Here is a 56,704-nt window from a genome sequence, read left to right on the forward strand (position 1 = left end):
TGATGTAGCCCTTGTCATTCAACTGCCGGTCTATCGAGGCGGTGAAGATCGGCACGTCCGGATGCGCCTTGGTGAAGCGCTCGATGCCTTCGGGGGCGGCAAGCAGGCAGAGGAAGCGGATGTTGGTGGCGCCGCGGCCCTTGAGCTTGTCGATCGCGGCGATCGCGGAATTGGCGGTCGCCAGCATCGGATCGACGACGATCACCAGGCGGTCGGCGAGATCGCTCGGCGCCTTGAAGAAATACTCGACCGCTTCCAGCGTCTCATGGTCGCGGTAGAGGCCGATATGGGCGACGCGTGCCGCCGGCACCAGGTCGAGCAGGCCTTCGAGCAGGCCGTTGCCGGCGCGCAGCACCGAGGCGAAGACCAGCTTCTTGCCTTCCAGCGTCGGCGCCTCCATCTCCTCGATTGGCGTCTCGATCATGGTCGTGGTCAGTTCGAGATTGCGGGTCACCTCATAGCCGAGCAGAAGTGAAATCTCGCGCAGCAGCCGCCGGAAACCTGCCGTGGAGGTCTCCTTCTTGCGCATGATGGTCAGCTTGTGCTGGACGAGGGGGTGGTCGACGACGGTGACGCCCTGCATGATGTGCTCCGACTGGTTCGGGTAGTAGTCAGTAGTGAGTAGTGAATAGTGAGCCGATTTGCGAGTCCTCGCCTCGGGGAAAGCTCTGGCCTTCAACCGATCTATGCGCGCTCGGCCAAATCCATAACTACTGACTACCGACTACTCCCTACTCACTCACCGCACCTTCACGTCCAACCGGCCTAACAGCATCACCTTGGTCTTCTTGTCCACGAAGGCCGCCTCGATGGCCGTCCTGGTGATCTCTGCGAGCGCCTTGTCGTTCATGGCGAAATGCTCGGCCGCGATATCGTATTCGCGCTTCAGCGAGGTCCAGAAATAGGGCGGGTCGTCGGAGTTGAGCGTCACCTTGCAGCCGGCGGCGCGCAGCGCCGGAAAGGGATGGTCGGCGAAGCTGCCGAACACCTTCAGCGCGATGTTGGAGCCCGGGCAGCATTCCAGCACCACGCCCTCGGCGGCGATGCGGCGGACGAGATCCGGGTTTTCGATGGCGCGAACGCCATGGCCGATGCGTGACGGGCGGATGTGGTCGAGGGCCGCCTTGACACTTTCCCAGCCCATCAGCTCGCCGGCATGGATGGTGATGCCGAGGCCCGCCTCGCGCGCGATCTCGAAGGCGCGCACATAGTCCTCGACATCGCCGATGCGCTCGTCGCCGGCGACGCCGAAGCCGGTCACCAGCGGATGGCCGCAGCGCGCCGCGAAGCGCGCCGCCTGCTCGATCGCCTCGACCCCGACATGGCGCACGCCGGTGACGATCATGCGGCCCTCGATGCCGGTCTTGGCCTTGGCGCGCGTCATGCCTTCGCCCAGCGCGTCCGTATAGGCTTTCGGCGACAGCCCGGCCTTTTTGGCATGGTCCGGCGAGGTGAAAACCTCGGAATAGATGGCGCCGTCGCGGGCAAGGCTGGTCAGGTAATAGTCGGCGAGGCGCGCATAGTCCTCTTCGGTGCGAAACAGGTCGGAAGCGAAATCGTAGGCGGCCAGAAACGAGGTGAAATCGTGCCAGACGAAGGAGCCTTCCTGGATATAGGGGGAAGGGTCCTTGCCATATTTGCGGGCCTGGCTGACGACGAGCTCGGGCGCCGCCGCCCCTTCGATGTGGCAATGCAGTTCGGCCTTCAAAATCATGCGGTCATCTCGTCCGATATGCTGCTCTCGCGCAGATTCTGGCTGGAAAATCATGCGTGACCTTTCCCTGCCGGGTTTTGAAGGCGCGGCCGAAAACCGCGCCTTGGACAATAGCGTCGGCACCATCGATCGGCTATGGTCCCGCCGGTTTTATGACGGATCAAAATAATGTCAGTTGAGAGAACCACGGCCGCGGGCGGCATGGAAACCTCCTATGGTTTCAGGAGGGTCGGCGAAGGCGAGAAGCAGCCCCTCGTCAACGACGTCTTCCACAAGGTGGCCAATCGATACGATCTGATGAACGATCTGATGTCGGCTGGGTTGCACCGGTTGTGGAAGGACGCGATGGTCGCCTGGCTGAACCCTCCCAAAAAGGTGGGTTGGAGGGTGCTCGACGTTGCCGGGGGCACCGGCGATATCGCCTTCCGCATCGTCGAGGCCAGTCAGCGACAGGCCCATGCCACGGTGCTCGACATCAATGGCTCGATGCTGGCCGTCGGCCGCGACCGCGCCGAGAAGCAGGGCCTTGCGGCAAACACCGACTTTGTCGAGGCCAATGCCGAGGAATTGCCTTTCAATGATGAGTCCTTCGACGCCTATACGATCGCGTTCGGCATTCGCAACGTGCCGCGCATCGAAGTCGCCCTTGGTGAAGCCTATCGCGTGCTGAAGCGGGGTGGGCGATTGCTGTGCCTCGAATTCTCCGAGGTCGACATGCCGCTGCTCGACAAGGCCTATGAGGCCTGGTCGTTCAATGCGATCCCCAGGATCGGCAAGGCGGTCACCGGCGATGGCGAGCCCTATTCCTACCTTGTCGAATCCATCCGCAAATTCCCCAACCAGCAGAATTTCGCGTCGATGATTAGCCGCGCCGGCTTCGACCGCGTCACGTTCCGCAACTATTCGGGCGGCATCGCCGCCCTTCATTCCGGCTGGAAGCTTTGAGGCGCGGCCCCTTGCAGCAGGCCCCTTTGACACAGGCAGGGCTATGAGCAGCGTCGCCGCCGCCTTTCGGCTCGCCAGGGCCGGCTGGGTGCTGGTCCGCGAGGGCGTCGTCGCGGCGTTGCCTGGCGAAGAACTGTCCGGCATGCCGAAATTCGGCTGGCGCGTGGCGCGGCTTTTTACCCGCCGCCGGGCGCTGAGCTATCAGCGCGGCGACCGGCTGGCGCGGGCGGTGGTGCGGCTTGGACCTTCCTACGTCAAGCTCGGCCAGTTCCTGGCGACGCGGCCCGATGTCGTCGGCAACGACATGGCGCTCGACCTCGCGCTGTTGCAGGACAAGATGCACACCTTCCCGAAAGCGGAAGCGGTCCATGCGATCGAAGCCTCGCTCGGGCGCAGAATAGACGATCTCTACTCGAGCTTCGGGGATCCCGTTGCCGCCGCCTCGATCGCGCAGGTGCATGGCGCCGACGTGGCTCGTGACGGAGCGACGTCGCGCGTCGCCGTGAAAGTCATCCGCCCCGGGGTGCGGCGCCGCTTCTTCCAGGATCTCGAAAGCTATTTCCTCGCGGCCCACCTGCAGGAGAGATACATCCCCTCCTCGCGCCGGCTGCGTCCGGTCGAGGTGACCCAGACGCTGGCGCAGACCACCAAGGTCGAGATGGACTTGAGGCTCGAGGCGGCCGCGCTTTCGGAACTCGGCGAGAACACCAAGGACGATCCGGGCTTTCGCGTGCCCGCGGTTGACTGGGAGCGCACCGGCCGCGACGTGCTCACCATGGAGTGGATCGACGGCACCAAGATGAACGACATCGCCGGCCTTGCCAATGCCGGTCATAACCTCAAGGCGATCGCCGCCAATCTGGTCCAGTCGTTCCTCAGGCACACGCTGCGCGACGGCTTCTTCCATGCCGACATGCATCCGGGCAACCTGTTCGTCGAAGCCAACGGCACCATCGTCGCCGTCGATCTCGGCATTGCAGGCCGGCTCGGCAAGAAGGAGCGGCGCTTCCTCGCCGAAATCCTCTACGGCTTCATCGTGCGCGACTATCAGCGCGTCGCCGAGGTGCATTTCGAGGCGGGCTACGTGCCGCGTCAGCACAATGTCTCGGCCTTCGCGCAGGCGATCCGCGCCATCGGTGAGCCGATCCACGGCCAGTCGGCCGAGACCATTTCGATGGCGAAGTTGCTGACGCTGCTGTTCGAAGTCACCGAGTTGTTCGATATGGCGACGCGGACCGAGTTGGTGCTTTTGCAAAAGACCATGGTGGTGGTCGAAGGCGTCGCCCGCACGCTCGATCCGGCCTTCAACATGTGGAAGACTTCCGAGCCTGTGGTCAGCGACTGGATCGCGGGCAATCTCGGCCCGCGCGGCATGCTCACCGACGCGCGCGACGGCGCCAAGGCGCTATTGACGCTGGCACGGCAGGCGCCGGACCTTGCCGCCCGTACCGACCGGCTGTCGCGCGAGATCGACCTGATGGCCGAGAACGGCCTGCGCTTCGACGAAGCGACGGCCCGCGCCATCGGCAAGGCCGAAGCGCGCCACACCCGCTCCGGCCGCGTGGCGCTATGGGTGATCGCGCTGACGCTGATCTACATCGCCTGGAAATTGCTGTGATCGTATCAAATGACAGCAATGCAAGCATTGCTGTCATTGAAAGCAGCTCTTTTATGTTCTACCTTGCAGGGTAAGGAGCAGAGATATGGGCACACTTACGATCCGCAATCTCGATGACAGCGTGAAGCAAAAACTTCGTGAGCGAGCTGCAGTAAGAGGAGTCTCGATGGAGGAGGAAGCGCGTAGTGTTCTTGCCAAGAGCGTTTTGTCGGACGGGTCGGGTTATGTGCACGGCGAGTCACTTTACGCAGCGATTCGTCGGCTAGTTGAGCCTCATGGCGGCTTCGATATTGAGCTGCCGGAGCGTGGCCCCGCGCGCGAGCCGCCAAAATTCGATTGACCATGTTCGTGCTGGATACGAACGTTATTTCGGAAGCTTTCAAGCCGCAGCCAGACGCGGGAGTAGCCGCTTGGATGGAAAGTTCGTTTGGGAAGCGCTCTTACGTCACGGCGATGACCAAAGCGGAACTGCTCGTAGGCCTGGCAAATATGCCGGATGGGAAGCGTAAGGCTGCTCTGGGTAGCGTGATCGGGGCGTTTTTCACGATGAAGCTCAAGACCCCTGTGCTTGCGTTCGGAGATCGTGAGGCTGAGGCGTACGCAGAGATTGTTTCGAAGAGACGGGTTCTGGGGCATCCTATTCGTGAATTTGACGCGCAGATCGCCTCGGTTGCTCTCTGCCGGAGTTTTGCTGTGGCGACAAGGAATGTGGCCGACTTTGTTGATTGTGGCATTAACATAGTCAATCCGTGGGAGGGAGCATGACTCTTTCCGGCAAGCGCATCCTGCTCATCATCGGCGGCGGCATCGCCGCCTACAAGGCGCTCGACCTCATCCGGCGGCTGCGCGAGCGTGGCGCGTCGGTGCGGGTGGTGATGACGTCGGCCGCGCAGGAATTCGTCACCACGCTTTCGGTCGGCGCGCTTTCGGCCGATCATGTCTTCACCGAGCTGTTCGACCGCAAGGACGAGCACGATGTCGGCCATATAAGGCTGTCGCGCGAAGCCGATTTGCTGGTGGTGGCGCCGGCCACCGCCGATTTGATGGCGAAGCTCGCCAATGGCCATGCCAACGACCTTGCCTCGACGGTGCTTCTTGCCACCGACAAGAAGGTGCTTATGGCGCCGGCGATGAACCCGAAAATGTGGGCGCATGCTGCCACGCGCCGCAACCGGGCGACCTTGCTGAAGGACGGCATCGCCTTTGTCGGTCCCGCCAAGGGCGAGATGGCGGAAAGCAACGAAGCGGGTGAGGGCCGCATGGCCGAACCGCAGGAGATCGTCGCCGCGATCGAAGCCATGCTCGACGAGAAGCCGAAGCCGCTTGCCGGCCGCAGGATCATCGTCACCTCCGGGCCGACGCATGAGCCGATCGACCCGGTGCGCTATATCGCCAACCGCTCCTCGGGCAAGCAGGGCCATGCGATAGCGGCCGCGCTGGCGAAGCTCGGCGCCGATGTGCGGCTGGTTTCCGGTCCGGTCACCATCGCCGATCCGGCCGGCGTCGCGACCACCCATGTCGAAACAGCTGCCCAGATGAAGGACGCGGTCGAGCGCCTGCTGCCGGCGGATGCCGCCGTGTTCGTCGCGGCGGTCGCCGACTGGCGCACCGCCAACGCCGCCGGCGAGAAGATCAAGAAGGTGGCTGGCGAGGGGCCGCCTTCGCTGCAGATGGTCGAGAACCCCGACATCCTGGCCGGCATCGGCCATCACGCGCAGCGGCCGGGCCTCGTCGTCGGCTTCGCCGCCGAGACGCAGGATCTGATCGCCAATGCCGAGGCCAAGCTCAAGAAAAAGGGCGCGGACTTCATCGTCGCCAACGACGTTTCGCATGAAAGCGGCATCGGGCCGACCGGCGTGATGGGCGGCGACCGCAACAAGGTGCGCATCGTCTCCAGGACCGGTGTCGAGGAATGGCCGGAAATGGGCAAGGACGAGGTGGCGGCGCGGCTCGCCGCGCTGATTGTCGAACGGCTGCAGCAAACTGTCGTGGTCTGAGCGGCAAGCCCGCGTTTCGGTCGTTGCCGTCGCCCAGTCAACCCGCCGCAAGTCGCGGCCGGTTCGCTGTGGAGAAGATCCTCAGCGCCGCCAGGCACCCGAACACGCCGAGCGGCACGAAGGCCAGGTACAGCCAACCGGCGACGGAAGCGGCCGCTTCCCGGTTCAGCCCTTCGGAGAAGCCGCTGGCATTGGCGATGATGCCGGCAAGCGCGGCGCCGACGGCATAGCCGATGCGCTGCATGGTCGGCACCGCGGCCGAGGCGATGGTTTGCTCGTCCGGCGCCGCCGACGCCACGATGATGCGGGTCAGGAACGGCCACGCGATACCGAAGCCGCCGCCCTGCAAAAGGGCGCAGAGCAGGATCAGCGGGATCGAGCCGGCAGGGATCGTATAGGCGAAGCCGGCAATTCCGCATGCAATCATCAGCGCGCCGACGAGGATGATCGAGCGTTCGCGTTCCCGCGGGGCATTGGCGACGAGGATCGACAGGATCGACCATGAGATCGACTCGGCGGCGATGATGTAGCCGCTGGTGAGCAGAGGTATGTCGTGCAGCGTGGTCAGAAGCAGCGGCCCGTATATGCCGAAGGAACAGGTCGCCACCGAAAAGGCGGCGACCATGGTCATGCCGGTGCCGAGCGGCGCGCGCCATGAAAACAGATCTGACGGGAACAGGCGCGACCGAGGTCTCAGCCCATCGACCCGGACGAACAGCGCCAGGCCGATCAGGCCAAGGCAAAGCAGCAGTGACGAGCGCAGCAGGGCTATGTCGACGCCGGCGGTCGCGATCAGCACCACGCTGACGGCAAGGCAGGCGAGCGCGCCATAGGGGAAGGGCGACGCGGCATCGGCCGAAACCTGTGGACGCGACGCGCCGGCGGTGTTGAGAACGGTGAGACTGGCAAGCGCAACCGCGATGCCGCCCAGCGTGAAGATGCCGACCGCCCAGCGCCAGGACAGAAGCTCGACCATGATCGCCCCGATCATCGGGCCGCTGAAGGCGGCGATGCCCCAGATCGCCGACATCACGCCGAAAAGCTGGGGCCAGATGCTGCGCGGAAAGAGCCGCTCGACGGAGACGAAGGCAAGCGACACCAGCGCGCCGCCGCCGAAGCCTTCGATCAGCCGCCCGGCGAGGAACTGGGTCATCGAGGGCGCGACGGCGCTCACCAGCGCGCCGGCCGCGAAGAGCGTGGCGGCGACCGCCATGTTGCTGCGCAGGCTGACATAGCTGACGAGCCGTCCGGCCGCGGCGCCGGCGGTGATGGCGCCAAGCTCGTAGATCGCCAGCGACCAGCCGACGAGCTGCACGCCGTCGAGTTCGCCGACCATCGCCGGCATCACCGTCGCCACCATCGTCTCGTTGGTGGCGTAAAGCAGGATGCCGAGATTGATGAAGCAGAACCGCGCCAGATCGCCGCTCGCCCACAGCGCCCGCCAATCCACCCTCTTGCTGGCCACCCTCTTGCTGGCCACCTTGTTGCCGCTCGCTGCCGTCACGCCGATCTCCTGCTTGTTTTGCGCACCTCATCCGCGTTGCGAACGAGGGGCAAGATCCAGTTCGGCAGGGCTTGTAGAACCTCAAGCGCAGTTGAGCTCAAGAGGCTTTTTCGCGGATTTCGAGGCAAGCCACCATTTGCGCCGAAGGGATCCGGCTTTCCAAAGCACTCGGCCGGAACAGATGTTCCGGGCCGAGTGCGGCGCAATGAATTTGAAAAGCCGAGGGCTCACTTGTAGGAGTGGACGAGATCCAGCGAGGCCACCGCGACGGCCAGGTTGAGGCCGGTCTGTGCCTGGACGCTGAGCGGCTCCAGCATGAAGGCGCCGTCAAGGCCGCCGACCAGGAGGTTGGCGCCGCCGCCGGTCACGACGCTCGCCTCGGCGTTGACGCCGTAATAGCTGCCGGCGAGGTCGCCCGCGTCGTGATGACGCGTGGCGGCAAGCACCGCCCAGACGAGCTGGCCCTGATGCGTCTTGCCGACGTCGACGCCGAGTTTGGAGATCATCCCGGTATAAATCTCGGCCGGGCCATGATGGGAGGGGCGGAAGGTGCAGGAGACGCCCTTGTTCGACGTGATGACGTAGCCGACGCCGCCGTCGATCGTGCAATCGAGCGTACCGAGCCGGAGCGTGCCGGCGCTGACCGGAGAAGCGAGGACCGTGGCGGCAAGCGCGGCAGCGGCACAGGCAAGTGTTTTGATCATTGGAAAGGTCCTTTCGCGAAAATCTTGGCCCCGGCTTAAACGATCGAGGTGCACGGAGCGTTCCGCCGAAAACTTGGCGCGAACATGGCAAAGATTAACGCGTTGGACTGGGCGGTTAACGGATCGCTATCGGCGTCTCCGCGGCGCAACACTGCGCTCGCAGGCGGACCCGTAAGTCGTGCAAGACACCTTATTTTCGGCGCCAGCTTCCGATCAGCTGGCGTTGCCACCGGTGCGCGACAGGCCGTCCTTGGCCGGCTGATAGTTCGGGTCGAGGTGGATGGCCTCGCGGTAGGACTTGGCTGCCCTTCCCTTGTCGCCGCGCTTTTCGTAGATCAGCGCCTGGTTGGCCCAGGCCTCGGCGTTCTTGCCGTCGAGCTTGATGGCCATGTTGAAGTCGGAGAAGGCGTTGTCCTCGTCGCCTGTCGCCAGATAGGAGAGGCCGCGGCCGTTGTACGGCTCGGCGGCGTCGGGCGCCAGCGAGATGGCGGTCGAGAAATCCTCGATGGCGAATTTGTGCTGGCCCTGGCTCTGATAGATCAGGCCGCGATTGTGGTAGGCGCGGGCATCGGTGGTGTCGAGCTGGATCGCCTTCTGGAAGTCGTTGAAGGCATCCTGGGTGCGGCCTGCCTTGCGGTAGAGATTGCCGCGGCCGATATAGGCGGCGTCGTAGTTGGCGTTGATCTGGATCGAGCGGTTGTAGTCGGCTAAAGCGGCTTCCTGATTGCCGAGGAAGCGCTGGATCAGCGCGCGGTTCGAATAGGCCTGGTAGAAGTTCGGGTTGAGCTGGATCGCCTGGTTGAAGTCCTTGAGCGCAGCCTGGTACTGGCCGCCGCGGCCATAGGCCGAGCCACGCACGTTATAGCCCTCGGGATCCTGCGGATTGCGCTGGATGACCGCCGAAAGCGAGGAGATGTTCTCGCTCGACCCTTGCGCCTTGTCGATCGAGTTGAACTCACCCGTCGGGGTCGTCTGGCATGCCGCAAGCGTCAGACCCGAAAGCAGGGCCGCCGTCAGGGCGAAGCCGCGAAAAGCGGTTTTGCGCTCCACGGAAATTGCGTTCATCTTTGTCCTCACTGCCGCAGCGCCGTCAGTCCGTTCCCTCTCCGAACCGGCTCCTATGCATAAACAAAAAGGTGGCGGCGATTCCGCATCGCGCCACCCTCGGTATCCTTCGAAAAGGACGAAAAATAGGCGTTATGAGCGCGGCGAGCGCGATGCGCCGGCAGCACCAGCCGGAGCCGGGCGCGGGGTCATCGGCAGCAGGCCTTCGCGCTGGGCGCGCTTGCGGGCCAGCTTGCGGGCGCGGCGCACGGCCTCGGCCTTCTCGCGGGCACGCTTCTCGGACGGCTTCTCGTAGTGACCGCGCATCTTCATTTCGCGGAAAATACCTTCGCGCTGCATTTTCTTCTTCAGCGCGCGAAGCGCCTGATCAACGTTGTTGTCGCGGACGAGTACCTGCACGGGCAATCCTGTCTTCGGGTTTGATATCGATAGGCATACAGCCATAGCCGCCATGCCTCCGCGGCGGGTTGCACCGCGAATTGTGGGCGGCTGATAGCAGAATCATGCCGCACTGTCCACCGCTGATTGCAGGAAACCGCGATCAAAATCCCGCGTGTCCCGGCGTGACGGCCGGAGCACTATGCGGTCGCCAGATGCAGGCGGGCGAAATCCTCGAAAAACTCGCCGTAATCGCAGGTGATTTCCTCGCCGGCGGCAATGTCGCGAATGGCGGTGGCGCCGCCATATTGCGAGAAATCCGTGTTCGGCCGCTCGGAATGGTTCATGAAGCGGCCATTGTCGACCTCGTAGACCATGAAGCCCGGCTTGTCCGGGCTCGGATAGGCGTAACGGTCGAGCAGTTCCTTGAGATGCGCGGGAGCGGTCTCGTATTTCTCCATCGGGACCAGCCGGTCGAAATCGGGATCGAGCCGCCAGATCGAGGCGCCTCTCCTGATCGGCTCGGCGGCGAAAACGCCGACGCCTTCGATGGCGCTCTGGGCGACATAGGTTCTGATCAGCAGCATCGTTCCGGTCCGTTTTTCGACGGGAACGAAAATCGCCAAAACAGACCGGAATGCAAGGGTGCAGTCGCAAGATTTTAGCGGATGAGGATGTCTGCCGTCCGCCAAACGGATCACGTCCGGTTGATTGACACGCCGCCATCGGCAAACAGCGCGGTTCCGGTGGTGAAACTCGAAGCATCCGAGGCGAGATAAAGCGCCGAGCGGGCAATCTCTTCTGGTTGCGCCATGCGCTTGAGCGCGTGAATGCCTTCGACGAAAGCACGCGCCTCGGGCGTGGTCGTGGTTGCACCGGGCGTGTCGGTGCCGCCGGGCAGCAGCGCGTTGACGCGCAGACCCCTCGGACCGTATTCGGCGGCCAGCACCTGCGTCAGGCCGATCAGTCCGGCCTTGGCGGCGGCGTAGGCCGCCATGCCTGGCATGCCGGCGGTGTAGCCGACGAAGCTCGAGGTGAAGATCAGCGAACCGCCGCCGCGCTCCAGCATAGCCGGAATCTGATGCTTCGCGGCGAGGTAGGCGCTGGTCAGGTTGGTGTCGATCGTCTCCTGCCAGATCGCCGGCGCCATGTCGGTCACCGGTCCCATCACGCCGACGGCGCCGGCATTGTTGAAGGCGATGTCGAGGCCGCCGAACCTTTCGACCGCGAGTTCGACGAGCGCCTTCGCGTAGGCCTCGTCCCTTACATCGCCGGCAAGCTTAACCGCTGTGCCGCCGGCATCCTCGATCTCGCCGACGAGCGCGTCGAGTTCGGCCTGGCGGCGCGCCGCGACGACGAGGCTCGCGCCCTGGTCGGCGAACAGTCTGGCTGTGGCGCGGCCGATACCGGAGCTGGCGCCCGTCACGATGGCGACCTTGTTTGTCAGGGTGAACATGTCCTTGCATCCTTCCTTTGTGCCTGGCTTGCCGGCGGTTGGATGCTTGGTCGCAAATCGGTATGAATGCAGCCACCCGAAAGCTGCCTTGCCATCGGCGCGCGGGCATTACGCGGCACGGGCGCAAAACGGCAAGTGCCGTCGCAAACAGCGCAAGGATGACAGCGCGGTTTCGCTAGTGATACACCTCGCGCGCCGAGGCGGGGATGCCCGGCCGCAAATCCGCGAAAGCTACTGGCGCGAGGCCTGAAACGTGAAGAAATACTCGGTATTCGCCATTGCCCGCGAGGCCATGCGCGGCCACAAGGGCTGGGAAGAGCAGTGGACGTCGCCCGAGCCGAAGAAGGAATACGACGTCATCATCGTCGGCGCCGGCGGGCATGGCCTGGCGACGGCCTATTATCTGGCGAGCCAGCACGGCATCACCAACGTCGCGGTGCTGGAAAAGGGCTGGCTCGGCGGCGGCAACACCGGCCGCAACACCACCATCATCCGCTCCAACTACCTCTATGACGAAAGCGCCGGCATCTACGACCATGCGCTGAAGTTGTGGGATGGGCTGAGCCAGGAGCTCAACTACAACGTGATGTATTCGGCGCGTGGCGTGATGATGCTGGCGCACAACGTCCACGACGTGCAGGTCTTCAAGCGCCACATCCATGCCAACCGGCTCAACGGCATCGACAATGAATGGCTGACGCCGGAGCAGGCGAAGGAATTCTGTCCGCCGCTCAACATCTCCAAGGACGCGCGCTATCCGGTGATGGGTGCCGCGCTGCAGCGGCGCGGCGGCACGGCGCGCCACGACGCGGTCGCCTGGGGCTATGCGCGCGGCGCCTCGGCGCGCGGCGTGCACATCATCCAGAACTGCGAGGTCACCGGCATCAAGCGCGCGGCCAATGGCGCGGTCAGCGGCGTGGAGACGACGCGCGGCTTCATCGGCGCCAAGAAGGTCGGCGTGGTCGCGGCCGGCCATTCCTCCGTTATCATGAACATGGCCGGCGTGCGCATGCCGCTCGAAAGCTATCCGCTGCAGGCGCTGGTGTCGGAGCCGATCAAGCCGGTCGTGCCCTGCGTGGTGATGTCGAACACCGTGCACGCCTATATCTCGCAGTCGGACAAGGGCGAGCTGGTGATCGGCGCCGGCACCGACCAGTATGTCTCCTATTCGCAGACTGGCGGCCTGCACATATTGCAGCATACGCTCGACGCCATCTGCGAGATGTTCCCGATCTTCACCCGCATGAAGATGCTGCGCTCCTGGGGCGGCATCGTCGACGTGACGCCCGACCGCTCGCCGATCCTGGCCAAGACGCCGGTCCAGGGCCTCTACGTCAACTGCGGCTGGGGCACCGGCGGCTTCAAGGCGACGCCCGGCTCGGGCAACGTGTTCGCGCATACGATCGCCAAGGACGAGCCGCACCCGATCAACGCGCCGTTCACGCTCGAGCGCTTCCGCACGGGACGCCTCATAGACGAGGCCGCCGCGGCCGCGGTGGCGCACTGATGATGGCTCAGCCGCTTTGCTTTCACTCGGCCGGTGCGCGCGCCGGTCACGGCAAGTTTTAGGATCACCCAGATGCTTCTCATCCGCTGCCCCTATTGCGAGGAAGAGCGCCCGGAACTCGAGTTCCGCAATGCCGGCGAGGCGCATGTCGTGCGCTCAGCCAACATTGCCGGCGAGAGCGACGACGATTTCGAGAAATTCTTCTTCATCCGCGCCAATCCGAAGGGCGTCATCTATGAGCGCTGGCGGCACATCCATGGCTGCGCGCGCTTCTTCAACGCCGTCCGCGACACCGTCACCGACAAGTTCGTCATGACCTACAAGGCCGGCGAACCGAAGCCGGCGAAACTGCCTGGAGCCGCGAAATGAGCGCTGCATTCCGTATCTCCGGCGCCGGTCGCCTCAGCCAGGCGAAGACCGCATCGTTCAGCTTCGACGGCCAGGCCTATTCCGGCATCGAGGGCGATACGCTGGCCTCGGCGCTGCTCGCCAACGGCGTGCATCTGGTCGGCCGCTCGTTCAAGTACCACAGGCCGCGCGGCTTCCTGTCGGCCGGCGCGGAAGAGCCCAACGCGCTGGTGCAGATCGTGCGCGACGATGCGCGCAAGACGCCCAATGTGCGCGCCACCGTGCAGGAGCTCTATGACGGGCTGACGGCCAATTCGCAGAACCGCTGGCCGTCGCTTGCCTTCGACGTCGGCGCCGTCAACGACATCGCCTCGCCGATGTTCTCGGCCGGTTTCTACTACAAGACCTTCATGTGGCCGAAGTGGGCGTGGAAGGATCTCTACGAGCCGAAGATCCGCGCTGCGGCGGGCCTCGGCGTTTCGCCGGAGAAGCCGGATCCGGACCATTATGCCGCCCGCTACGCGCATTGCGAGGTGCTGGTGCTGGGAGGCGGCGCCGCCGGCATTGCAGCTGCCCTTGCCGCCGCCGAAACGGGCGTGCGGGTGATCCTCGCCGACGAGCAGGCCGAATTCGGCGGCAGCCTGCGCTTCGAGAGCGGCGCCAGGATCGACGGCCAGAACGGCTTTGCCTGGGCTCAAGGCGCGATCGCGAAGCTCAAGGCGATGGACAATGTGCGCGTGCTGTCGCGCACGACTGCTTTTGGGTACTACGCGCAGAACTTCGTCGGCCTGGTCGAGCGGGTCAGCGACCATCTCAAGAGCCCGGGCCGCGAGCTGGCGCGCGAGCGCCTGTGGCAGGTCCGCGCCAAGCGCGTCGTCATCGCCACCGGCGCCATCGAGCGCCACATGGTGTTCGCCAACAACGACCGTCCGGGCGTCATGCTGGCGGCGGCCGCGCGCACCTACCTCAACCACTATGGCGTCGCGGTCGGCAGGAATGTCGGCGTCTATACGGCCAACGATTCCGCCTATGCCGCCGCGATCGATCTCAAGAAGGCGGGCGTCAATGTCGCTGCCATCGTCGACCTGCGCGACAATCCCGCCGGCGCGGTGATCGACGAGGCGAGGGCGCTCGGCATCGAGATCAATTTCGGCCGCGCCGTTGTCAGCGCCGGCGGCAAGCTGCGCGTGTCGTCGATGACGGTGCAGCCGAAGAATGGCGGCGGCGAGCGGACCATCCCGGTCGACGCGATCCTGATGTCGGCCGGCTGGACGCCGTCGGTGCATCTGTTCTCGCAGTCGCGCGGCAAGGTCGCCTTCAACGACGAGACCAAGCGCTTCGTGCCCGGCACCTATGCGCAGGACTGCGTCTCGGTCGGTGCCTGCAACGGCACGGATGGGCTGGACGCGACGGTCGACGAGGCCTATGCGGCCGGCGCCAAGGCGGCAAAGGAAGCCGGCGGCAGCGCCAGGAAGAGCGCCAAGCCGAAGGTCGATGCCGGCGAGAGCTGGTCGCGCGGCATGCTGGGCGCCGGGCCCGGCGCCGGATCGGGCACAACGGTCAAGGCCTTCGTCGATTTCCAGAACGACGTAACCGCCAAGGACATCCGCCAGGCGGTGCATGAAGGCATGCACTCGATCGAGCACGTCAAGCGCTTCACCACCAACGGCATGGCGACCGACCAGGGCAAGACGTCGAACATGCATGGCCTGGCGATCGCCGCCGAGGAACTCGGCAAGCCGATCCCGCAGGTCGGCCTCACCACCTTCCGCGCGCCCTATACGCCGGTGACGTTCGGCTCGATCGTCGGCCACGCGCGCGGCGCGCTGTTCGACCCGACCCGCCGCACGGCAACGCATGGCTGGGCCGCGTCGCAAGGTGCTGTGTTCGAGGATGTCGGCCACTGGAAGCGCGCCTGGTATTTCCCCAAGGCCGGCGAGGACATGCACGCCGCCGTCGACCGCGAATGCGTGACGGTGCGAAAAGTGGGCGGCCTGTTCGACGCCTCGACGCTCGGCAAGATCGAGGTGGTCGGGCCGGATGCGGCGAAGTTCATGGAACTGCTCTACACCAACCCGTGGGAGAAGCTGGAAACCGGCCGCTGCCGCTACGGCATCATGCTGCGCGAGGACGGCTTCATCTATGATGACGGCGTCGTCGGCAGGCTGGCGCCCGACCGCTTTCATGTGACGACGACGACCGGCGGCGCGCCGCGCGTGATGAACCACATGGAGGATTACCTCCAGACTGAGTTCCCGCATCTCAATGTCTGGCTGACCTCGATCACCGAACAGTGGGCGGTCATAGCCGTCCAAGGGCCGAAGTCGCGTGACATCATCGCGCCGCTGGTTGAAGGCATCGACATGTCGGACGAGGCGATGCCGCATATGTCGGTGCGCGAGGGCAAGATCTGCGGCGTGCCCACGAGGCTGTTCCGCATGTCCTTCACCGGCGAGCGCGGTTTTGAAGTGAACGTGCCTGCCGATTACGGCGAGGCGGTCTGGGAAGCGCTGTGGGCTGAAGGCCAGAAGCATGGCGCGACTGCTTACGGCACGGAAGCGATGCACGTGCTGCGCGCCGAGAAGGGCTATATCATCGTCGGCCAGGACACGGACGGCACGGTGACGCCGAACGATGCCGGGCTCGACTGGGCGGTCGGCAAGAAGAAGACCGATTTCGTCGGCATTCGCGGCCTGACCCGGCCGGACCTTGTAGCCAAGCGCCGCAAGCAACTCGTGGGCCTGAAGACCAAAGACCCGAAGGTGGTTCTGGAAGAGGGCGCGCAGATCGTCGCCGACCCGAAGCAGCCGATCCCGATGAAGATGATCGGCCACGTCACCTCCAGCTATTGGTCGGAGAATTGCGGCCGCTCGATCGCCCTGGCGCTGGTCGCCGGCGGTCGCGACCGCATGGGGCAGACGCTCTACGTGCCGATGCCGAACGGCACGATCGAGGTGGAAGTCACCGGCATGGTGTTCGTCGACGAGAAGGGAGAACGCCTCAATGGCTAAGGCCGCCGCCAAGACAAAAGCCGCTGCTGCCGCGCCTTCCGTCGAGCGCCGGCCGGCACTCGCCGGCCGCACGGTCTTGGCGCCGGGCGTAAAAGTGGAGATGCTGCCGCCGGCCGAACGCATCTCGCTGCGCGCGCCGCAGGCTTCGGTCGCAGCACTTTCCAAGGCGCTCGGCGTGACGCTGCCGGTCAAGCCGAAGACCTCGGCGACCAAGGACGGACGCATGGCGCTGTGGCTCGGGCCGGACGAATGGCTGATTGTCGACGAGGCGGGCAACGATCCGCTCGCCGACTGCGCCAAGGTGACGGCGCTGCATTCGGCGGTCGGCATCTCGCACCGCAATGTCGCAATCTCGGTCACCGGGCCAGCGGCCTCGATGACGGTCAATTCGGGCTGTCCGCAGGACCTGTCGCTCGAGGCTTTCCCGGTGGGTGCTGCCTCGCGCACCATTCTCGGCAAATCCGAGATCGTGCTGTTGCGCACCGCGGCCGACGCGTTCCGTGTGGAGTGCTGGCGTTCCTTCGCGGACTATGTCTTTACTCTGCTGTCGGAAGCGGCGAGCGACGCGGCGAACTGATCTTTGCGCCACGCTATCCGAAGGGATGCGGCGTGGCAGGAACCATCGCCGATCCAGTCCGTTCTTGCGGCAAGAGCGGCTGGGTGTTTTATGACGCCCACCGCTCTAAATGTTTGCTCTGCCGCAGTTCCGGACGGAAAACCGCTGCGCACTTTTCCTGGAACTGCTTAGCGAGGGAGAAGCCGATGCCATCCAAACCCGCGCCGAAAACGCCCAAGAAGACTTCGGCCGTCCGCTCGCTCGAGCGTGAGAAGCATCGCCAGGTCGAGGACGAGGAACTCGAGGAAGGCCTCGAGGACACATTCCCAGCCAGCGATCCGGTGTCGATCACCAGCACCACCATTCCCGGCGCTCCCGCCAAAACCGGCAAGGCCAAGACGGTACCCGGGAGCAAGCCGCGCAAGAAATAGGTGCTGTCGCCGACCGTTTCAGTTGGCGCCATACAGGTGGATACGAAACGGGCGGCCGGATGCCGCCCGTTTAGATGTTGAGATGTTAAAAGCCGGCCGGCACTTAGAGGCCGGGCACGAACCACGGGCTGACATCGATGCCGAGCCGCGGGCTCTTCGTCGTCTTGTTGGCGTCCGCCTTTTCGACCGAACCGGTCGACGTGCAGTCGAGTTTCACGCTGGCGTTGGTCTGAGCGCAAGCCGCGGGGGCATGCTTGGCCGGCTGGCTCGCGCCAGCGAAAGCAGCACCCGAGAAAGCCAGCACGGTAGCGAGCGCAAGGAGGGTCTTCTTCATTTTCCGTCTCCAGTCAATCTCTTCGTACACGTACGATACGGCGTACAAATACGGTTAATAGAGTCGGAATTCAAGGAGGAATCTGTACGTGTACGACAAATTTTTTTGAACACAGGAATTCGCCGCCGCAAATCAGGCGAAGCGATGCGAGCGACGATCAAAGAGATCAGCAGTTGACGGGCGTTGTGGTCAGCGGCGGAATATCCTGCGCCTGCAACCCCACAAGCGTGAAATCGCACATGCGCTTCACATAGGCCTGGGCGTCGCCGAATGGATAAAAGGGAAAGGTGATCAAGAGCGAAATCGTGCCGTGGCCCACGGTCCACAGCATGGTCGCGATGGCGCGCGGGTCGCCCTTGAGCCTGCCGGCGGCAACGCAGGCCTCGACGCGTTTGATGAGCACCTTCATGGCCGGATTGCCCTCTTCCATGTCCTCGTAGCTGCGTCCTTCGGGCAGCTTGGTCTTCTCGGTCATGAAGACGGTGCGGTATTCGTTGGGATTGCCGAGCCCGAAAGCCGCGTACTCGGTCATCACCGCCTTGAGCGCCTCGATCGGGTCGTCGGCGGGGTGCTCCTCGATGCGACGAGCGAGCGTCTCGAAGGCGTCTTCGGCCAGCGCGAACAGGATGTCCTGCTTGTCGGCGAAATAGGAATAGACCGACATCGGCGCGTAGCCGACCCGCTTGGCGAGCTTGCGGATGGTGAGGCCCTCGTAGCCCTCTTCCTGCACCAGCTTATGAGCCGCCGCGACCAGTTCGGAGCGAAGCTCCGCCTTCTGTTTTTCGCGGCGTTTCTGAACGCTCAGCGTCAATGCCCGCTGCCTTTGTGATTGGTTGCCTGACGAAATTATATACGCTGTACGGAAACGGACAAGAGAGCGTTCCGGTTCCGCAACGTCCGCTCAAACTCTTCGGTTAACGCGATTGCGGATGCAAGCCGTTCCCAGCATGCTCAAATGGCGCCAATGCCGCCGTCGAGCGCCAGCGCGTGACCGGTCATGAAGGAGTTGGCAGGGTCGGCAAGGAACAGGACGCCGGTGGTGATCTCGTCGATCTCGCCGACACGCTTCATCGGCACGCCGCGCGTGAGTTCGGCAAGCGCTTCGGCTTCGGGCGCTCCGCTGAAACGCACGAAGCCGTCGACCATCGCCGTGCGGGTGTGGGCCGGGCAGACGGCGTTGATGCGTATCCCTTTGCTGGCATATTCCACGGCGGCAGAGCGCGTCAGCCCGACGACGCCATGCTTGGCGGCGGCATAGACCGAAAGTTTCGGCGCGCCCGATAGACCGGCGACCGAGGCGATGTTGACGATGACGCCGCCCTTGCCGCTTTCCCTGAACTGCCGTTCCAACTGAGGAATCTGGTGCTTCATGGCATAGAAGACGCCGAGCAGGTCGACCTCGACCACGCGGCGCGCTTCCTCCGAGGTGACCTGCGGCAGGCGCACGAAGTTGTGTACGATGCCGGCATTGTTGACGGCGATGTCGAGCCGGCCGAATTTCTCGACGGCCAGTTGCACCAGATACTCCGAAAGCTTTTCATCGGCGATGTTGCCGGCAAGGTGAGTGGTCTCGGCGTCGAGCGTTGCCGCAAAATCGCCGAGCGCCGCCTCGTCGAGATCAGAGAGCACGAGCCGCGCGCCTTCCGCCGCGAAGGCCTTTGCCGCGCCGCTGCCGAGGCCGCCCGTCGCGCCGGTGACCAGCACCGTCATCCCATCGAAACGGCCCATCGCTCAGCTTTCCTTTCTTCAGTTCTTCCCGCCGCTCAGCTCCGCCGCGAGTATCGCGATCAGCTTAACCGCTTGCCCATAGGTCTTTGCCTTTTCCGGATTGGAGGCATTGCCATCCAGCGAGCGGCGATAGACGCCCTGGCAGATCGCCGCCAGCCGGAAGAAGGAGAAGGCGAGGAAGAAGGTCCAGTTGTCGATCTTCCCGATGCCGCGCCGTTTGCAATAGGCTGCGACATAGTCCTCCTCGGACGGCAGGCCGGCAGCGGCGCGGTCGACGCCGCCAAGGCCGCGAAAGCCGGAGGCATGCGGCAGGCGCCATTGCATGCATTGATAGGCGAGGTCGGCGAAGGGGTGGCCGAGCGTCGACAGCTCCCAGTCGAGCAGCGCGATGACTTTCGGCGCATCGAGCGCGAACATCATGTTGTCCAGCCGGTAGTCGCCATGGACAAGCGAAACGCGGCCGTCATCGGCCGGTATATGGGTTTCGAGCCACGTAATCAGCCTGTCGATGTCGGCTATGGCTTCGGTTTCGGAGGCGCGGTACTGGCCAGTCCAGCGCGCGAGCTGGCGCTCGAAATAGCTGCCGGGCTTGCCGAAATCGCCAAGGCCGGCGGCGCCGACATCGACATCGTGCAGGGCGGCGAGCGTCGCGTTCATCGCGTCGTAGATCGCGGCGCGCTCGTCATTACCGGATGCGTCCGGCAGCGACGGATCCCAGAAGATGCGGCCGTCGAGATATTCCATGACATAGAACATGCGGCCGATCGGGGAGGTTTCACCCGACAGGTGCAGCATGCGCGGGACCGGCACAGCCGTGCCGGCAAGCGCCTGCATGACCCGGAATTCGCGGTCGACCTGATGCGCGGATTTCAGCAATTGTCCCGGCGGCTTGGCGCGCAGCACATAGCGGCCGCTGGCGGCGGTCAAAAGATAGGTCGGATTGGATTGTCCAGATTTGAATTTTTCAATCGCGGACAGGCCGGTAAAACCCGGGATATGCGCCTCGAGATAGGGCGCAAGCGCCGCCTGGTCTATGGCACCGGCCTCGCCGCTCATGCGTTCTCGGGCTGACGCTCAATCAGCGTCAAGGTCAGCCAACGCGCCGTCAGCGCCGGCTTCTTCGAGCCTTCGATCTCGATGGTCACATCATGCGCCGTCTGCACCCAGCCGGACGGCCGCACCTTGACGTCCGCCAGCACGAAGCGGGTGCGGATGCGCGAGCCCGTCTTCACCGGCGCCAGGAAACGCAGCGTGTCGAAGCCGTGGTTGACGCCCATCTTGGTGTTTTCCAGCGGCGGCATCGTCTCGAAGGTCATTGCCGACAGAAGCGACAGCGACAGGAAACCATGAGCGATGGTGCCGCCGAAGGGCGTTTCGCGTTCGGCGCGCTCCGGATCGCAATGAATGAACTGGTGGTCGTCGGTCGCATCGGCGAACTGGTCGATCATGCGCTGCGTCACCGTTCGCCAGGGCGAGACGCCGACCTCCTTGCCGACGCTTGCCACAAGCGTATCGAGACTGATCGGTTCCACGCTGATGTCCTCCGCACCCCCGCCCGGATTACGATTCCTCGAACCGGGCACCTTATTCCTTGAACAAAGTCATTCCATGCTGCACCGACTGGCCGCCGTCGATCGGCAGGATGGCGCCGGTGACATAGCTGCCGGCCCGGCTGCACAAATAAAGCGTTGCGCCTGCAATGTCATCCGCCACGCCGATGCGGCCGAGCGGAACATGGTTACCAACATGTTTCGCCTGCTCCTCGGTCGCGGTGGCAAACGCCGTCATACGGCTCTGGAAAGGACCAGGCGCAAAGGCGTTGACGGTGATGCGGCGGGCCGCGAACTCGATCGCCAGCGTGCGAGTCAAATGATGCACCGCCGCTTTCGATGCCGCGTAGGAATAGGCGTCGTCGGCCAGCGGCTGGGTGCCCATCACCGAGCCGAGATTGACGACGCGGGCAGGATCCTCGTCGCTCGCCGCAGCGTCGAGCAGCGGCAAAAGCTCCCGCGTCAGGTGGAAGACGGCGGTGACGTTGACGCCGAACACCTTGGCCCAGGCGTGGTACGGGAAATCCTGCAGAGGCGCACCCCAGGAAATGCCGGCATTGTTGACCAGGATGTGCAGGCGCTCCGCGCGCGCCTTGACCTCGGCGACCAGAGCGGCGATGCCCGCTTCGCTGGACACGTCGCCGGCAAAGCCCTCGGCATGGCCGGAGCCGCCGAGCGCGTTCAATTCGTTGGCGACTTTGGCGCAATCCCCGCCCTTGCGCGAGACGATCATCACATGAGCGCCGGCGCGTACCAGTCCGGTCGCCACCATGCGGCCGATGCCGGTCGCAGCACCCGTCACCAGCGCGGTCTTGCCGGCGACCGAGAACAGCTTGTCCAGATAGCTCATCGTGTTTCTCCGCATCCGGCCAGGCCGGGGACTCGCCCAAGGACTCGCGTTGACAAGGCTAGCCGAAGTACGGTCATCCTTGCCACGGGTAAAGATTTATCTTCGGAAAGGCCGGAAGCGATGACGGACATGAATCTCGGCATGACCGAGCGGCTGAGGCCAATCCACCAGCGAGTGGCGGCGATGGTGCGCGACGAGATCGCGCCGCTCGGCGAAGAATTTCTCGCCGAGATCGGCAAGGGTGGCGACCGCTGGTCCTATACGGCCAGGCAGACGGAAATCCTCGAAGGCTTGAAGAAGACGGCGCGCGAGCGCGGCCTGTGGAACTTCTGGCTGACCGATTCCAAGCGCGGCTATGGCCTTTCCACCGTCGAATACGCCTATCTGGCGGAGGAGATGGGCAAGGCGCATCTCGGCGCCGAGACCTTCAACTGCTCGGCGCCCGACACCGGCAACATGGAAGTGCTGGAGCGTTACGGCTCGCAAGGGCACAAGCGGGACTGGCTGGAGCCGCTGCTCGAGGGCAAGATTCGTTCAGCCTATCTGATGACCGAGCCTGACGTCGCCTCTTCGGACGCGACCAACATTTCGATGCGCTGCGAGCGGCAGGGCGACGACTATGTGCTGAACGGCGAGAAATGGTGGGCTTCCGGCGCGGGCGATCCGCGCTGCGCCATCTATATCGTCATGGTCAGGACCGGATCGGACGAAGAGCCGCAGCATCGCCGGCATTCGATGATCCTGGTGCCTTCCGACAGCAAGGGCATCACCAGGCTGCGGCCCATGCAGGTCTATGGCGACGATGACGCCCCGCACGGCCATATGCATCTGAGATTCGAGAATGTGCGGGTGCCGGCGGCGAACCTGATCCTCGGCGAGGGCAGGGGTTTCGAGATCGCGCAGGGGCGGCTGGGGCCTGGCCGCATCCATCACTGCATGCGCGCCATCGGCCAGGCCGAGATGGCGCTGGAGATGCTGTGCCAGCGCTCGGTGCGGCGCGAAGCCTTCGGTCAGTCGCTGGCCAAGCTCGGCGCGAATTTCGACATCATCGCCGAATGCCGGATGGAGATCGAGATGGCGCGGCTGCTCTGCCTCAAGGCCGCCTGGATGATCGACCAGGGCGACGCGCGCGCCGCCGCGCCCTGGATCAGCCAGATCAAGGTGGTGGCGCCGCGCGTCGCGCTGAAAGTCACGGACGAGGCGGTGCAGATGTTCGGCGCGCAAGGCATCAGCCAGGATACCCCGCTCGCCCGCTCCTGGACGCATCTGAGGACACTGCGGCTGGCCGACGGGCCGGACGCGGTGCACCGGCGGCAGGTGGCGCGCACGGAACTGAAGAAATACACGCAGGAGAAGGTCTGACGATCATGACGCTTCCATCGCAAATGCGGGGCTTGCTGCTTGTCGGCGACGGTTATACCAGGACGCCTTCGCCGGCTGCGCTCGAAGCGATGGAGCCTTACCTCCTGCCCGGCCGCATAGCCGTGCCGGTGCCAGGGCCGACACAGGCGCTGATCAAGGTCAGCCTCGCCTCGATCAACCCGTCCGACATCGCCTTCATCAAGGGCCAGTACGGCCAGCCGCGGGTCAAGGGCCGTCCGGCGGGTTTCGAGGGCGTCGGCATTGTCGTCGCCACGGGCGATGATCCCTATGCAAGGAGCCTCGCAGGGAAACGCGTCGCCTTCGCCACCGGCGTGTCGAACTGGGGCGCCTGGGCGGATTATGCCGTCGCCGAGGCGGCGTCCTGCATCCCGCTCATCGATACGGTGCGCGACGAGGACGGCGCCGCGATGATCGTCAATCCGTTGACGGCCTTGGCCATGTTCGACATCGTCAAGCAAGAGGGCGAAAAGGCCTTCGTCATGACCGCTGGCGCCAGCCAGCTCTGCAAGCTGATCATCGGGCTGGCGAAGGAGGCGGGTTTCCGGCCGATCGTCACGGTGCGTCGCGACGAGCAGATCCCGCTTTTGAAAGAGCTCGGCGCCGCCCATGTGCTCAACGAGAAGGCGGCGGATTTCGAGGCGGCGCTGCGCGAGGTGATGAAGGCTGAGCAGCCGCGCATCTTCCTCGACGCCGTCACCGGCCCGCTGGCTTCCACCATTTTCAACGCCATGCCGAAACGCGCGCGCTGGATCGTCTATGGCCGGCTCGACGCCGAGCCGACGGTGATCCGCGAGCCCGGCCAACTGATCTTCCAGCACAAGCGTGTCGAAGGTTTCTGGCTGGCCGAATGGATGCGCCAGTTCCGCGACAGGCTGGGCCCGGCGGTGCTGGAAGCGCAGAAGCGCTTTTCCGACGGACGATGGTCGACCGACGTCGCGGCAGTGGTGCCGCTGGACGAGGCGATGGCGCGGCTGCCGGCCGAGCTCGCCAGGCCCAACGGAAAGGTGTTCATCAAACCGTAAGCTCCCCCGGGCGCCGATCGCAGCTGTTCAGACCACGGCCGACGCCTTGAACACAAATCTGTGATCGACAAGGTGGCGGCGAAAAAACGCCGCTGTTGCGCCGTCCTTTGCCCCCGCGCCGGTAACAGTCACGCTCGTATGTTCTATTTCGTTTCGATGTGATATCTCGCCGGCGCTGAAGGCCAGGCGGCGATGGGAACGCCATCCTGGTCGGAACGCGGGGTGCGCTATGACGGTAACCAAGCCGGTTTTCGACCGTTTGGGGTTTTGGCTATGGGTCGGGTCGTTTCTGATTGTGCTTGGCCTGGCGCTATGGTCGCCCGATACGCGTTCGGTGGTCTATATCTACAGACATGGCAGCGAAGCTTTCCTGAGCCGTGAACCGCTGTACCACGTCCAGGCCGCGATGGGGTATCTCTACGCGCCCGCCTTCGCCGCCCTTTACGTTCCCCTGGTGAAGCTCGGGCCGCATCTGGGCAGCGTTTTGTGGCACGTGCTGGGCTTCGGCGCGCTGACTTTCGCCGCAATGCGTCAGGTGCGCAAGATCGACGGCCAGGAGCAGACATGGCTGCTGTCCTTCGGCCTGTTCCTTGCCTTGCCGATGGCGCTGGCGGCGCTTCGCAACGGCCAGGCGACGATCCTGCTCACCGGAGCGTGCTGGCTTCTCACGCTCTCGGCGCTCGAGGGGCGCCGGGCTGAAACCTTCTTCTGGGCCACGCTTGCGGTCATAGCCAAGCCCACGGCGATCATCATGCTGCTTCTGGTGGGAGCGCTGCGTCCCCGGCAGATACCGGTGCTGGTGCTGGCGGTCCTTCTCGTGCTCGCCATCCCCTATGGTTTTGCGCCCGCGGACTACATCAACGCCCAGTACCACGATTTCTTCCGCATGCTGACGTCGATGACGGTCGACCCAACCGGTCCCTTCACTCCGGCCGACTTCACAGCGCCTTTCACGCGGTTTGGGATGCCGCTGTCCGAAGCCGAGGCGACGATCGTGCGCGTCGTCGTGGGGTTGCTTGCGCTTTGGGCGGTGCTCCAGTTGGACCGCAGGCTGGACTCCAACATCGGCGGACTGGCCATCTTCCTCATTGCGGCGTTCTACATGTGCGTCTTCAATCCGCGGGTCGAGCAGAACACCTATGCCATGGTGGCGGTGCCAGCCGGCCTTTCCATCGCCCTGGTGTGGCGGAAGAAGGAAAACGCGGCCATGCGCTGGTTGCCGGCGATACTCCTCTTCGTTACCGGACTGACCAGTGTCGATCTCCGGCTGCACGATCTTTTCCACTTGTGGCTGTGGCCAATCAGCACCAGCATAGTCGCCTGCATGCTTGTCGCCTGGTTCTGGAGGCGACGCGGGGACAAAGTGCCGACCCCCGGAGCCGTCGCGCATGGGTGAGATGCTCGACGTTATCGCGCCGTTTTTCAACGAGGCCGAATCCGCGATCGCCTTCGTCGGGTTGCTCGATAGGCTCGAGGCGACCGTGGCGGAGCGCTTCGGCATGACCGTCCGCAAGATACTCGTCGACGACGGCAGCCGCGACGGCAGCGCCGAGACATTCGCCGCGGCGTTGTCGGGCTCGTGGGAAATCGTGCGGCTCAGCCGCAATTTCGGCAAGGAAGCGGCGGTGCTCGCCGGCCTCGATCATTCCCGCGGCGACATGGTCCTGATCATGGACTCCGACCTCCAGCATTCCATGGATATCAGCCTGAGGATGATCGGCGAGCTGGTCGAGAATCCCGAAATCGATGTCGTCTACGCCCAGAACGACCGGCGCGAGGGGAGCTGGCGGCGCAGCCAGCTGGCGCGGCTCTTCTACAGGCTGATCAACAGCAGCCAGCGCTTCGATATTCCCGAGAATGCCGGAGACTTCCGTGTCATGCGCGGCGCGGTGGCACGTGCCTTGACCAGCGTGCGCGACAAGCGGCGTTTCAACAAGGGCCTATTCGCCTGGGCCGGCTTCCGCCAGAAGGCGGTGCTTTACTCGCCGGAAAACCGCTCCGGCGGCACGTCGAAATGGACCAGGTTCAACCTGATCGCGTTCTCGCTTGAAGGGTTCACCTCGTTTTCCGTGATCCCGCTGCGCGTCATCAGCCTCATCGGATTGCTCGCGGCATTCGCAGGTCTCGCCTATGGCGTGAAGGTGCTCTTCGAGGTGCTGTTCTATGGCATCGCCGTGCCAGGCTACCCCAGCATCATGGTCGCCGTCGTGCTTTTTGGAGGCCTCAACCTGGCGCTGCTCGGCCTGATCGGCGAGTATGTCTGGGTCACGCTCAGCGAAAGCAAGGACCGGCCCGTCTACATCGTGCGCGACGTGTTGCATGGCAATGCCGCCGAGCAGGTTGCTTCCGAGAGATGACCAGGTCGATCCGCCTGATCGCCGACGATTACGGCCTGACGCCGGGGGTATCGAGCGCGATCCTCGACCTCATCGAGCGCGGCCGCCTGACCGGGACCAGCTGCATGTCCGGCTTTCCCGAATGGGAAGAGGCGGCGGCGCGCATCAGGCCGTTCCGTCGACGCGCGGCCGTCGGGCTGCACCTGACCCTGACCGATCAGATAGCAGTGACCGGATCGTCCAGCCTGGCGCCGGAAGGCAAGTTGCCCGGGCTTACCTCTCTTGCGCTGCCGGTGCGGCGCGAGCGTATCGACGAGCGGGACATTCATGCCGAGCTCGACGCCCAGTACGACCGCTTCACCGAAGCGCTGGTTGGCCCGCCCGATCACATCGATGGGCACCAGCACGTGCATTTTCTTCCCGTGGTGCGGAATTGGCTGCTCGCCCGGTTTGGGGAGAGCGCACACAAGCCCGCGCTACGCGGCGCGCCCGGGCTTGCCGGCCTGGACGCGGCGGCCAAGATCGCGGCGATCGCTGCTCTGGCCGTGGGGTTCAACAGGTCGATGCAGCGGGCCGGCTTCAGCGTGATGACGCCGCTCTGCGGCATCTATGACTGGCGGCAGCCGCAAAAATTCGCTCCGACGCTGCGCGCCGCGGTCGACACCTTGCCCGAACAAGGGGTGTTCATGTGCCATCCGGGTCAAGTCGACGACATTTTATGGGCGCGAGACCCGATGCAGGGCGCGCGTGAGGTCGAGTTCACGGTTCTGAGTTCTGAGGATTTCGGCGCCAGCCTCGAACGGGCCGGAATGCGCGTCATGGACGGCAAAACATGAGCGCCGGCCAGCCGCAGCGTTCGACCGGCAACAAGATCGTTCGTTTCGCCTTGGTCGGGCTGGTCAACAGCGGCATCGACCTCGCCGCATTCTTCCTGCTGCTCAAGCTCGCGATACCGGCCCTGGCTGCCAATATCGGCGCCTGGTTCGTCGCGGTCCTTTTCTCCTTCGCGGCGAACGGCTTCTGGTCGTTCGAGCGCGACCCGGGCATCCGGCTCCGCCAGTCCTTCCTGCGCTTCGTCTCGCTGGGCGCGTTGATTTCGCTTGGCGTTTCCAGCCTGTCGATCGCCGCCCTCGCGGGGGCCGTCGGCGTGTGGCCGGCCAAAATCATCGGTGTCGTGGTGGCCGCTGTGCTGAACTTCCTGGCGGCACGCTGGTCGATCGAGGGTCGGCTGTTGAGATAGTCTACTCGGCCGGCTCCGCGTCGACATACACGGCTTCCTCGAGCTCGCGCTTCAGCCTCGCTTCCTCATGCGCTTTCGGCGTGACAAAGCGGCCAAGCAAGAGATAAGCGACAGGCGTCAGGAACAAAGTCGAGACAGTGGCGAGCCCAAGGCCGCCGACGATGACCCAGCCCAGCGCCACGCGCGCCTCGGCGCCGGCGCCGGCGGCGAGCACCAGCGGCACGCCGCCGAGCACGGTGCAGATCATGGTCATCATCACCGGGCGCAGCCGGATGGTCGAAGCCTGTTCGATCGCCTCGCGCACGCCGAGCCCGCGGTCGCGCAGCTGATTGGCGAACTCGACGATCAGGATGCCGTTCTTGGCCATGACGCCGACCAGAAGCACCAGTCCGATCTGGCTGTAGGCGTTGAGGCTGGTGCCCGACAGGAGCAGCGCGAAAATGGCGCAGGCGAGCCCGAGCGGCACCGTCGCCATGATGATGAGGGCGCTGACGAAGCTCTCGAACTGCGCGGCCAGCACCAGCAGGATGATGACCAGGGCGAAGCTGAAGACGGCAATCATGGCGTTGTTGCTCTCGCCGAGCGTCGCGGCTTCGGCGAGCGGCAGGATGCGCGCGCCGGGTGGCAGCAGCGGCGCCGCGATCTGATCGGCGCGGGTCAGCGCCTCGCCGAGCGCGAAGCCGCTGCCGAGATTGGCGGTGATCGCGACCGAGGGCTGCTGCTGCTCGCGCGTCAGCGACGGCGGCACGGCGCGCTCGGTCAGCGTGGCGATGGTCGACATCGGCACGAAACGGCCATCGGACGTCTTCAGGAAGATGTTTTCCAGGTCGGTCGGGTCGTTGATCGGGTTGGTGGTCGAGACCAGCTTCACGCCATAGCTGCGGTCGGCGATGTAGACGTCGACAACATCGTTGCCGTCGAGCATGGCCTGCAGCGTGTCGGCCAGCCCGGTGATGTCGATGCCGAGATCGGAGGCGCGTTCGCGATCGATGGCCACGGCAAGCTGCGGCTGCGTCGGGTCGACGGAGAGGCGCGGCGTCTGGAAGCGCGGATCCTGACGCATCTCGTCGACGATCTTCACCGCCGCCTCGCTCAGCGCCTTGCGGTCGTTGCCGACCAGCGCGAATTGCAGGCCGTTGCCGGCGCCGCGAACGCCGAGGCTGTTCGGCTGCACCGGAAAGACGCGCACGCTCGGCACCTGCCTGGTCAGGCGGCTGATGTCGGCCATGATCTCCTGCTGGCTGCGGCTGCGCTCGTCCCAGGGCGCCAGCGTCATCACCATGAAGCCCGAATTGTAGGAGCCGTTGTTGCCGGCGTTTTCGAAGGTTGAGCGGATCTCGCCGGAATCGCGCAGCGGCTGGATCAGCCGCTCGATCTTGCGCATCTGCTCGGTCGTGTAGTCGAGGCTGACGCCTTGCGGCGCGCTGATGCGCAACAGCACCACGGCACGATCTTCCGTCGGCGTCAGTTCCTGGCGGATGGTGCCGAACAGCGTGAAGGCGGTGCCGGCGAAAATGAGCGCGACCAGGACAACGATCCAGGGCGCGTCGAGGCAAAGACGCAGGCAATGCTTGTAGAGCCCGTGCAAGGCGCCGCCGATGCGCGCGCCGATGCCGGTACCGCCTTCATGGTGAAGCGATGCGCTGGTCAGCATGCGCGAGGCAAGCATGGGGCAGAGCGTCAGCGCGACCACGCAGGAGAGCAGCACCGACATTGCCAGCACGAAACCGAATTCGCGGAACAGGCCGCCGGTCTGCCCCGGCAGGAAGGAGATCGGCACGAAGACGGCGACCAGCGTCAGCGTTGTGGCGACGACGGCGAAGAACACTTCCTGCGTGCCAAGCACCGCCGCCGCGCGGGGCCCCATGCCTTCGTTGCGGCGGCGCACGATGTTTTCGAGCACGACGATGGCGTCGTCAACGACAAGGCCGGTCGCCAGCACCAGCGCCAGCAGCGTCAGGATGTTGACGGAGAAGCCGGCGAGATAGATCGCGGCGATGGTACCGATCATGGCGACGGGCATCGCCAGGCCGGGGATCAGCGTGGCGCGCCAGTCGAGCAGGAAAGCGTAGATGACGACGAGCACGATCGAGACCGACAGCGCCAGCGCGATCTCGACTTCGTGCACGGCGCCGTTGACGAAGACGGCGTCGTCGCTGGTCACCTTGATGGACATGCCGGCAGGCAACGTCTCTTGCAGCTTCGCGACGGCGGCCCTCACGCCGGTCGAGATGTCGAGCGTGTTCGATTCCGCCTGGCGTATGATGCCGAGGCCGATACCGGTCTTGCCGTCGGAGCGCAGCGAGGTCTGGCCGATATCGGGCCCGAGCGTCACGGTGGCGACGTCGCGGATACGGGTCGCGCCGCCGATGACGATGTTCTCGAACTCCTCCGGCGTGGTCACGTCGGCGGTCGTGCGAACGATGAGGTCCTGATTGGTTGTGGTGATCGAGCCGGCCGGGGAATCGAAGGCGACCGAGGCAAGAGCCTTTCGAAGGTCGGCGACGGTGAAGCCCAGGCTCGCCAGCTTGTTCTGGTCGACGTCGATGCGGAAGATCTTGTCGCGGTCGCCGGAGACCTGGACGTCGGCGACACCCGGCACCGCGGCGAGCTCGTCCTCGATGCGGTCCTGCACGAACACTGTCATGTCCTGCACCGACATGGTGTCGGAGGTGACGGCCAGCCGCATCACCGGGTCCGAATTCGCGTCGGCCTTGACGATGCGCGGCGCGTCGGCAGTCTCGGGCAACTGATTGGTGATCCGGCTGACGGAATCGCGCACGTCGGAGGCCGCGACGTTGAGGTCGACGCCGTCGTTGAATTCGATGGTGACGCGGCTTTGGCCGAAGGAGGAGGTGGACGAGATCGACTTGACGCCCGAAACGCGCGCGACCGCGCCTTCGATCGCGTCGGTCAGCTCACGGTCGACGGTTTCGGCGGCCGCGCCCTCGAAGGTGGTGTTGACGGTGATGACGGGGCGGTCGACATCCGGCAATTCGCGGATCTCGACGCCCCAGAATGCGGCAAGCCCGGCCACCGCGATCAGCGTGTTGAGCACGAAGGCCATGACCGGTCTGCGGATGAAAAGCGCCGTCAGGCCAGATCCCGCGGCGGCGTCGCCGGCGCCGCTCATGAGCCCTCGGTCCCGGCGGCACGATCCTCGCCGGCGATGCGGACATCGCCGCCTTCGCTGACGCTCTGCGTGCCTTCGGTCACCACCAAGTCGCCGCTCACGACCGGAGCATCGATCAGCACGGTCTCGGTGTTGCGCTGGATGATGCGCACCGGAACGCGCTTGGCCTTGCCGTTGTCGACGGCCCAGATATAGGCGCCGTCGGTCCCCCATTGGATGGCGAGCGGGCTGACTGCCGGATAGGTATCGCCGGGGAAGCGCATGCCGATCTGGAAGGACATGCCGGCGCGCAGCGAATCGGCTGGGTTGGCGATCGTCGCTTTCACAAGCAGCGTGCGGCTGTTCTCGTCGATATGGTTATCGATGGCCGAGACGGTGCCGGTATAGACCTGGTTGGGGTTGGCCAGAGGCGTGGCCGACAGCTGAGCGCCAACCTTGACCGCGGCGGCGAAGCGTTCCGGTACCCAGAAATCGACCAGGATGCTGGAGCGGTCGTCCAGCGTGGCGATCGCCGATTGATTGGTGACATAGTTGCCGGCGGCGATCGGTAGGATGCCGACGGTGCCTTCGATCGGCGCCACGATCGAGCGGCGCTCGAGTGCGAGCTCGGCATCGCGCAGCGCCAGCCTGGCGTTGGCGAGCGTCACCTGGGCGTCGGCGACGGCAACGGGCGTCGCCGCATTGGACGCCCTGAGCGACTTCACCCGATCGAGCTTGGACTGCGCATCCTCGATCGCCACCTGGGCGCGGTCGCGCGCGATCACTTCCGTCTCGGAATCGAGCCTGGCGATGACATCGCCCTTTTCGACATGCGTGCCGGACTGGACCAGCAGTTCAGTGAGGCGTCCGGACGAGTATGGATTGACGGTGACGGTCGCGTTGGCGCGGCCGGTGCCGATCGCCTGCAGCCTGTCGTTGATGGTGGCGGTGCCGGCAGGCGAAGCGACGATGGTGACGATCTGACCGGCGCGGTTGCGTCCGGATTGGCCGGGACCAGCGGCGGCGCTTTCCGCTGCAGGAGGTGTCGCGGCGATGGCCCAGTCCATTCCCCAACGCGCCAGTATCTGAGGCGCGCTGGGATAAAAGCGAGCCCAGGCGGCCACGGCGGCGACCAGAATCACAAACGCTGCAACAATCTGTTTCCAGCTCGACATCGACACTCCAGCGGCAGGGCTCGTCTGCCGGATTCCAGCGGAAGCAGGCACTTCGACGATACGGGCTGGGGGCGAAAACCGGCCACGCCACACCCCGATATCAGCGGTTTATGGCAATTATCACGCAAACGTGCACATTAAATCTCGGTAACGTGAGGTCCGGACGCGGTTCGGACTCTTGCGTTTTGCCGCATTTCGCGCCGGCTTCCGCCTCGCTAGCGGAGGCTTTCAAGATCGCGGATGCGCTTGGCGCCGGCCGCTTCCAATTGCCTGGTCACGGCGCCGATCAGGGTTTCGGCGACCACGAACAGGGCGGCGGAGGAATCCCAGGCCGAAGGCACGGCGGTACGCCCGGCGATCACGTGGCGGGCAAAGCGGGCGATCGGCGAAAGCCACTGGTCGGTAAAGAGAATGATCTGCACGCCGCGGTGATGCGCCTTCTCGGCGAAGCGGACGAGACTTTCCTGGTAGCGGCGGATGTCGAAGATCACCAGAACGTCGCGCTTGCCCATGTCGATCAGGCGGTCGCGCCAGATGCTCTCCTGGCCGGCGAGGTGATAGACATCCGGCTGGATGATGGCGAGATGGGCGGCCATGTAGCGGGCCAGCGGATCGGTGAAGCGACCGCCGATAAGGAAGGTCTTGCCGCGCCGCTCGGCAAGCCGTGCGGCTATGTCAGCAAGCTGTCTGTCGGTGAGGTGCCGGAAGGTCTCGCGCATGTTGTCGAGCGTTGCCTCGAGCATCGGCGAGACGGCGCCGCCGGCCGAGCTTGGATCGAGCGTGCGCGAAGCGGGCGACTGCAATTGCGCCGCCAATTCATCCTGCAGCGCCGACTGGAATTCAGGATAGTTCTGGAAGCCGAGCCTGGCGACGAAGCGCAAGATCGTCGGCGAGGACACGCCGGCCGCGGCCGAGAATTCGGCGACCGTCTTCAGCCCGGTCAAAGGATAGTTGGCAATCAGCGTCTGGGCCGCGCGGCGCTCGCCGGCCGGCATCGTCCCGATGCGGTCCGAGATCAGTTCGGCAATGCTGGAAATCATGTTTTCCCCCGCCTGTTGGCCGCCCGCCGCCGTTTTCCCGAATTCGCGTTTGACAAAGCCGGTCAAACTGTATGAAATCATTCACAGGGACGCAATGAGACAAAATACGTAACATACGATACAGCGCTCCCCCAGGGGACGGCAGCATGGAGAAAGCACGGCCTGTCAGCCTTGCACCGTCTGAAACCGTAAGGGTGACCAACCCTGGCGGCTCAAGCCTCTTCGTCATCACTTGCGACCACGCTTCCAACGTCCTTCCCGCCGAGTTCGGGACGCTCGGCCTGCCGGCCGCGGACCTTTCGCGCCATATCGCTTGGGACCCGGGCGCGCTTCCCGTCGCACGCCGCATGGCCGAAGCGCTCGATGCCACTTTGATCGAGACCCGCGTGTCGCGGCTCGTCATCGATTGCAACCGGCCGCTGGACGCGCCGGACCTCGTTCCGCCGGTCAGCGAGACGACAGCCATTCCCGGCAATTCGGGCCTGTCCGACAAGCAGCGCGCCACGCGGATCGACCTTGCCTGGCGCCCGTTCCACGACACGATCGCCCGGATCATCGACGAGCGGCTGGCGCGCGGCCAGGAGACGCGGCTGGTGTCGGTGCACTCCTTCACGCCGATCTACAAGGGCAAGAGCCGGCCATGGCATATCGGCATCATCCATGACGAGGATCGCCGCTTGGCGGCGCCGCTGATATCGGCGCTGCAGCGGCTCTCCGGCGTCACTGTCGGCGTCAACGAACCCTATTCGCCGGCCGACCGCGTCTATTTCACGCTGGAACGGCACGCGCGTTCGCGCGGCCTCGCCTGCGCGATGATCGAAATCCGCAACGACGAAATCGCCGGCGATGCCGGGCAGCGGAAATGGGCGGATCTGCTCACAGGCATATTCTCGAATCTGGAGCCCGACGAGGCCAGGGGCTCCCGACCGCGCGCAATGGGAAAGTCAGTAGGAACGGCCAGCCAAGAACAATAGGGGAACTCCGACATGACAACAGATCACGCAGAGAAATCGGAGGACGTAAAAATCCTTCACAGCATGGGCTATGCCCAGGAATTGGCCCGCCGCATGAGCGGCTTCTCCAACTTCGCCATTTCCTTCTCGATCATTTGCATTCTAGCCGGCGGCATCACGTCGTTCCCGCTGGCGATGGCCACCGGCAGCGGTTTCGAGGCGACCATCGGCTGGGTTATAGGCGGTCTGTTCGCCCTTGTGGTCGCGGCTTCGCTCGGCCAAATCGGTTCGGCCTATCCTACCGCCGGCGGGCTTTACCATTGGTCGTCGATCTTGGGCGGGCGCGGCTGGGGCTGGGCAACGGCCTGGATCAACCTGCTCGGCCTGATCTTCGTCGTCGCTTCGGTGAATGTCGGCGTCTACCTGTTGTTTTCCGGGCTTGTCGCGGGACCGATCCTTGGCCTGGACACATCGACCTGGGGTTTCTGGCAGCAGACGACGGCGGTTGTCATCATCACCGTCACCCAAGGCCTGTTCAACCACCTTGGCATCAAGACGACGACGATGTTGACCGACTTTTCGGGCTACCTCATTCTCGCTGTCGCGGTCGTGCTGACGCTGACCTTCCTGATCTGGGGCGCGCATGGCTTCGATCTTTCGCGGTTGACGACTTTCGTCAACACGACCGGCGATGCCGGCGGCGGCTATGTTCCGACGGCCCGCACGGCGCTGGTGGCCTTCCTGATCGGCCTGCTTTACCCACTTTATACAATCACCGGCTTTGACGCCTCGGCGCACACCGCCGAGGAGACGCACAATGCTCGCATCGCAGTGCCCAGGGGCATGATCCACGCAGTCCTGTGGTCTCTCGTCTTCGGCTTCGTCATGGCGGTCTCCTTCGTCCTCGCGAGCCCCGATCTCGTGGCGACCGCAAAGGACGGCGGCAATGCCTGGTTCAACCTCTTCAACAACCTGCCGGCGCCGACCTGGCTGAAGGATCTGCTCGGCATCTGCATCGTGCTGGCGAATTATCTGTGCGCGCTGGCCGGGCTCACTTCGACCTCGCGTATGATCTTCGCCTTCTCGCGTGACGGAGGCCTGCCGGGGTCGTCTTTGTGGAAGCAGGTTTCGCCGACCTGGCGCACGCCCGTCCCGGCCATCTGGCTTGGCGTCGTGCTGTCGATCGCGGCCACGCTCTATTCGCCGGCCTTCGCGGCGTTGGCAGCAGGCTGCGCTCTCTTCCTTTACGTGTCTTATGCCATGCCGGTGGCGGCAGGCCTGTTTGCGGAAGGCAAGACTTGGACGGAGTTCGGCCCGTTCCGTCTCGGCGTCTGGTCAAAGCCTTTCGCCATCGTCACCGTGCTCGGGGTTCTGGTGCTGATGTATGCCGGCATCCAGCCGCCCTTCGACATCCTGATCAACTACGCCATCGGATTGATCATCCTGCTGGCCGTTCTGTGGTTCGGTATCGAATCGCGGCGCTTCAAGGGGCCGCCGATCGGTGCCGACATTGCTCGTCGCGCGGCGGAGATCGCGGCCGCGGAAAAAGCAGTCGGCCAGACAGCGGGCTAACGGCAAACGCAATATCGCCCGGTCGGCTCAGGTCGACCGGGCATCACGGTGCAGGACCGGCCAGCCAAGAACCATAGGGGATTCCAACATGACGACACCGGGTTATACAGACGTCGACAAGGCGGAGGACGTGAAAGCCCTCCACAGCATGGGCTATGCCCAGGAACTGGAGCGGCGGCTCAGCCGCTTCTCGAATTTCGCGGTTTCGTTCTCGATCATCTGCATCCTGTCGGGCGGCATCAATTCGCTGGCCCAGGCCACGTCGGGCGCCGGCGGCATCGGCATCGGCATCGGCTGGCTGGTCGGCTGCTTCGTGTCGCTCACCTTCGCGGTTGCCATGTCGCAGATCAGCTCGGCCTATCCGACGGCCGGCGGCCTCTATCACTGGGGCTCGATCCTCGGCAATCGCGGCACCGGCTGGGTGACGGCCTGGCTCAACCTGCTCGGCCTGATCACCGTGCTGGGCGCCATCAATGTCGGCACCTGGACCTTCTTCATCGGCGCCTTCGGACCGGCGCTCGGCATCGAGGGCACGCTGACCAACCAGATGATCTTCCTGGTCGTCATCACCGGCGCTCAGGCGCTGATCAACCACCTCGGCATCAAGCTGACAGCGAAACTGACCGATTTCTCGGGATATCTCATCTTCTTCGGCTCGATCCTGATCGCAGTGGTCTGCCTGCTTTCGGCCGAGACCTGGGATTTCAGCCGCCTCTTCACCTTCCATAACTACTCCGGCGACGCCGGCGGCGGTGTGTGGCCATCGGTTTCGAACGCCTGGGTGTTCGCGCTCGGCCTCCTGCTGCCGATCTACACGATCACCGGCTACGACGCTTCGGCGCATACGTCGGAAGAGACCATCAAGGCAGCCTCTTCGGTGCCGCGCGCGATGGTGATGTCGGTCGTCTGGTCGGCGCTGTTCGGCTACCTGTTCCTGGCCGCCTTCGTGCTGATGATCCCGAACATGGACGACGCCGCCAAGCAGGGCTGGAACGTGTTCTTCTGGGCTTTCGACCAGCGCGTCAGCCCCGGCCTCAAGGAGTTCGTCTACCTCGTCGTGTTCATCGCGCAGCTGCTGTGCGGTCTTGCCACCGTCACCTCGGCCTCGCGCATGATCTTCGCCTTCTCGCGTGACGGCGGCCTGCCGGGCTCGGCGGCGCTTGCCAAGGTCAGCCCCACCTATCGCACGCCGGTGGCGGCGATCTGGACGGCCTCGATCCTGTCGGTGCTGTTCGTGTGGGGTTCGACCCTTGTTTCGGTCGCCGGCACCTCGGCCTATACGATCGTTGTATCCTGCACGGTCATCTTCCTGTTTCTGTCCTTCATTGTGCCTATCGTGCTCGGCATGATGGCCTGGGGAACGCCGAAGTGGGACAAGATGGGCCCGTGGAACATGGGGCGCGCCGTCTTCATGCTGTTCGGCGTTCTCTCAATCCTGTCGATGATCCTGATCTTCGTCATTGGCATCCAGCCGCCGAACGACTGGGCGCTCTATATCACCGTCGGTTTCTTCATCCTGACGGCGATCGTCTGGTTCGCCTTCGAGCGCAACCGCTTCCAAGGTCCGCCGCTTGGCGACATCATCGCGGCGCGCCAGGCAGCGATCAAGGCGGCCGAACAGGCGGTCGGCGAGACCGGCCACTGATACTTCGCCTCATGGCCATGGCCGGCGCAACGCCGGCCATGGTTTTGTTTCCCCTCAATCGACAAGCGCTGGAGTGCCAAAGGAATGGCCGGGAATTTCTCGTTCGATCAGTTGAAGAAAGCGGTCTCGAACGGCGAGATCGACACGGTGCTGGCCTGCATCGTCGATATGCAGGGCCGGCTCTCGGGAAAACGCTTCCTGGCCCAGTATTTCGTCGATTCCGCGCATGGCGAGACGCATGGCTGCAACTATCTCTTGGCCTGCGACATCGATATGGAACCGGTGCCGGGCTACAAGGCGGCGAGTTGGTCGAAGGGCTATGGCGACTTCGTCATGAAGCCGGACCTGTCGACGCTGCGGCGCATTCCGTGGCTGGAGAAGACGGCGCTGGTCATCTGCGACGTGCTCGACCATCACGACCATGAGGATTTGTCACACTCGCCGCGCGCCATCCTGAAGAAGCAGGTCAAGCGCCTGCAGGAGCGCGGCTATATCGGCTATTTCGCCTCCGAGCTCGAATTCTATCTGTTCAGCGAGACCTACGAGTCCGCCCGCAAGAAGCACTGGCAGGGGCTCGACAGCGCTTCGCCCTATATCGGCGACTACCAGATCGGCATCACCAGCAAGGAAGAAGGCGTCATGCGCCGGCTGCGCAACGAGATGGAGGCCGCCGGCATCCCGATCGAAAATTCCAAGGGCGAGTGGGGCCCTGGGCAGGAAGAGATCAATGTGCGCTATGCCGAAGCGCTCGACATGGCCGACCGCCACGTCATCCTGAAGAATGGCGCCAAGGAGATCGCCGATTCCGAGGGCAAGGCCATCTCCTTCATGGCCAAGTACAATTACGGCCTCGCCGGCAATTCCAGCCACATCCACAATTCGCTGTGGAGCGCGGACGGCAAGACGCCGCTGTTCTTCGACAAGAAGGCCGATTGGACGCTGTCCGCGCTCGGCCAGCAATGGGCGGCCGGGCAGCTCAAATACGCCAAGGAGTTCACCTGGTTCCTGGCGCCCTACATCAATTCCTACAAGCGCTTCCAGGCCGGCACCTTCGCGCCGACCAAGATCATGTGGAGCGAGGACAACCGCACCGCCGGCTTCCGGCTCTGCGGCGAGGGCACCAAGGGCATCCGCATGGAATGCCGCATCGGCGGCGCCGATCTCAATCCCTATCTCGCCTTCGCCGCCCTGATCGCGTCCGGCCTTGCCGGCATCGATGAGAAGCTGGAGCTCCAGAAGCCTTTCGTCGGCGACGCCTATCAGGCCTCGCGCCTGCCCGAGATTCCGAAGACGTTGCGCGACGCCACCGAGACGCTGGCCAAGTCGAAGATGCTGAAGCAGGCCTTCGGCGACGACGTGATCGAGCACTATGTGCACACCGCCCGCTGGGAGCAGTTCGAATACGACCGCCGCATCACGGATTGGGAGCTGCACAGGGGCTTTGAGAGGTGTTGAAGCTGTAATCAGTGTTGACTGAACGTAACTAAAGCTGTAATCTCGGTTGGTTAAGTTCAGGAGCGTGAAATGGGAAAGTATTCGCCTTTGCGTTCGTACCTCATGGCTCAAGCCGGTGAGCGGGTTCCGATGTCGTTCAGCGACATCGAGAAGCTGCTTGGCGAAAAGCTGCCGGCGTCCAAGCAGTATCCGGCTTGGTGGAGCAACAACCCCAGCAACAATCCGATGACAAAAGAATGGCTGGCCGCGGGGTTCCAGACGGAGTCGGTCAATATTGCCGGCGAAAATCTGGTGTTTCGGCGCACCCAGGCAGGTTCGAGTGGCTCAGAGGGGTTTGGTGAATCGGCTCAAGCCGAAATCAGTGGAACACCGTCAAGACACCCGATCTTCGGCTGCATGAAGGGGACGCTTACGATCATGCCTGATGTCGATCTGACGGAGCCTGCCGACCCGGATTGGGGCAAGCTCTATGAAGACTGAGAACCTTCTGTTGGACACCTGCGCGGTCATCTGGATTTCGCAGGACGCACCGATTGCCGAGACGGCGACAACGGCTATCAGCAAGGCTCCTCAGTCCGGCAGGCTGAATGTATCAGTCATGACGGCATGGGAGATGGGCATGCTCGTATCGAAGGGCAAGTTACCGTCGACGAAGACACCCGATCGCTGGTTCGACGAGTTCGTCAACGCGGCGGCCGTCACGGTGGAAGGGGTGACGCCGCGCATTCTCATTGCAGCCTCCTACCTGCCAGGCGTCGTTCACAACGATCCGATGGATCGAATTCTGATAGCCACCGCGCGGGAGCGCGATCTGACAATCGTAACGCGTGACAGGGCCATTCTGGCCTATGCAGCGCAAGGTCATATCCGGGCCATCGCCTGCTGAGAACAATCAATTGGAGACGTCTTGTTGGAAACCGTAAAACTCAAATCCCCCATCGATGGCTCGATTTATGCCGAGCGGCCGGTCGCGAGCGACCAGGCGATCAACGCGGCCGTCGAGCGCGCCAGGGCGGCGCAAGAGAAGTGGGCCGAGACGCCGGTCGTCGAGCGCGGCAAATACATGTTGGCGATGCTGGAAGCCCTGGTTGCGATGACCGACGAGATCGTGCCCGAGATCGCCTGGCAGATGGGCAGGCCGGTGCGTTATGGCGGCGAGTTCGGCGGCGTCAAGGAACGCACCAACTACATGGTCGAGATCGCCGAAGCCGCGCTGAAGCCGGTGCTTGCCTCCAATTCGAAGGACGGCTTCCGCCGCTATGTCAAGAAGGTGCCGCTCGGCGTCGTGCTGGTGATCGCGCCGTGGAACTATCCCTATCTCACAGCGGTCAACACCATCGTGCCGGCGCTGATGGCGGGCAGCGCCGTCATCCTCAAGCATGCCGCGCAGACGCTGCTGGTCGGCGAACGCTTCAGCCAAGCCTTCGACAAGGCCGGCCTGCCGAAGGGACTGTTCCAGAACCTGGTCATGAACCACGCCCAGACCGAGAAGCTGCTCGGCTCGGGCAAGATCGACCATGTCAATTTCACCGGCTCCGTCGGCGGCGGCCGCGCCATCGAGAAGGCGGCCGCCGGCACCTTCATGACGCTCGGCCTCGAACTCGGCGGCAAGGACCCGGCCTATGTGCTGCCCGACGCCAAGATGGACCATGCTGTCGCTAATCTGGTCGATGGCGCCTTCTACAATTCAGGCCAGTGCTGCTGCGGCATCGAGCGCGTCTATGTGCATGAGAAGGTCTATGACGAGTTCGTCGAGGGTTTCGTCGCCGAGACCAGGAACTATGTCGTCGGCAATCCGCTGGACCAGGCGACCACGATGGGGCCGATGGCGCAGGCGCGCTTCGCCGACCTGATCCGCGAGCAGAAGGCAGAAGCGCTGCGCAAGGGCGCCAAGGCGCATATCAACATGAAGGTCGAGAACGACAAGCCGGGCTCGCCCTATCTGGCGCCGGAAGTGCTGACCGAAGTCGATCACCAGATGAGCGTCATGCGCGAGGAGAGCTTCGGGCCGATCGTCGGCATCATGAAGGTGCGCAACGACGAGGAGGCGATCGCGCTGATGAACGACAGCCCCTATGGGCTGACCGCCTCGATCTGGACGCGCGACACGGAGCGCGCAATTGCCATCGGCGACCGCGTCGAAACCGGCACGGTGTTCATGAACCGCTGCGACTATCTCGACCCGGCGCTGGTCTGGACCGGCGTCAAGGACACCGGCAAGGGCGCCGCGCTCTCGGCCATCGGCTACGACAATTTGACGAGGCCGAAATCCTATCACCTGCGTGAAGCGATCTGACTTTTTGAAAGACAAGACATGTCCAAGCTCATCTCCAAATGGAACTATCCCACCACCGTTCGCTTCGGCGCCGGCCGCATCAAGGAACTGCCGGACGTACTGGCTGCGGCGGGTATCAAGCGCCCGCTCTTCGTCACCGACCCGGGTCTGGCAAAGCTTCCGGTTGTCGCCTCGACGCTGAAAATCCTCGACGACGCCAAGGTTCCCTATGGCGTGTTTTCGGAGGTGAAGCCGAACCCGGTCGAGTCCAACCTGACCGCCGGCATCGCCGTGTTCAAGAAGGGCAAGCATGACGGCGTGATCGCCTTCGGCGGCGGCTCGGCGCTCGACCTCGGCAAGTTGATCGCCTTCCAGGCCGGGCAGACCCGGCCGGTATGGGATTTCGAGGACGTCGGCGACTGGTGGACCAGGGCCAACTCGGACGCGATCGCGCCGATCATCGCCGTGCCGACCACGGCGGGAACCGGCTCCGAGGTCGGCCGCGCCGGCGTCATCACCAATGAGGCGACCCACACCAAGAAGGTCATCTTCCATCCGAAGCTTCTGCCGGCGATCGTCATTGCCGATCCGGAGCTGTCGGTCGGCATGCCGGCCTTCATCACCGCCGGCACGGGCATGGACGCGCTGGCCCATTGCCTCGAGGCCTATTGCGCGCCGGGCTATCACCCGATGGCCGACGGCATCGCGGTGGAAGGTATCCGGCTGGTGTTCGAGAACCTGCCCAAGGCCTTCGCCAACGGCAAGGATCTGGTCGCCCGCGCCCATATGATGAGCGCCGCCGCCATGGGCGCCGCCGCCTTCCAGAAGGGGCTCGGCGCCATCCATTCGCTGTCGCATCCGATCGGCGCGCTCTACGACACCCATCACGGCATGACCAATGCCGTGTTCATGCCCTATGTGCTCGCCTTCAACAGGGAGAGCATCGAGGAGCGCATCGCCCGGCTCGCGGCCTATTGCGGCATCAAGGGCGGCTTCGACGGCTTCGCCAAGGCGATCATCAAATTGCGCAAGGAATTGAAGGTGCCGCACGCGCTGCCGGGCCTGATCAAGGGCCTCGACATGGACAAGAAGCGCAAGGCACTGATCGCCGACATGGCGGTGGTCGATCCGACCGCTGGCGGCAATCCGGTCAAGCTCACCAAGAAAGCGGCGCTGGCGCTGCTCGAAAATGCGATCGCCGGCTCCGTCTGAGAGCCGGCTTTCAATGCCGAAGAGTTGAATGAAGGGGCGTTCCAGAGCGGAGGGAGAGGGCAAAAGGCAAGGCGACTAACCATTAGCCGGAAAATTAAGCGCGGGCTAATTGCTACAGTCTGTTAAAAAGAGTTAACTTTTTTGGCCGCGGGGCTCGGGTTTCAAAAAGTCTTCATCTGGCTGTCACACGAAAACGATACCCGCATCGCAGGCGCTTAAACGCGCCAGTTCAACGGAGAGAACACATGTTCAAGTTCACGGGGAAAGTGCTTTCCCTCTCGGCCGCGGCGCTCTTTGCGTCGACGGTGATTTCGTCCGCGGATTCGCTGGACGATCTCGTCAAGGCCGCGAAGGCTGAAGGCCAGCTCACCACCATCGCGCTTCCGCATGACTGGTGTGGCTACGGGGCAGTGATCGACGCTTTCAAGGCTAAGTATCCGGAAATCAAGATCAACGAACTCAACCCGGACGCCGGCTCGGGCGACGAGGTCGAGGCGATCAAGGCCAATAAGGACAACAAGGGCCCGCAAGCGCCCGACGTCATCGACGTCGGTCTGTCGTTCGGCCCGACCGCCAAGGCCGACGGCCTGCTGATGCCTTACAAGGTGTCGACCTGGGACTCGATTCCGGACAGCGCCAAGGATGCCGATGGCGCCTGGTACGGCGACTATTACGGCGTGCTGTCGTTCATGGTGAACAAGGACCTGGTCAAGGAATCGCCGGCCGACTGGACCGACCTGCTGAAGCCGGAATTCGCCAATTCGGTCGCGCTCGCCGGTGATCCGCGCGCTTCGAACCAGGCCATCCAGGCGGTCTATGCCTCCGGTCTGTCGTCGGGCGCCGCCGCTGGTGAAGCCGCCGGCACCGCTGGTCTCGACTTCTTCAAGAAGCTCAATGCCGCCGGCAACTTCGTTCCGGTCGTCGGCAAGCCGGCGACGCTGGCCCAGGGCCAGACGCCGATCCTGATCAACTGGGACTACAACGCGCTTGCCGGCCGCGACACGCTGAAGGGCAACCCGCCCGTCGACGTGATCGTGCCGAAGACCGGCGTTGTCGCCGGTGTCTATGTGCAGGCGATCAGCGCTTACGCGCCGCATCCGAATGCCGCGAAGCTGTGGATGGAATATCTCTATTCCGACGAAGGCCAGATCGGCTGGCTGAAGGGCTACTGCCACCCGATCCGTTTCAACGATCTCGCCAAGAACGGCAAGATCCCGGCGGATGTGCTGGCCAAGCTGCCGCCGGCTGAGTCCTATGCCTCGGCGGCTTTCCCGACGCTCGACGAGCAGGGCAAGGCCAAGGAAGCCATCAGCAAGAACTGGGACGCCACTGTCGGCGCCAACGTCAAGTAAGACTTGAAGTGCACCGGGCGGCCACTTGGCCGCCCGGCTTTCCCTCGAAGACGGTGCCGGGCGCATGACCGATCTATCGCTTTCAAATCAGTCAGTTGCCACCAAGCCCGCGCCGCCGAACGCGGCGACCGCTTTTCGCCTGCCGACGCAATGGATCGGTGTGGCGCCATTCTTCGTCTTCACCCTGATGTTCCTGATCATGCCGACGCTTTATCTCGTCATCGGCGCGTTTCAGACCGGGGAAGGCGGGTTCACGCTCGACAACATCCTGCAATTGGTGAGCGATCCTTCAATCAGCAATTCCTATTGGGTTTCGATCAAGATCAGCTTCTGGTCGGCCATCGTCGGCGCATTTGCCGGACTGGCGATCGCCGTGGCCATCGTGCGCGGCGGCCTGCCCAGCTGGGTTCGCTCCGCGACGCTGACCTTCTCGGGCGTCGCCTCGAATTTTGCCGGCTTGCCGCTTGCCTTCGCGTTCATCGCCACGCTTGGCCGCGTCGGCATCGTGACGGTGCTGCTGCGCGACATATTCAATCTCAACATCTACGCGATGGGCTTCAATTTCCTGACCACGTGGGGCCTGATCGTGGTCTATCTCTTCTTCCAGATCCCGCTGATGGTGGTCATCATCGTGCCGGCGATCGACGGTTTGAAGAAGGAATGGAACGAGGCCGCCGCCACGCTTGGCGCCACCCAGTGGCAGTACTGGCGCATGGTGGTGATACCGGTGCTGTTTCCGAGCTTCCTCGGCACCGTCATCCTTCTGTTCGCCAACGCCTTCGGCGCCATCGCAACGGCCTATGCGTTCGCCGGCCCGCAGCTCAACATCGTTCCCATCAAGCTCTATTCGCAGATCAACGGCGATGTGCTGCACAACCCGCAGCTCGGCTACGCGATCGCCTTCGGCATGATCGTCATCACCGGACTGGCGAATGTCTTCTACATCTGGTTCCGGACCCGTTCCGAGAGGTGGCTGAAATGAAGTCGGGCAAATTCTGGGCCTGGGTCGTCTTCGGAATCGGCACGGCCTATTTCTTCATCCCGCTGCTGGCGACGTTCGAGTTTTCGCTGCGCATGCGGCGCGGCGTCCATTCCTTCGACGCCTATCAAGTCGTGCTCGGCGATCCGCGCTTCCAGGCGACGTTCCTGTATTCGGTGGTCGCCGCGATCTTCACCATCATTCTCGGCGTGCTGATCGTGGTGCCGGCCGCCTATTGGATCCGTCTGCGTTTGCCTCAAATCAGGCCGATCGTCGAATTCATCACGCTGCTGCCGCTGGTCATTCCGGCGATCGTCATCGTGTTCGGCTATATCCGCATGTACGGCTCGAATTCGCCGCTGCCGTTCCTGGCCAGCGATCTCGGCGCCAGCGCCTTGCTGGTGATCGGCTATGCGACGCTGGCGTTGCCCTATATGTACCGCGCCGTCGACACCGGTCTTCGTACCATCGATGTCAGAACGCTGACGGAAGCCGCCCAAATCCTCGGCGCCGGTTGGGCCACGATCATCACCCGGGTCATTCTTCCCAATGTACTGATCGCCGTTCTGTCAGGCGCCTTCCTGACCTTCGCCATCGTCATCGGCGAGTTCACGATGGCCAGCCTGCTGAACCGTCCGGCCTTCGGCCCCTATCTGCAGAACATCGGCGCCAACCGCGCCTACGAGCCGGCGGCACTTGCCATCATCGCCTTCGCCATTACCTGGGGCTGCATGTCGCTGATCCAAATCCTGTCCCGTTTCGCGCCGAAATCGGCGAACCGCCCGAATTGACCTGAGAGAAAAGCCATGGCCGAGCCATTCCTGTCTATCCAGCATGTGCGAAAGTCCTACGGCGCCAACACCGTGGTGCAGGATTTCAGCCTCGACGTCGAGCCCGGCGAGTTCGTCTCCTTCCTGGGGCCATCCGGCTGCGGCAAGACCACTGTGCTGCGCATGGTCGCCGGGTTCGAGGAGCCGTCGGCCGGCAAGATCGTCGTCGCCGGCAAGGACATCACCAGGCTGAAGCCCAATCAGCGCAATGTCGGCATGGTGTTCCAGGCCTACGCGCTGTTCCCGAACCTGACGGTGGCGCAGAACATCGCCTTCGGTCTGAAGGTCGCCGGCATGTCGAAGCCTGACGCGGACAAGCGCGTTGCAGAGATGCTCGACATGATCAAGCTGCCGCAGATGGCCGATCGCTATCCCTATCAGCTGTCCGGCGGCCAGCAGCAGCGCATCGCGCTCGCGCGGGCAATTGCTCCGAAACCCAAACTGCTTTTGCTCGACGAGCCGCTGTCGGCGCTCGACGCCAAGGTGCGCGTGTCGCTGCGCGAGGAAATCCGCTCGATCCAGAAGAAGCTCGACATCACCACAATCTTCGTCACCCATGACCAGGAAGAGGCGCTGTCGATCTCGGACCGCATCGCGGTGATGTATGGCGGCAAGGCCGAACAGGTCGGCACGCCATTCGAGATCTACAACCGGCCGGCGACCAAGTTCGTCGCCAATTTCGTCGGCACGCTCAACGTGCTCGAAGGCAAGGTCACCGACGCTTCAACGGGCAAGGTGCAGGTCAACGCCCAGGAAGTCTCGCTCAAGGGCAAGCTCAATGGCTCGAAGTCCGGCGATACGCTGTCGCTGGCGCTGCGGCCGGAAGCGATTTCGCTGGCGCGCCAGCCCGGGCACGATACCAGCCTTTCGGGCGAGATCGCCGAAGTGCATTTCCTCGGCTCGGTCATCCGGGTGCGCGTCGGCATCGGCGGCAACACGGTGTCGCTCGACACCTTCAACAACTCGACGACACCGCCGCCGATCGTTGGCGACAAGGCGGATATTTCGTTCTCGTCGGGCGATATGCTGGTCCTGCACTGACGGCCTGGCCGTCTTGACGCCGATAAGGCAGGCGAAGCCTTTGCGCCGGCCGAGGGGTAATCCATCGATCGGCCTGGGACGCGGCCTGCCGGGCACACAAGCCTTGTCGGATAAATCAACAGTATCCTGCTTCAGGGTACTGCCAAGCTTCGTGCTTCGCCGTTACGATAAGCCATGGCGCTGTTCGAACTTACTCTGATCCTGCTTCTCATCGCCGTCGCGCTGACGGCGGTATCGCGATGGCTGGAGGTACCTTACCCGTCGCTGCTGGCGCTTGCCGGGGTCGGGCTTGCCTTCGTGCCGGGCGCGCCGGTGATCGAGATCGATCCGGAACTGGCGCTTGCACTGTTCATCGCGCCGGTGCTTCTCGATGCCGCCTATGACACCTCGCTGCGCGACCTGAAGCGCTATCGCCTGTCGCTGGTGCTTTTGGCGCTCGGCGCCGTCGTCTTCACCACCGTGGCGGTTGCCTTCGTCGGCTGGAAAATGGCTGGGCTGCCGATCGCGGCGGCGATCGCGCTCGGCGCCATCGTCGCGCCGCCGGACGCTGTGGCGGCAAGCGCGGTGCTCAATCAGTTCAAGGTGCCGCATCGTCTCACCGCTATCCTGCAGGGCGAGAGTCTGCTCAACGACGCCACGGCGCTGTTGATCTACCGGATTTCGGTCGCGGCAGCCATCGGCACGCTCATGCTCAAAGACGCAGTGCCCGTCATCCTGCTTGCGACGGTCGGCAGCGTTGTCGCCGGCTATCTGTTCGGCCGCTTCTCGCTGCTCACGCTGACGCGCATCGAGGACGCGGCGAGCAGTACTGTCGTGCAGTTCGCCGGAACCTTCGCCGTCTGGATCATTGCCGACAGACTCGGCCTTTCCGCCATCATCACCATCGTCGTTTATGCCATCACCATCGCGCGCACCGCGCCACGCCGCATGTCGGCCCGACGCCGCGTCAGCACCTATTCGGTCTGGGAATCGGCCGTATTCGTACTCAATGTGCTGGCTTTCGTGCTGATGGGCTTGCAGGCCCGTTCGATTGTCGGCCGGCTTTCCGGCGACGGGCAAGGCGAAGCTTTTCTCTTCGCCGCAACGGTGCTTGCGGTCGTCATCGTGGCGCGTCTCGTCTGGGTGGCGGGCTATGTCACGGTCATACGCTGGTTTGCCCGCTATGACAGCGAGGAAGAAAGGCGCGATGCACCGACATTTCGCGGCGCCGTGCTTGTGGGTTGGTGCGGCATGCGCGGGCTGGTGACACTGGTGGTGGCAATTGCCTTGCCGGCCGACTTCCCCGGTCGCGATCCGATCGTGCTGGCCGCCTTCGCGGTCGTCCTCGGAACGCTCGTGCTGCAGGGCATGAGCCTCAAGCCGCTGCTGCGCCGGCTCAACTTCGAGCGGGATACCTCGATCGACCGCGAGGTGGCCGAGGCACGGGTGGCGATCATGCAGGTTGCGCTCGATGTGCTGAGCCGCAAGACGTCGGCCGCTGCCGCCGTCGTGCGCGAGCAGTACGAGGCGCAGCGGCGGGTTGCCGAAAATCCCGACGACGCACAAGCCGCGACGGAATACGACCGGTTGCGTCTTTACGCCATCAAGCGGCAGCGCGACAGGTTGGAGGAACTGCGCAGCAATGGCACGATCGGCGACGAGGCCTATCACCGGCTGGAAGAGGAGATCGACTGGTCGGAACTGGCGGCGTCGCCCGCCGGAAGCTTCCAGCCACTGACGACCTATTAGGCGCAGCGGTTCGCTGGTCTCCGTTGGACTATTCCGCTTGGCCTCGCGGCACATTGCAACGCAAGAGGCGGGGCGATAGAGCGGTTCACCGAAGACCGCGAACCACTCTATCTCTTTGTTTTGACGCAATTCCGGACGGAAAACCGCTCACACTTTTCCTGGAATTGCGCTACTGCGATCACCAGAAGTGAGCCGGTTAATCAATGAAGCTGATCAGCTACAACATCCAGTACGGCTACGGCAGCGATGGGCGCTACGACCTCAGCCGCTGCGCCATGCTGGTGAACGGCGCCGACATCATCGCGCTGCAGGAGGTCGAGCGGCACTGGCAGCGCAGCAATGAGGACGACCAGCCCGAGATCCTGTCCAGCCTGCTGCCCGACTATTACTGGGCCTACGGCCCGGCCTTCGACATGGACGCCAGCGAGAGACGCGACGGCCGCGTCGTCAACCGCCGGCGGCAGTTCGGCACGATGGTGCTGTCGAAGCTGCCGATCGTCTGGTCGCGGCTGCACACGTTGCCGCTGCGGCGCACGCTGAGGCCGCTCAACACCCGCAACGCGGCGCTGGAATGCATGATCCGCACGCCGGCGGGACCGGTGCGGGTGCTTTCCTTGCATCTGGCGCATATCGCGGCGGAGGAGCGGCTGGAGCAGATCGACTATCTCAATGCCGAGCATTGCCGCGCGCCGTCTGACGGCGGCCCTTGGAGCGGCGTCGACGACGAGCCGCGGCGCAACTGGACGAACGGCCAGACCGAACCGGAAAATCCGTTGGCGGCGATCTGGCTGGGCGACTTCAACATGGAGCCGGGCAGCGCCGAATACCGGCGTATTATCGGTAGCACGCCCTACCATCGAGGCGCCGCTTACATCGACGGATTCGTCGATGCCGTAGCGGTCGCCGGCGAGTCCGGGCCGGACTTCCATACGCACGAAAAGATCATCGATGGCAGGCTGGCGAAACGACGGCTCGACCATTGTTTCGTCGGCGGCGGGTTGGCCGATCGCGTGCGTTCGGTAACCGCCGATATCGGCGAGGTGGCTTCCGACCATTTTCCGCTCAGGGTCGATATCGATCTGGAAACGCCTTTCGGCTCGACAAGGTCGATGAAACCGACATGACGCTGTTCGTCTTCCTGGCGGTGCTCTCGGCGGCGGCCATGCACGCGATCTGGAACGCGCTGGTCAAGGTGCATCTCGACCGCTTCCTGTCGATCACGCTGATGACGCTCGGCATGGGATTTGCGGCGCTGTTCGCGCTGCCTTTCGTCGAGTTTCCGAGGGCCGAAGTGTGGCCCTACATCATCGCCTCGGTGATCTTCCACATGGGCTATCGCACCTTCCTGGTCGGCGCCTACAAGACGGGCGATTTCGCCCAGACCTATCCGCTGGCGCGCGGCACCGCGCCGCTGCTCTCGGCGCTCGGCGGCATCGTCATGGTCGGCGAGGTCCCGGCGCCGTTCGCCATCGTCGGCATCGTGCTTCTGTCGGCAGGCACGCTGGTCATGTCGTTCCGGGGCGGGGCGCATCTGGAGAAGCTCAATTTGCGCGCGGTCGGCTTCGCGCTCGGCACATCGATCTTCATCGCCAGCTACACACTCTCCGACGGCAGCGGGGCGCGGCTCGCGGCAACCGCGCAAAGCTATGCGGCCTGGCTGTTCGTCGGCGATGCGGCGTGGGCGCTCGTGCTGTGCATTGCCGTCCGCGGACCGCAGTCGCTTCCGGTGCTGGCACGCGACTGGAAAGCCGGCCTGTTCACCGGCGTGCTCAGCGGCGCGGCCTACTGGATCGTGATGTGGGCAATGACCAAGGCGCCGATCGCCTCGGTCGCGTCGCTGCGCGAGACCTCGATCCTGTTCGCCATGCTGATCTCGGTGCTGGCGCTGGGTGAAAAGATGACGGCCTGGCGCGCAACCGCGGCGCTCGGCATCGTTGCCGGCGTCGCGGCGCTCAGGCTCGGATAGAGGGCGCCCTCTCGCGGAAACGGCGCCCTCTATCTTTTCAATTGCGGACGGGCTGCGGCGAAGTCGCCGAGCCTGACCGTTTCACACTTTTCCCGGAATTGCTCCAACCTCATGGTCCAACACGGTCATCACCTGGCCGCGCTTCTCAGGGCTGAAGCGGATGACGATGATGATGCAGACCGCGACCACACCGGCGAAGAGCGCCAGCGCGTAGCCATAGCTGCTGCCGGGCGCCTCGGCGATGCCCGCCTGGTACGGGCCGCCATAGGATGCCGCCAGATTGCCGGCCTGGTAGATGAAGCCGGGCAAGGTCGCGCGCACGGCGCCTGGCGAGAGCTCGTTGAGATGCACCGGGATGACTCCCCAGGCGCCCTGAACCGCCACCTGCATGACGAAGGCGCCGACGGCCAGCATGAAGGGTGTCGTCGAATAGGCCCATAGAGGCAGTGCCGGCAACGCGATCAGGCAAGCGAGCGTAATGGCATTGACGCGGCCGATCTTCTCGGACAGCGCGCCGAAGGCCAGTCCGCCGACGATGGCGCCGATGTTGGCGACGATGGTGATCCAACTCACCGTATGCGGGTCGAAGCCATGCTGCTTCTTGAGGAAGGTCGGATAGAGATCCTGCGTGCCGTGGCTGAAGAAGTTGAAGAACATCATCAGCACCACGGCATAGAGCGCGATGCCCCAGTGCTTCCGCAGCGTTTCGAGCAATCCTGGCTTCACGCGCTGGCGGGCTTCGACGAAGGCTGGCGATTCCGGCACATGCGAGCGGATGAAGAGCACGATCAGCGCCGGTATGAAGCTCAGGAGGAACATGGCGCGCCAGCCGAAGGTGAAGTCGCCGATCTTCTGGCCGTAGAGCAGCCCGTAGACCACCGCGGCCAGCAGGTAGCCGGCCGGATAACCGCATTGCAGGATGCCCGAGACCATGCCGCGCGCGCTTGGCGGAATGGACTCCATGGCAAGCGAGCTGCCGAGGCCCCATTCGCCGCCCATGGCGATGCCGAACAGGGCGCGCAGCGCCAGGAATATGCCGAGATTGGGCGAGAAGGCAGCCAAAGCGCCGATCACCGAGTAGCTGACGATGTTGAGCATCAGAATGGGCTTGCGGCCGTATCTGTCGGCAAGCATGCCGAAGAAGAACGCGCCGATGAAACGCGTCGCCAAGGTCAGGAACAGCGCTTTGGAGACCGCCGGCACGTCGGTCTGGAATTCCGTTGCAATATCGGTGAGCAGGAAAGTCAGAAGGAAGAAATCAAAAGCGTCGAGCGTCCAGCCGAGGAACGACGCGAGTACGGTTTTCTTCTGCTCGGTGGTGAGGTTCAAGGCGGTCCTCCTTTTGCATCCCCCAAAAGCAACGATATGTTCCAGGGCGGGTAAAAGAGAACCGGACAGCTGCCGGTTTTAAGCCGGCGAGCGGTCACATTTGCGTCACCTCGAGATCGATGACCATCAGCCCCTCGGTGCCGCCTTCGAGGGCGGCGACCAGACGGGCGCCGGCGCGCTGATGCGCTTCGTGCACCAGATAGGCGTCGCGCGCGGCGGCATTTTTAAAGTCGATGGTGAAGCCGTGGCTGAAGCCGCGCGCGAACGGCTCCGGGCTGACATTGGCGCTGAATTCCACCTTGCCCATGCCGTCGATGACGGCGCGCAGCGCTTCGAGATCGGCGTGGATCGCCGCCCGCTCGGTTTCAGGAACGTCGTCGCGAAAGTGGACAAAGACGCAGTGACGGATCATTATCGGTGCCTCACGCCGCCTGGTTGCCCTTGAACACGGCCGGCGGCAGCGGCTCGCGGCCGAGAATGAGGTCGGAACCTTTTTCACCGACCATGATCGTCGGCGCATTGGTGTTGGAGGACGGGACGCGCGGCATCACCGATGCATCACAGATCCGGAGACCTTCGATGCCGCGCAGCCTCAAGTCCGGCGTCACCACGGCCATCGCATCATGGCCCATGCGGCAGGTGCCGACGGGGTGATGATCGGTCTTGGAGGTGCGATAGGCATAGTCGGTGAGGTCGGCATCGCTCTCTAGGTTTGGCCCGGGCAGCACCTCGCGAAGTACGTAGGGGGCAAGCGCCTTCTGCCGCATGATCTCGCGCGCCAATCTAAGGCCCTTGATCGACATGTCGCGATCATAGGGATCGGACCAGTAGTTCGGATCGATGAGCGGATGATCGGCCGGGTCGGCGCTCTTCAGCCGCACCGTGCCGCGCGAGCGCGGACGCAGGAAGGCCGAGTTCAGCGTCACGCCAGGGTTCTTCAGTTTTTCCACGCCGGCCTCGATGCCGGAGCCGAGGCCCAAATGGAACTGGATGTCGGGGGAGGCGGCCGTCGGGTCGGCGTACCAGAAGCCGCCGGTCTCGAACAGGCTCGAGGCGACCGGCCCCTTCTTGAGCAGCAGGTACTGCAGACCGGCCCATAGGGTGCGGTGCAGCTTGGCGTAATTGTCGTAGGTGTGGTCGCCGGTGCATTCGGCGATCACGAACAGGTCGAGATGGTCCTGCATGTTGGAGCCGACGCCGGGCAGGTCGTGAACGGGCGTGACGCCGACCGATTTCAAATGGTCGGCCGGGCCGATGCCCGACTGCATGAGGAGCTTGGGCGAACCAATGGCGCCGGAGGAGACGATCACTTCGCGTTCGGCGCGCAGGATCGTCTTTTCGCCGCCAGGTTTGTCGACCACCTCGACACCGATGGCGCGGCCTTGCTCGACAACGATGCGGGTGACCAGAACGTCGGTCCGCACCGTCAGGTTCTTGCGCTCGCGGATCGGCTTCAGATAGGCGACCGAGGCCGACGAGCGCCGGGCGTCCTTCTGGGTCAGCTGGTAATAGCCGACGCCTTCCTGGGCAGCGCCGTTGAAGTCGGGATTGAAGGGGATGCCCATCTCCTGGCCGGCGCGAAAATAGGCTTCGCAGATCGGCAGCGGCGAGATCGGATTGGAGACGCCGAGCGGTCCTTGGTCGCCGTGAAAATCGTTGGCAAAACGTTGGTTGTTTTCGGCGCGCTTGAAATAGGGGAGCACGTCGCGATAGCCCCAGCCGGCGAGGCCTTCCTCCTTCTCCCAGGCGTCGTAGTCGCGGGCATTGCCGCGCGTGTAGATCTGCGCGTTGATCGACGAGCCGCCGCCGACGACCTTGGCTTGCGTGTACCAGAAGACGCGGTCCTTCATGTGCCTCTGCGGTACGGTCGACCAGCCCCAGGAGGCGATGCCCTTGGTCATCTTGGCGAAGCCCGCCGGCATGTGGATATAGGGATGCCAATCCTTGCCGCCGGCCTCGAGCAGCAGGACGGAATTCGACGGATCCTCGCTCAGCCGGTTGGCGAGAACGCAGCCGGCCGGACCGGCGCCAACAATGATGTAATCAGCCATTGTTCCTCACAAGCGTGGCACGGAGAGCGCGCCGTCGACATCGATGACCGATCCGGTCGAAAAGCCGAACTTTCCGGAGGCAAGCGCGGCCACGACGGCCCCGATATCGGCGCCTTCGCCCCAGCGTTTTGCCGGCACCAGGCCGCTTTCGATCAGCGCGTCATATTTGGCGGAAACGCCCGCCGTCATATCGGTTCGGATGATGCCCGGCCGTACCTCGAACACGCCGATTTTTTCAGCCGCGAGTCGCAGCGCCAGGTTCTTCACCCACATGGATAGGCCGGCTTTCGAGACGCAGTAGTCGGCGCGCTCCGGCGAGGCCATGGCGGCGCTCACCGAAGTGATGGTGATGATCGACCTGGCTGAAACGGCAGGCGTCGCCAGCATGGCCTTGGCGACGGCCTGGCTGAGGAACACCGTGCCGCGCAGGTTGATGCCTAATGCGCGGTCGAAATTCTCCGGCTTCAGGTCCAGCAAGTCGCCGCGCATGACGGCTCCGACGCCGGCATTGTTGACCAGGCAGCCGATGTGGCCGAAGGCTTTGGTCGCAGCATCAACGAGTGCAGCATGGCCTGCGAGATCAGCGATGTCGCAGCGATGGTAGGCAAACTTCGCGCCGCGCTTGGTGATGTTGGAGGCCAGATTGACATCGGGCTTCTCGGCAAGGTCGGCGATCAGAATGTCGAAGCCGGCGTCGGCCAATGCCTCGGCACAAGCGAGCCCAATTCCGCGCGCGCCGCCGGTGATAATGGCCGCCGGGCGGGTCATTGGAGACTAGCCTTGCGAATGTCAGCGCTGCCCCTCATCGCCCTGCCCGTCCTCCGCAGCAGCTGCGCTGCAGCTGCGGAGGGTGGACCGGGCACTTCTCCCCGTATAGTGACGGCGAGAAGGATGCTGTCGCCGGCGCTTTCTCCAATCGCCAGCGCTGCAGAATGAGTGCCAGCGTTGCGGCTAGCCCTCTTCTTCCCGTTTACGGGGAGAAGGTGCCGGCAGGCGGATGAGGGGCGGCGCCGGCCTATCATGAGGAAAGCTCCGTCCTGCGGATGTGGTCGGCGACGCGCAGCGCCTGCGCCGCGATCGACAGCGCCGGGTTGACGGCGGCCGATGTCGGCAGGAAGCCGCCATCGACGACGTAGAGGTTCTGGTGGTCCCAGGCGCGGCAGAGCGGATCGAGCGGCGAGGTGGCTGGATCGTCGCCCATCTTCACCGTGCCGCACTGATGCGAGGGCGTGCGCTTGTCGAAGGGCCGCGACAGCACGATCGGATAGCCGCAGGCGCGAAGGTTCTCGCGCATCACCTTGGCCAGGCCTTCCAGCGACTGCATGTTGGAGCGCCGCCACTGCATGACGATCTCCTTGCCGTCGACCATGATGCGGCTTTCCGGATCGGGAAGGTCCTCGCACATCAGGTACCAGTCGACGGCGCGACCGGCCATGTAGTCGAGCGCGAATTTCGGCATCGTCTTCACATTGGCCTTGAGCATGTTGCCGTCGATCTTGCCTAGCAGTTGCACATTGCCGAGCGGCTTGCCGCCCTTGCCGTCGGACAGATAGTAGTCGTTGAGCATCAGCGTCTTCTGGTAGACGCTATCGTTGCGGCGGCGCGGATCGATCGCCAGCATCGCGCTCGAATTGTGGTTCATGAAATTGCGCCCGACCTGGTCGGAGCTGTTGGCGAGGCCCTTGCCCCCTTTCTTGCTGATATTGGGCGACGGCGAGCGCAGCAGGATGGCGGCCGAGTTGATCGCGCCGGCGGAGAGGATCGCCAGCTTCGGCGACAGCATCTTTTGCGCACCGTTCTGGGTATAGTGGATGGCGGCGATCGACTTGCCGTTTGGCGCGGTTTCGAGCCAGTCGACATAGGCCCCGGTTTCGAGCCGGATGTTCGGATCCTTCAGCGCTTCGGTCAGCGGACCGGTCTGCGCGTCGATCTTGCCCTGGCCGGTGTTGGGAAATGCGTCCCAGCCCGTCTTGCCGTCTTTCAGCCAGGCCTCGATGTCGACGCCGAGCGGCAGCGATGCCGGATGCAGTCCGAGGCTCTTCAACTCGGCGCGGGCGCGCGCGATCGGCGGCTCGTCCGGCACCGGCTTGAAGGCGTAGGGGATCGAATGGAACGGCTCGGTCGGGTCCTCGCCGAGTGAGCCGCGCACGCGAAAAAGCTGCTCGGCTTTCGAATACCAGGGCTCGAATTCGTCGTAGGAAAACGGCCAGGCCGGCGAGACGCCGCCGAAATGCTCGAGCTCGGCAAAATCCTCCTTGCGGTAGCGGATCAGGACCGCGCCGAAGAACTTCGAATTGCCGCCGACATAGTAGTAGTTGCCGGGGTTGAAGGCAGCACCGCCGGCCTCGCGCCACATCTCCTTCGGCCGGTAGTGCTCGTCGACGAAGATGGAACGCGTCGAGCGCGCATGCGGTGTCGCGGGCAGCGGTTCGCCGCGCTCCAGGATCAGGATCGAGGCGCCGCTGCCGGCCAAGCCGGAGGCGATCGTGGCGCCGCCGATGCCGGAGCCGATGATGACGATATCCGGATTTTTCATAGATATTTGTTTTGCTGCATGTCGTTGCCCCAAAACCGGACCCACTTTTGGGCGACAGGCATCAGAGGATGCGCTTCTCGGTCGCGGGGTCGAAGAACACCGCCTTGCTGAGGTTGAAGGCTAAAGGCGTGCTGGTGCCGGGCTGGATCCTGGCATCGGCCCGCAGCCGCGCCACGACGCCCTTGCCGCCCAGATTGGTGACGGCGAAAGTGTCCGATCCGGCCGGCTCCACCACTTCGATATGGCAGTCGGCGGTGGCGATGTTCGAACCGTTGCGCTCGGCGCCTTCAGGGTCGGTCAGCGCCTCGGGGCGCACGCCGAAGATCACCTGCTTGTCCTTGAACGCCGACAGGCCCGCAGGCGCGGCGGGCATGGGCAGCACGATCGGCTGGCGCGCCTCGCGGTCCAGCACCACGGAGAGCCCATTGCCATTGCCGTCGATCTTGGCCGGGATCAGGTTCATCGCCGGCGAGCCCATGAAGTCGGCGACGAAGATGTTGGTCGGGTTGTTGTAGATCTCGGCCGGCGTGCCGAATTGCTGCACCTCGCCGTCGCGCATGACGGCGATCTTGGTCGCCAGCGTCATCGCCTCGATCTGGTCGTGCGTGACATAGACGATGGTCGTGCCGGTCGTGGCGTGCAGGCGCTTGATCTCGATGCGCATGTCGACGCGCAGCTTGGCGTCGAGGTTGGAGAGCGGCTCGTCGAACAGGAAGAGTTTCGGGTCGCGCACCAGCGCCCGGCCCATGGCGACGCGCTGGCGCTGGCCACCGGAA

General features: G+C 64.1%; 54 protein-coding genes (2 of these 54 only partly in view). 31 read left to right on the forward strand and 23 right to left on the reverse strand.

Translation table 11 applies throughout. From position 1 onward, the window contains the following. On the reverse strand, positions 1-583 hold the 5' portion of the coding sequence (upp, locus tag FJ418_RS19390) for a uracil phosphoribosyltransferase (protein WP_027165262.1). The gene continues 47 nt to the left of window position 1, outside the view; the window shows 583 of its 630 coding nt (coding positions 1-583); its start codon is at positions 581-583; its stop codon lies beyond the left edge, outside the window. A 156-nt stretch (positions 584-739) separates the two neighbouring features. Further along, the gene (locus tag FJ418_RS19395; RefSeq protein WP_140868282.1) at positions 740-1,714 is read right to left on the reverse strand and encodes an adenosine deaminase; all 975 of its coding nucleotides are present in this window, start codon (positions 1,712-1,714) and stop codon (positions 740-742) included. Between the two features lie 168 nt (positions 1,715-1,882). On the opposite strand from FJ418_RS19395, the gene ubiE reads away from it, so the two are divergent. From ubiE to coaBC, 5 genes are all read left to right on the forward strand, one after another. Beyond that, a complete protein-coding gene (gene ubiE, locus FJ418_RS19400) occupies positions 1,883-2,659 on the forward strand; it encodes a bifunctional demethylmenaquinone methyltransferase/2-methoxy-6-polyprenyl-1,4-benzoquinol methylase UbiE (RefSeq protein ID WP_140868288.1) in 777 nt (258 codons plus the stop codon). A 43-nt stretch (positions 2,660-2,702) separates the two neighbouring features. Then, entirely contained in the window at positions 2,703-4,277 is a 1,575-nt protein-coding gene (gene ubiB / locus FJ418_RS19405; protein WP_140868291.1) for a 2-polyprenylphenol 6-hydroxylase, read from the forward strand. Between the two features lie 85 nt (positions 4,278-4,362). After that, a complete protein-coding gene (locus FJ418_RS19410; RefSeq protein ID WP_140868294.1) occupies positions 4,363-4,617 on the forward strand; it encodes a plasmid stabilization protein in 255 nt (84 codons plus the stop codon). A 2-nt stretch (positions 4,618-4,619) separates the two neighbouring features. Continuing rightward, complete coding sequence (locus tag FJ418_RS19415; protein ID WP_140868297.1) at positions 4,620-5,042, forward strand: type II toxin-antitoxin system VapC family toxin; 423 nt, start codon at positions 4,620-4,622, stop codon at positions 5,040-5,042. Continuing rightward, positions 5,039-6,274: a bifunctional phosphopantothenoylcysteine decarboxylase/phosphopantothenate--cysteine ligase CoaBC gene (gene coaBC, locus FJ418_RS19420; RefSeq protein WP_140868300.1), complete on the forward strand. Its 1,236-nt coding sequence runs from the start codon at positions 5,039-5,041 to the stop codon at positions 6,272-6,274. Before FJ418_RS19415 ends, coaBC begins: the two co-directional genes overlap by 4 nt. Before the next feature lie 37 nt (positions 6,275-6,311). Here coaBC and FJ418_RS19425 read toward each other — a convergent pair whose 3' ends face one another. The 6 genes from FJ418_RS19425 to FJ418_RS19450 all read right to left on the reverse strand — a co-directional run bounded on the left by FJ418_RS19425 (position 6,312) and on the right by FJ418_RS19450 (position 11,381). Continuing rightward, entirely contained in the window at positions 6,312-7,778 is a 1,467-nt protein-coding gene (locus FJ418_RS19425) for an MFS transporter (protein WP_246683120.1), read from the reverse strand. A gap of 227 nt (positions 7,779-8,005) precedes the next feature. Next, positions 8,006-8,482 (reverse strand): DUF992 domain-containing protein, encoded by a 477-nt coding sequence (locus tag FJ418_RS19430; protein ID WP_140651411.1) that lies wholly within the window; start codon positions 8,480-8,482, stop codon positions 8,006-8,008. 213 nt (positions 8,483-8,695) lie between these two features. Beyond that, the gene (locus FJ418_RS19435; protein WP_140651413.1) at positions 8,696-9,547 is read right to left on the reverse strand and encodes a tetratricopeptide repeat protein; all 852 of its coding nucleotides are present in this window, start codon (positions 9,545-9,547) and stop codon (positions 8,696-8,698) included. Positions 9,548-9,679: 132 nt separating this feature from the next. Continuing rightward, positions 9,680-9,946, reverse strand: coding sequence for a 30S ribosomal protein S21 (gene rpsU, locus FJ418_RS19440; protein WP_027165252.1), 267 nt, complete (start codon positions 9,944-9,946; stop codon positions 9,680-9,682). 179 nt (positions 9,947-10,125) lie between these two features. Continuing rightward, positions 10,126-10,512, reverse strand: a complete 387-nt coding sequence (locus FJ418_RS19445) for an SET domain-containing protein-lysine N-methyltransferase (RefSeq protein WP_140642404.1) — start codon at positions 10,510-10,512, stop codon at positions 10,126-10,128. A gap of 110 nt (positions 10,513-10,622) precedes the next feature. Further along, positions 10,623-11,381 (reverse strand): SDR family oxidoreductase, encoded by a 759-nt coding sequence (locus tag FJ418_RS19450; protein WP_140868303.1) that lies wholly within the window; start codon positions 11,379-11,381, stop codon positions 10,623-10,625. 253 nt (positions 11,382-11,634) lie between these two features. On the opposite strand from FJ418_RS19450, the gene FJ418_RS19455 reads away from it, so the two are divergent. The 5 genes from FJ418_RS19455 to FJ418_RS19475 all read left to right on the forward strand — a co-directional run bounded on the left by FJ418_RS19455 (position 11,635) and on the right by FJ418_RS19475 (position 17,234). Next, on the forward strand, positions 11,635-12,888 hold the full coding sequence (locus tag FJ418_RS19455; protein WP_140859150.1) for a sarcosine oxidase subunit beta: 1,254 nt from the start codon (positions 11,635-11,637) through the stop codon (positions 12,886-12,888). 72 nt (positions 12,889-12,960) lie between these two features. Next, entirely contained in the window at positions 12,961-13,257 is a 297-nt protein-coding gene (locus FJ418_RS19460; RefSeq protein ID WP_140651419.1) for a sarcosine oxidase subunit delta, read from the forward strand. After that, positions 13,254-16,247, forward strand: a complete 2,994-nt coding sequence (locus FJ418_RS19465) for a sarcosine oxidase subunit alpha (protein ID WP_140868306.1) — start codon at positions 13,254-13,256, stop codon at positions 16,245-16,247. Before FJ418_RS19460 ends, FJ418_RS19465 begins: the two co-directional genes overlap by 4 nt. Continuing rightward, positions 16,240-16,824, forward strand: coding sequence for a sarcosine oxidase subunit gamma (locus FJ418_RS19470; RefSeq protein WP_140868310.1), 585 nt, complete (start codon positions 16,240-16,242; stop codon positions 16,822-16,824). The genes FJ418_RS19465 and FJ418_RS19470 overlap by 8 nt, the downstream gene beginning before the upstream one ends. 185 nt (positions 16,825-17,009) lie before the next feature. Further along, positions 17,010-17,234 (forward strand): hypothetical protein, encoded by a 225-nt coding sequence (locus FJ418_RS19475; protein ID WP_140784380.1) that lies wholly within the window; start codon positions 17,010-17,012, stop codon positions 17,232-17,234. Positions 17,235-17,337: 103 nt separating this feature from the next. Here the strand turns inward: FJ418_RS19475 and FJ418_RS19480 are convergent, their stop codons facing one another. The 6 genes from FJ418_RS19480 to FJ418_RS19505 form a co-directional block, all read right to left on the reverse strand. Next, entirely contained in the window at positions 17,338-17,568 is a 231-nt protein-coding gene (locus FJ418_RS19480; RefSeq protein WP_140642390.1) for a DUF680 domain-containing protein, read from the reverse strand. 166 nt (positions 17,569-17,734) lie between these two features. After that, positions 17,735-18,379 carry a TetR/AcrR family transcriptional regulator gene (locus tag FJ418_RS19485; RefSeq protein ID WP_140868313.1) on the reverse strand — a complete coding sequence of 215 codons (645 nt, stop codon included), beginning with the start codon at positions 18,377-18,379 and terminating at the stop codon, positions 17,735-17,737. 140 nt (positions 18,380-18,519) lie between these two features. Beyond that, positions 18,520-19,296: an SDR family oxidoreductase gene (locus tag FJ418_RS19490; protein WP_140868316.1), complete on the reverse strand. Its 777-nt coding sequence runs from the start codon at positions 19,294-19,296 to the stop codon at positions 18,520-18,522. A gap of 18 nt (positions 19,297-19,314) precedes the next feature. After that, positions 19,315-20,352 carry a phosphotransferase family protein gene (locus FJ418_RS19495; protein WP_140868319.1) on the reverse strand — a complete coding sequence of 346 codons (1,038 nt, stop codon included), beginning with the start codon at positions 20,350-20,352 and terminating at the stop codon, positions 19,315-19,317. Then, positions 20,349-20,834, reverse strand: a complete 486-nt coding sequence (locus tag FJ418_RS19500; protein ID WP_281405136.1) for a MaoC family dehydratase — start codon at positions 20,832-20,834, stop codon at positions 20,349-20,351. The genes FJ418_RS19495 and FJ418_RS19500 overlap by 4 nt, the downstream gene beginning before the upstream one ends. A 46-nt stretch (positions 20,835-20,880) precedes the next feature. Next, entirely contained in the window at positions 20,881-21,696 is an 816-nt protein-coding gene (locus FJ418_RS19505) for an SDR family oxidoreductase (protein WP_140784376.1), read from the reverse strand. 120 nt (positions 21,697-21,816) lie between these two features. Here FJ418_RS19505 and FJ418_RS19510 point away from each other — a divergent pair, with 120 nt between their 5' ends. The 6 genes from FJ418_RS19510 to FJ418_RS19535 all read left to right on the forward strand — a co-directional run bounded on the left by FJ418_RS19510 (position 21,817) and on the right by FJ418_RS19535 (position 27,677). Next, complete coding sequence (locus FJ418_RS19510; protein WP_140651430.1) at positions 21,817-23,058, forward strand: acyl-CoA dehydrogenase family protein; 1,242 nt, start codon at positions 21,817-21,819, stop codon at positions 23,056-23,058. Positions 23,059-23,063: 5 nt separating this feature from the next. Further along, positions 23,064-24,101, forward strand: coding sequence for a zinc-binding dehydrogenase (locus FJ418_RS19515; protein WP_140868322.1), 1,038 nt, complete (start codon positions 23,064-23,066; stop codon positions 24,099-24,101). A gap of 229 nt (positions 24,102-24,330) precedes the next feature. After that, on the forward strand, positions 24,331-25,497 hold the full coding sequence (locus FJ418_RS19520; RefSeq protein ID WP_140868325.1) for a glycosyltransferase 87 family protein: 1,167 nt from the start codon (positions 24,331-24,333) through the stop codon (positions 25,495-25,497). Next, positions 25,490-26,458: a glycosyltransferase family 2 protein gene (locus tag FJ418_RS19525; RefSeq protein ID WP_140868328.1), complete on the forward strand. Its 969-nt coding sequence runs from the start codon at positions 25,490-25,492 to the stop codon at positions 26,456-26,458. Before FJ418_RS19520 ends, FJ418_RS19525 begins: the two co-directional genes overlap by 8 nt. Next, complete coding sequence (locus tag FJ418_RS19530; protein ID WP_140868331.1) at positions 26,455-27,273, forward strand: ChbG/HpnK family deacetylase; 819 nt, start codon at positions 26,455-26,457, stop codon at positions 27,271-27,273. Before FJ418_RS19525 ends, FJ418_RS19530 begins: the two co-directional genes overlap by 4 nt. After that, positions 27,270-27,677 carry a GtrA family protein gene (locus tag FJ418_RS19535; RefSeq protein WP_140868334.1) on the forward strand — a complete coding sequence of 136 codons (408 nt, stop codon included), beginning with the start codon at positions 27,270-27,272 and terminating at the stop codon, positions 27,675-27,677. Before FJ418_RS19530 ends, FJ418_RS19535 begins: the two co-directional genes overlap by 4 nt. A gap of 1 nt (position 27,678) precedes the next feature. Here the strand turns inward: FJ418_RS19535 and FJ418_RS19540 are convergent, their stop codons facing one another. The 3 genes from FJ418_RS19540 to FJ418_RS19550 all read right to left on the reverse strand — a co-directional run bounded on the left by FJ418_RS19540 (position 27,679) and on the right by FJ418_RS19550 (position 33,004). Continuing rightward, entirely contained in the window at positions 27,679-30,810 is a 3,132-nt protein-coding gene (locus FJ418_RS19540) for an efflux RND transporter permease subunit (protein ID WP_140868337.1), read from the reverse strand. Then, positions 30,807-31,964, reverse strand: coding sequence for an efflux RND transporter periplasmic adaptor subunit (locus FJ418_RS19545; protein ID WP_140868340.1), 1,158 nt, complete (start codon positions 31,962-31,964; stop codon positions 30,807-30,809). Before FJ418_RS19545 ends, FJ418_RS19540 begins: the two co-directional genes overlap by 4 nt. A 215-nt stretch (positions 31,965-32,179) precedes the next feature. Next, the gene (locus tag FJ418_RS19550; RefSeq protein ID WP_140706854.1) at positions 32,180-33,004 is read right to left on the reverse strand and encodes a MurR/RpiR family transcriptional regulator; all 825 of its coding nucleotides are present in this window, start codon (positions 33,002-33,004) and stop codon (positions 32,180-32,182) included. A gap of 146 nt (positions 33,005-33,150) precedes the next feature. On the opposite strand from FJ418_RS19550, the gene FJ418_RS19555 reads away from it, so the two are divergent. The 15 genes from FJ418_RS19555 to FJ418_RS19625 all read left to right on the forward strand — a co-directional run bounded on the left by FJ418_RS19555 (position 33,151) and on the right by FJ418_RS19625 (position 50,012). After that, positions 33,151-33,978, forward strand: coding sequence for an N-formylglutamate amidohydrolase (locus FJ418_RS19555; protein ID WP_140868343.1), 828 nt, complete (start codon positions 33,151-33,153; stop codon positions 33,976-33,978). 12 nt (positions 33,979-33,990) lie between these two features. Next, positions 33,991-35,529, forward strand: a complete 1,539-nt coding sequence (locus FJ418_RS19560) for an amino acid permease (RefSeq protein ID WP_140868346.1) — start codon at positions 33,991-33,993, stop codon at positions 35,527-35,529. 88 nt (positions 35,530-35,617) lie between these two features. Beyond that, a complete protein-coding gene (locus FJ418_RS19565) occupies positions 35,618-37,174 on the forward strand; it encodes an amino acid permease (protein ID WP_140642353.1) in 1,557 nt (518 codons plus the stop codon). Between the two features lie 84 nt (positions 37,175-37,258). Beyond that, a complete protein-coding gene (locus FJ418_RS19570; RefSeq protein ID WP_140868349.1) occupies positions 37,259-38,629 on the forward strand; it encodes a glutamine synthetase family protein in 1,371 nt (456 codons plus the stop codon). A 69-nt stretch (positions 38,630-38,698) separates the two neighbouring features. Further along, positions 38,699-39,109, forward strand: coding sequence for a hypothetical protein (locus FJ418_RS19575; protein ID WP_140868352.1), 411 nt, complete (start codon positions 38,699-38,701; stop codon positions 39,107-39,109). Further along, on the forward strand, positions 39,099-39,515 hold the full coding sequence (locus tag FJ418_RS19580; protein WP_140868355.1) for a type II toxin-antitoxin system VapC family toxin: 417 nt from the start codon (positions 39,099-39,101) through the stop codon (positions 39,513-39,515). Before FJ418_RS19575 ends, FJ418_RS19580 begins: the two co-directional genes overlap by 11 nt. Before the next feature lie 21 nt (positions 39,516-39,536). Next, complete coding sequence (locus FJ418_RS19585; protein WP_140868358.1) at positions 39,537-40,925, forward strand: aldehyde dehydrogenase family protein; 1,389 nt, start codon at positions 39,537-39,539, stop codon at positions 40,923-40,925. A gap of 18 nt (positions 40,926-40,943) precedes the next feature. Then, positions 40,944-42,116 carry an iron-containing alcohol dehydrogenase gene (locus FJ418_RS19590; RefSeq protein ID WP_140868361.1) on the forward strand — a complete coding sequence of 391 codons (1,173 nt, stop codon included), beginning with the start codon at positions 40,944-40,946 and terminating at the stop codon, positions 42,114-42,116. Between the two features lie 245 nt (positions 42,117-42,361). Continuing rightward, positions 42,362-43,468 carry an ABC transporter substrate-binding protein gene (locus FJ418_RS19595; RefSeq protein WP_140868364.1) on the forward strand — a complete coding sequence of 369 codons (1,107 nt, stop codon included), beginning with the start codon at positions 42,362-42,364 and terminating at the stop codon, positions 43,466-43,468. A gap of 187 nt (positions 43,469-43,655) precedes the next feature. Next, the gene (locus FJ418_RS19600) at positions 43,656-44,450 is read left to right on the forward strand and encodes an ABC transporter permease subunit (RefSeq protein ID WP_226892226.1); all 795 of its coding nucleotides are present in this window, start codon (positions 43,656-43,658) and stop codon (positions 44,448-44,450) included. After that, positions 44,447-45,238 carry an ABC transporter permease gene (locus tag FJ418_RS19605; protein ID WP_140642340.1) on the forward strand — a complete coding sequence of 264 codons (792 nt, stop codon included), beginning with the start codon at positions 44,447-44,449 and terminating at the stop codon, positions 45,236-45,238. Before FJ418_RS19600 ends, FJ418_RS19605 begins: the two co-directional genes overlap by 4 nt. Positions 45,239-45,253: 15 nt before the next feature. Continuing rightward, complete coding sequence (locus FJ418_RS19610; protein WP_140642338.1) at positions 45,254-46,318, forward strand: ABC transporter ATP-binding protein; 1,065 nt, start codon at positions 45,254-45,256, stop codon at positions 46,316-46,318. Between the two features lie 174 nt (positions 46,319-46,492). Further along, the gene (locus FJ418_RS19615; RefSeq protein ID WP_140868370.1) at positions 46,493-48,046 is read left to right on the forward strand and encodes a sodium:proton antiporter; all 1,554 of its coding nucleotides are present in this window, start codon (positions 46,493-46,495) and stop codon (positions 48,044-48,046) included. Positions 48,047-48,249: 203 nt separating this feature from the next. Next, on the forward strand, positions 48,250-49,170 hold the full coding sequence (locus FJ418_RS19620; RefSeq protein ID WP_140868373.1) for an endonuclease/exonuclease/phosphatase family protein: 921 nt from the start codon (positions 48,250-48,252) through the stop codon (positions 49,168-49,170). Further along, positions 49,167-50,012 (forward strand): EamA family transporter, encoded by an 846-nt coding sequence (locus tag FJ418_RS19625; protein WP_140868376.1) that lies wholly within the window; start codon positions 49,167-49,169, stop codon positions 50,010-50,012. Before FJ418_RS19620 ends, FJ418_RS19625 begins: the two co-directional genes overlap by 4 nt. Before the next feature lie 81 nt (positions 50,013-50,093). Here the strand turns inward: FJ418_RS19625 and FJ418_RS19630 are convergent, their stop codons facing one another. The 6 genes from FJ418_RS19630 to FJ418_RS19665 form a co-directional block, all read right to left on the reverse strand. Then, on the reverse strand, positions 50,094-51,341 hold the full coding sequence (locus tag FJ418_RS19630) for an MFS transporter (protein WP_140868379.1): 1,248 nt from the start codon (positions 51,339-51,341) through the stop codon (positions 50,094-50,096). Positions 51,342-51,435: 94 nt separating this feature from the next. Beyond that, a complete protein-coding gene (locus FJ418_RS19635; protein ID WP_140868382.1) occupies positions 51,436-51,753 on the reverse strand; it encodes a Dabb family protein in 318 nt (105 codons plus the stop codon). Positions 51,754-51,763: 10 nt separating this feature from the next. Next, positions 51,764-53,392, reverse strand: coding sequence for a choline dehydrogenase (locus tag FJ418_RS19640; RefSeq protein WP_140868384.1), 1,629 nt, complete (start codon positions 53,390-53,392; stop codon positions 51,764-51,766). A 6-nt stretch (positions 53,393-53,398) separates the two neighbouring features. Continuing rightward, positions 53,399-54,160 carry a 3-ketoacyl-ACP reductase gene (locus FJ418_RS19645; protein ID WP_140706878.1) on the reverse strand — a complete coding sequence of 254 codons (762 nt, stop codon included), beginning with the start codon at positions 54,158-54,160 and terminating at the stop codon, positions 53,399-53,401. A gap of 250 nt (positions 54,161-54,410) precedes the next feature. Then, positions 54,411-55,928: a GMC family oxidoreductase gene (locus tag FJ418_RS19655; protein ID WP_140868387.1), complete on the reverse strand. Its 1,518-nt coding sequence runs from the start codon at positions 55,926-55,928 to the stop codon at positions 54,411-54,413. A gap of 61 nt (positions 55,929-55,989) precedes the next feature. Then, positions 55,990-56,704, reverse strand: partial view of an ABC transporter ATP-binding protein gene (locus FJ418_RS19665; RefSeq protein ID WP_140868390.1) — the 3' portion only. It continues 401 nt past the right edge of the window; 715 of the gene's 1,116 nt are visible here — the last part of the coding sequence; its start codon lies off the right edge, out of view; its stop codon occupies positions 55,990-55,992.

This window comes from Mesorhizobium sp. B2-8-3, from assembly GCF_006440815.1.
Taxonomy (GTDB): domain Bacteria; phylum Pseudomonadota; class Alphaproteobacteria; order Rhizobiales; family Rhizobiaceae; genus Mesorhizobium.

Excerpts from the sequence above, each read along its gene's own strand:
- FJ418_RS19395 (WP_140868282.1), bottom strand. The coding sequence starts at position 1,714 with ATGATTTTGAAGGCCGAACTGCATTGCCACATCGAAGGGGCGGCGGCG.
- ubiE (WP_140868288.1), top strand. The coding sequence starts at position 1,883 with ATGTCAGTTGAGAGAACCACGGCCGCGGGCGGCATGGAAACCTCCTAT.
- ubiB (WP_140868291.1), top strand. The coding sequence starts at position 2,703 with ATGAGCAGCGTCGCCGCCGCCTTTCGGCTCGCCAGGGCCGGCTGGGTG.
- FJ418_RS19410 (WP_140868294.1), top strand. The coding sequence starts at position 4,363 with ATGGGCACACTTACGATCCGCAATCTCGATGACAGCGTGAAGCAAAAA.
- FJ418_RS19415 (WP_140868297.1), top strand. The coding sequence starts at position 4,620 with ATGTTCGTGCTGGATACGAACGTTATTTCGGAAGCTTTCAAGCCGCAG.
- coaBC (WP_140868300.1), top strand. The coding sequence starts at position 5,039 with ATGACTCTTTCCGGCAAGCGCATCCTGCTCATCATCGGCGGCGGCATC.
- FJ418_RS19430 (WP_140651411.1), bottom strand. The coding sequence starts at position 8,482 with ATGATCAAAACACTTGCCTGTGCCGCTGCCGCGCTTGCCGCCACGGTC.
- FJ418_RS19435 (WP_140651413.1), bottom strand. The coding sequence starts at position 9,547 with ATGAACGCAATTTCCGTGGAGCGCAAAACCGCTTTTCGCGGCTTCGCC.
- FJ418_RS19445 (WP_140642404.1), bottom strand. The coding sequence starts at position 10,512 with ATGCTGCTGATCAGAACCTATGTCGCCCAGAGCGCCATCGAAGGCGTC.
- FJ418_RS19450 (WP_140868303.1), bottom strand. The coding sequence starts at position 11,381 with ATGTTCACCCTGACAAACAAGGTCGCCATCGTGACGGGCGCCAGCTCC.
- FJ418_RS19460 (WP_140651419.1), top strand. The coding sequence starts at position 12,961 with ATGCTTCTCATCCGCTGCCCCTATTGCGAGGAAGAGCGCCCGGAACTC.
- FJ418_RS19465 (WP_140868306.1), top strand. The coding sequence starts at position 13,254 with ATGAGCGCTGCATTCCGTATCTCCGGCGCCGGTCGCCTCAGCCAGGCG.
- FJ418_RS19470 (WP_140868310.1), top strand. The coding sequence starts at position 16,240 with ATGGCTAAGGCCGCCGCCAAGACAAAAGCCGCTGCTGCCGCGCCTTCC.
- FJ418_RS19475 (WP_140784380.1), top strand. The coding sequence starts at position 17,010 with ATGCCATCCAAACCCGCGCCGAAAACGCCCAAGAAGACTTCGGCCGTC.
- FJ418_RS19480 (WP_140642390.1), bottom strand. The coding sequence starts at position 17,568 with ATGAAGAAGACCCTCCTTGCGCTCGCTACCGTGCTGGCTTTCTCGGGT.
- FJ418_RS19490 (WP_140868316.1), bottom strand. The coding sequence starts at position 19,296 with ATGGGCCGTTTCGATGGGATGACGGTGCTGGTCACCGGCGCGACGGGC.
- FJ418_RS19495 (WP_140868319.1), bottom strand. The coding sequence starts at position 20,352 with ATGAGCGGCGAGGCCGGTGCCATAGACCAGGCGGCGCTTGCGCCCTAT.
- FJ418_RS19505 (WP_140784376.1), bottom strand. The coding sequence starts at position 21,696 with ATGAGCTATCTGGACAAGCTGTTCTCGGTCGCCGGCAAGACCGCGCTG.
- FJ418_RS19510 (WP_140651430.1), top strand. The coding sequence starts at position 21,817 with ATGACGGACATGAATCTCGGCATGACCGAGCGGCTGAGGCCAATCCAC.
- FJ418_RS19515 (WP_140868322.1), top strand. The coding sequence starts at position 23,064 with ATGACGCTTCCATCGCAAATGCGGGGCTTGCTGCTTGTCGGCGACGGT.
- FJ418_RS19520 (WP_140868325.1), top strand. The coding sequence starts at position 24,331 with ATGACGGTAACCAAGCCGGTTTTCGACCGTTTGGGGTTTTGGCTATGG.
- FJ418_RS19525 (WP_140868328.1), top strand. The coding sequence starts at position 25,490 with ATGGGTGAGATGCTCGACGTTATCGCGCCGTTTTTCAACGAGGCCGAA.
- FJ418_RS19530 (WP_140868331.1), top strand. The coding sequence starts at position 26,455 with ATGACCAGGTCGATCCGCCTGATCGCCGACGATTACGGCCTGACGCCG.
- FJ418_RS19535 (WP_140868334.1), top strand. The coding sequence starts at position 27,270 with ATGAGCGCCGGCCAGCCGCAGCGTTCGACCGGCAACAAGATCGTTCGT.
- FJ418_RS19540 (WP_140868337.1), bottom strand. The coding sequence starts at position 30,810 with ATGAGCGGCGCCGGCGACGCCGCCGCGGGATCTGGCCTGACGGCGCTT.
- FJ418_RS19545 (WP_140868340.1), bottom strand. The coding sequence starts at position 31,964 with ATGTCGAGCTGGAAACAGATTGTTGCAGCGTTTGTGATTCTGGTCGCC.
- FJ418_RS19550 (WP_140706854.1), bottom strand. The coding sequence starts at position 33,004 with ATGATTTCCAGCATTGCCGAACTGATCTCGGACCGCATCGGGACGATG.
- FJ418_RS19555 (WP_140868343.1), top strand. The coding sequence starts at position 33,151 with ATGGAGAAAGCACGGCCTGTCAGCCTTGCACCGTCTGAAACCGTAAGG.
- FJ418_RS19560 (WP_140868346.1), top strand. The coding sequence starts at position 33,991 with ATGACAACAGATCACGCAGAGAAATCGGAGGACGTAAAAATCCTTCAC.
- FJ418_RS19565 (WP_140642353.1), top strand. The coding sequence starts at position 35,618 with ATGACGACACCGGGTTATACAGACGTCGACAAGGCGGAGGACGTGAAA.
- FJ418_RS19570 (WP_140868349.1), top strand. The coding sequence starts at position 37,259 with ATGGCCGGGAATTTCTCGTTCGATCAGTTGAAGAAAGCGGTCTCGAAC.
- FJ418_RS19575 (WP_140868352.1), top strand. The coding sequence starts at position 38,699 with ATGGGAAAGTATTCGCCTTTGCGTTCGTACCTCATGGCTCAAGCCGGT.
- FJ418_RS19580 (WP_140868355.1), top strand. The coding sequence starts at position 39,099 with ATGAAGACTGAGAACCTTCTGTTGGACACCTGCGCGGTCATCTGGATT.
- FJ418_RS19590 (WP_140868361.1), top strand. The coding sequence starts at position 40,944 with ATGTCCAAGCTCATCTCCAAATGGAACTATCCCACCACCGTTCGCTTC.
- FJ418_RS19595 (WP_140868364.1), top strand. The coding sequence starts at position 42,362 with ATGTTCAAGTTCACGGGGAAAGTGCTTTCCCTCTCGGCCGCGGCGCTC.
- FJ418_RS19600 (WP_226892226.1), top strand. The coding sequence starts at position 43,656 with ATGTTCCTGATCATGCCGACGCTTTATCTCGTCATCGGCGCGTTTCAG.
- FJ418_RS19605 (WP_140642340.1), top strand. The coding sequence starts at position 44,447 with ATGAAGTCGGGCAAATTCTGGGCCTGGGTCGTCTTCGGAATCGGCACG.
- FJ418_RS19610 (WP_140642338.1), top strand. The coding sequence starts at position 45,254 with ATGGCCGAGCCATTCCTGTCTATCCAGCATGTGCGAAAGTCCTACGGC.
- FJ418_RS19615 (WP_140868370.1), top strand. The coding sequence starts at position 46,493 with ATGGCGCTGTTCGAACTTACTCTGATCCTGCTTCTCATCGCCGTCGCG.
- FJ418_RS19620 (WP_140868373.1), top strand. The coding sequence starts at position 48,250 with ATGAAGCTGATCAGCTACAACATCCAGTACGGCTACGGCAGCGATGGG.
- FJ418_RS19625 (WP_140868376.1), top strand. The coding sequence starts at position 49,167 with ATGACGCTGTTCGTCTTCCTGGCGGTGCTCTCGGCGGCGGCCATGCAC.
- FJ418_RS19635 (WP_140868382.1), bottom strand. The coding sequence starts at position 51,753 with ATGATCCGTCACTGCGTCTTTGTCCACTTTCGCGACGACGTTCCTGAA.
- FJ418_RS19640 (WP_140868384.1), bottom strand. The coding sequence starts at position 53,392 with ATGGCTGATTACATCATTGTTGGCGCCGGTCCGGCCGGCTGCGTTCTC.
- FJ418_RS19645 (WP_140706878.1), bottom strand. The coding sequence starts at position 54,160 with ATGACCCGCCCGGCGGCCATTATCACCGGCGGCGCGCGCGGAATTGGG.
- FJ418_RS19655 (WP_140868387.1), bottom strand. The coding sequence starts at position 55,928 with ATGAAAAATCCGGATATCGTCATCATCGGCTCCGGCATCGGCGGCGCC.